54 protein-coding genes, 5 tRNA genes, 5 rRNA genes, 1 other RNA gene and 1 other annotated feature (2 of these 66 cut by a window edge) are annotated in these 57,671 nt (G+C 37.8%); of the genes, 5 read left to right on the top strand and 60 right to left on the bottom strand.

What is annotated here, in order from left to right; translation table 11 throughout:
- The 30 genes from ftsH to metG all read right to left on the bottom strand — a co-directional run.
- Positions 1 to 831, bottom strand: partial view of an ATP-dependent zinc metalloprotease FtsH gene (gene ftsH / locus LCF45_RS00370; RefSeq protein ID WP_002091565.1) — the 5' end (the start) only. It extends 1,071 nt beyond the left edge of the window; only the first 831 of its 1,902 coding nucleotides appear in the window; the start codon lies at positions 829 to 831; the stop codon falls past the left edge of the window.
- 85 nt (positions 832 to 916) lie between these two features.
- The gene (gene hpt, locus LCF45_RS00365; protein ID WP_002124550.1) at positions 917 to 1,459 is read right to left on the bottom strand and encodes a hypoxanthine phosphoribosyltransferase; all 543 of its coding nucleotides are present in this window, start codon (positions 1,457 to 1,459) and stop codon (positions 917 to 919) included.
- Entirely contained in the window at positions 1,456 to 2,886 is a 1,431-nt protein-coding gene (gene tilS / locus LCF45_RS00360) for a tRNA lysidine(34) synthetase TilS (protein ID WP_002107305.1), read from the bottom strand. The genes hpt and tilS overlap by 4 nt, the downstream gene beginning before the upstream one ends.
- 203 nt (positions 2,887 to 3,089) lie before the next feature.
- Positions 3,090 to 5,561 carry a stage II sporulation protein E gene (gene spoIIE / locus LCF45_RS00355; protein ID WP_002091571.1) on the bottom strand — a complete coding sequence of 824 codons (2,472 nt, stop codon included), beginning with the start codon at positions 5,559 to 5,561 and terminating at the stop codon, positions 3,090 to 3,092.
- Positions 5,562 to 5,822: 261 nt separating this feature from the next.
- Positions 5,823 to 5,894 (bottom strand) — tRNA-Glu (locus LCF45_RS00350).
- A 13-nt stretch (positions 5,895 to 5,907) separates the two neighbouring features.
- Positions 5,908 to 5,981, bottom strand: a tRNA-Met gene (locus LCF45_RS00345).
- A 159-nt stretch (positions 5,982 to 6,140) separates the two neighbouring features.
- Positions 6,141 to 6,626 carry a S1 domain-containing RNA-binding protein gene (locus LCF45_RS00340; protein ID WP_002009683.1) on the bottom strand — a complete coding sequence of 162 codons (486 nt, stop codon included), beginning with the start codon at positions 6,624 to 6,626 and terminating at the stop codon, positions 6,141 to 6,143.
- A gap of 87 nt (positions 6,627 to 6,713) precedes the next feature.
- Positions 6,714 to 7,073, bottom strand: a complete 360-nt coding sequence (gene divIC / locus LCF45_RS00335; protein WP_002091572.1) for a cell division protein DivIC — start codon at positions 7,071 to 7,073, stop codon at positions 6,714 to 6,716.
- A complete protein-coding gene (gene yabQ / locus LCF45_RS00330) occupies positions 7,070 to 7,723 on the bottom strand; it encodes a spore cortex biosynthesis protein YabQ (RefSeq protein ID WP_002091573.1) in 654 nt (217 codons plus the stop codon). The genes divIC and yabQ overlap by 4 nt, the downstream gene beginning before the upstream one ends.
- Entirely contained in the window at positions 7,720 to 8,007 is a 288-nt protein-coding gene (gene yabP, locus LCF45_RS00325) for a sporulation protein YabP (protein ID WP_003186823.1), read from the bottom strand. Before yabP ends, yabQ begins: the two co-directional genes overlap by 4 nt.
- A 79-nt stretch (positions 8,008 to 8,086) precedes the next feature.
- Positions 8,087 to 8,362 carry an RNA-binding S4 domain-containing protein gene (locus LCF45_RS00320; protein ID WP_002009677.1) on the bottom strand — a complete coding sequence of 92 codons (276 nt, stop codon included), beginning with the start codon at positions 8,360 to 8,362 and terminating at the stop codon, positions 8,087 to 8,089.
- A 14-nt stretch (positions 8,363 to 8,376) separates the two neighbouring features.
- Positions 8,377 to 9,837, bottom strand: a complete 1,461-nt coding sequence (mazG, locus tag LCF45_RS00315; protein ID WP_002009675.1) for a bifunctional methyltransferase/pyrophosphohydrolase YabN — start codon at positions 9,835 to 9,837, stop codon at positions 8,377 to 8,379.
- 12 nt (positions 9,838 to 9,849) lie between these two features.
- On the bottom strand, positions 9,850 to 11,451 hold the full coding sequence (locus LCF45_RS00310; protein ID WP_002130218.1) for a putative polysaccharide biosynthesis protein: 1,602 nt from the start codon (positions 11,449 to 11,451) through the stop codon (positions 9,850 to 9,852).
- Positions 11,452 to 11,682: 231 nt separating this feature from the next.
- Complete coding sequence (gene spoVT / locus LCF45_RS00305) at positions 11,683 to 12,219, bottom strand: stage V sporulation protein T (RefSeq protein WP_002009670.1); 537 nt, start codon at positions 12,217 to 12,219, stop codon at positions 11,683 to 11,685.
- Positions 12,220 to 12,354: 135 nt separating this feature from the next.
- Positions 12,355 to 15,885, bottom strand: a complete 3,531-nt coding sequence (mfd, locus tag LCF45_RS00300) for a transcription-repair coupling factor (RefSeq protein ID WP_002130216.1) — start codon at positions 15,883 to 15,885, stop codon at positions 12,355 to 12,357.
- Between the two features lie 105 nt (positions 15,886 to 15,990).
- Entirely contained in the window at positions 15,991 to 16,215 is a 225-nt protein-coding gene (locus LCF45_RS00295) for an anti-sigma-F factor Fin family protein (protein WP_002091576.1), read from the bottom strand.
- A gap of 70 nt (positions 16,216 to 16,285) precedes the next feature.
- Positions 16,286 to 16,846, bottom strand: a complete 561-nt coding sequence (gene pth, locus LCF45_RS00290; protein ID WP_087943057.1) for an aminoacyl-tRNA hydrolase — start codon at positions 16,844 to 16,846, stop codon at positions 16,286 to 16,288.
- 72 nt (positions 16,847 to 16,918) lie between these two features.
- Complete coding sequence (locus LCF45_RS00285; protein WP_002091580.1) at positions 16,919 to 17,872, bottom strand: ribose-phosphate diphosphokinase; 954 nt, start codon at positions 17,870 to 17,872, stop codon at positions 16,919 to 16,921.
- Between the two features lie 18 nt (positions 17,873 to 17,890).
- Positions 17,891 to 19,270 carry a bifunctional UDP-N-acetylglucosamine diphosphorylase/glucosamine-1-phosphate N-acetyltransferase GlmU gene (glmU, locus tag LCF45_RS00280; protein WP_002091584.1) on the bottom strand — a complete coding sequence of 460 codons (1,380 nt, stop codon included), beginning with the start codon at positions 19,268 to 19,270 and terminating at the stop codon, positions 17,891 to 17,893.
- Positions 19,271 to 19,596: 326 nt separating this feature from the next.
- Positions 19,597 to 19,890, bottom strand: coding sequence for a septation regulator SpoVG (gene spoVG, locus LCF45_RS00275; RefSeq protein WP_000454042.1), 294 nt, complete (start codon positions 19,888 to 19,890; stop codon positions 19,597 to 19,599).
- Positions 19,891 to 20,042: 152 nt separating this feature from the next.
- Positions 20,043 to 20,417, bottom strand: a complete 375-nt coding sequence (locus LCF45_RS00270; RefSeq protein ID WP_000869819.1) for a RidA family protein — start codon at positions 20,415 to 20,417, stop codon at positions 20,043 to 20,045.
- A 123-nt stretch (positions 20,418 to 20,540) separates the two neighbouring features.
- The gene (gene purR / locus LCF45_RS00265; RefSeq protein WP_002091587.1) at positions 20,541 to 21,389 is read right to left on the bottom strand and encodes a pur operon repressor; all 849 of its coding nucleotides are present in this window, start codon (positions 21,387 to 21,389) and stop codon (positions 20,541 to 20,543) included.
- Positions 21,390 to 21,443: 54 nt separating this feature from the next.
- Complete coding sequence (ispE, locus tag LCF45_RS00260) at positions 21,444 to 22,313, bottom strand: 4-(cytidine 5'-diphospho)-2-C-methyl-D-erythritol kinase (RefSeq protein ID WP_012260164.1); 870 nt, start codon at positions 22,311 to 22,313, stop codon at positions 21,444 to 21,446.
- 196 nt (positions 22,314 to 22,509) lie between these two features.
- Positions 22,510 to 22,689 (bottom strand): acid-soluble spore protein SspF, encoded by a 180-nt coding sequence (gene sspF, locus LCF45_RS00255; RefSeq protein ID WP_002094215.1) that lies wholly within the window; start codon positions 22,687 to 22,689, stop codon positions 22,510 to 22,512.
- A gap of 91 nt (positions 22,690 to 22,780) precedes the next feature.
- On the bottom strand, positions 22,781 to 23,044 hold the full coding sequence (gene veg / locus LCF45_RS00250; protein WP_002009653.1) for a biofilm formation stimulator Veg: 264 nt from the start codon (positions 23,042 to 23,044) through the stop codon (positions 22,781 to 22,783).
- A 238-nt stretch (positions 23,045 to 23,282) separates the two neighbouring features.
- The gene (gene yabG, locus LCF45_RS00245) at positions 23,283 to 24,146 is read right to left on the bottom strand and encodes a sporulation peptidase YabG (RefSeq protein WP_002009651.1); all 864 of its coding nucleotides are present in this window, start codon (positions 24,144 to 24,146) and stop codon (positions 23,283 to 23,285) included.
- A gap of 117 nt (positions 24,147 to 24,263) precedes the next feature.
- Positions 24,264 to 25,142 (bottom strand): 16S rRNA (adenine(1518)-N(6)/adenine(1519)-N(6))-dimethyltransferase RsmA, encoded by an 879-nt coding sequence (gene rsmA / locus LCF45_RS00240; protein ID WP_002091590.1) that lies wholly within the window; start codon positions 25,140 to 25,142, stop codon positions 24,264 to 24,266.
- Entirely contained in the window at positions 25,139 to 25,696 is a 558-nt protein-coding gene (rnmV, locus tag LCF45_RS00235; protein ID WP_002029323.1) for a ribonuclease M5, read from the bottom strand. The genes rsmA and rnmV overlap by 4 nt, the downstream gene beginning before the upstream one ends.
- A 260-nt stretch (positions 25,697 to 25,956) precedes the next feature.
- Positions 25,957 to 26,724, bottom strand: coding sequence for a TatD family hydrolase (locus LCF45_RS00230; protein WP_002009645.1), 768 nt, complete (start codon positions 26,722 to 26,724; stop codon positions 25,957 to 25,959).
- Between the two features lie 165 nt (positions 26,725 to 26,889).
- Positions 26,890 to 28,872: a methionine--tRNA ligase gene (metG, locus tag LCF45_RS00225; protein WP_002029324.1), complete on the bottom strand. Its 1,983-nt coding sequence runs from the start codon at positions 28,870 to 28,872 to the stop codon at positions 26,890 to 26,892.
- A 520-nt stretch (positions 28,873 to 29,392) separates the two neighbouring features.
- On the opposite strand from metG, the gene LCF45_RS00220 reads away from it, so the two are divergent.
- Entirely contained in the window at positions 29,393 to 29,677 is a 285-nt protein-coding gene (locus LCF45_RS00220) for a transition state genes transcriptional regulator AbrB (protein WP_000843037.1), read from the top strand.
- 20 nt (positions 29,678 to 29,697) lie between these two features.
- Here the strand turns inward: LCF45_RS00220 and rsmI are convergent, their stop codons facing one another.
- From rsmI to tadA, 21 genes are all read right to left on the bottom strand, one after another.
- Positions 29,698 to 30,573: a 16S rRNA (cytidine(1402)-2'-O)-methyltransferase gene (gene rsmI, locus LCF45_RS00215; protein ID WP_002130208.1), complete on the bottom strand. Its 876-nt coding sequence runs from the start codon at positions 30,571 to 30,573 to the stop codon at positions 29,698 to 29,700.
- Positions 30,542 to 30,832: a GIY-YIG nuclease family protein gene (locus LCF45_RS00210; protein ID WP_002130207.1), complete on the bottom strand. Its 291-nt coding sequence runs from the start codon at positions 30,830 to 30,832 to the stop codon at positions 30,542 to 30,544. The genes rsmI and LCF45_RS00210 overlap by 32 nt, the downstream gene beginning before the upstream one ends.
- A complete protein-coding gene (locus LCF45_RS00205; protein ID WP_002130206.1) occupies positions 30,819 to 31,559 on the bottom strand; it encodes a tRNA1(Val) (adenine(37)-N6)-methyltransferase in 741 nt (246 codons plus the stop codon). The genes LCF45_RS00210 and LCF45_RS00205 overlap by 14 nt, the downstream gene beginning before the upstream one ends.
- A 120-nt stretch (positions 31,560 to 31,679) precedes the next feature.
- Positions 31,680 to 32,030, bottom strand: a complete 351-nt coding sequence (yabA, locus tag LCF45_RS00200; protein ID WP_002009639.1) for a DNA replication initiation control protein YabA — start codon at positions 32,028 to 32,030, stop codon at positions 31,680 to 31,682.
- A gap of 14 nt (positions 32,031 to 32,044) precedes the next feature.
- Entirely contained in the window at positions 32,045 to 32,872 is an 828-nt protein-coding gene (locus tag LCF45_RS00195; RefSeq protein ID WP_002009637.1) for a PSP1 domain-containing protein, read from the bottom strand.
- A 5-nt stretch (positions 32,873 to 32,877) separates the two neighbouring features.
- Positions 32,878 to 33,861: a DNA polymerase III subunit delta' gene (holB, locus tag LCF45_RS00190; protein ID WP_002009636.1), complete on the bottom strand. Its 984-nt coding sequence runs from the start codon at positions 33,859 to 33,861 to the stop codon at positions 32,878 to 32,880.
- Between the two features lie 35 nt (positions 33,862 to 33,896).
- Positions 33,897 to 34,523 carry a dTMP kinase gene (gene tmk / locus LCF45_RS00185; RefSeq protein WP_002130202.1) on the bottom strand — a complete coding sequence of 209 codons (627 nt, stop codon included), beginning with the start codon at positions 34,521 to 34,523 and terminating at the stop codon, positions 33,897 to 33,899.
- Between the two features lies 1 nt (position 34,524).
- Positions 34,525 to 35,946 carry an aminotransferase class I/II-fold pyridoxal phosphate-dependent enzyme gene (locus LCF45_RS00180; protein WP_002130200.1) on the bottom strand — a complete coding sequence of 474 codons (1,422 nt, stop codon included), beginning with the start codon at positions 35,944 to 35,946 and terminating at the stop codon, positions 34,525 to 34,527.
- Between the two features lie 79 nt (positions 35,947 to 36,025).
- A complete protein-coding gene (locus LCF45_RS00175; RefSeq protein WP_002130199.1) occupies positions 36,026 to 36,205 on the bottom strand; it encodes a sigma factor G inhibitor Gin in 180 nt (59 codons plus the stop codon).
- 199 nt (positions 36,206 to 36,404) lie between these two features.
- A 5S ribosomal RNA gene (gene rrf, locus LCF45_RS00170) occupies positions 36,405 to 36,520 on the bottom strand.
- 50 nt (positions 36,521 to 36,570) lie between these two features.
- A 23S ribosomal RNA gene (locus tag LCF45_RS00165) occupies positions 36,571 to 39,492 on the bottom strand.
- A gap of 79 nt (positions 39,493 to 39,571) precedes the next feature.
- A tRNA-Ala gene (locus tag LCF45_RS00160) sits at positions 39,572 to 39,647 on the bottom strand.
- Positions 39,648 to 39,657: 10 nt separating this feature from the next.
- Positions 39,658 to 39,734 (bottom strand) — tRNA-Ile (locus tag LCF45_RS00155).
- Positions 39,735 to 39,865: 131 nt separating this feature from the next.
- A 16S ribosomal RNA gene (locus LCF45_RS00150) occupies positions 39,866 to 41,417 on the bottom strand.
- The 16S, 23S and 5S rRNA genes sit together here with 2 tRNA genes alongside, the layout of an rRNA operon.
- Positions 41,418 to 41,636: 219 nt before the next feature.
- Positions 41,637 to 41,906, bottom strand: coding sequence for a pro-sigmaK processing inhibitor BofA family protein (locus tag LCF45_RS00145; RefSeq protein WP_078207015.1), 270 nt, complete (start codon positions 41,904 to 41,906; stop codon positions 41,637 to 41,639).
- Between the two features lie 262 nt (positions 41,907 to 42,168).
- Positions 42,169 to 42,390 (bottom strand): YaaL family protein, encoded by a 222-nt coding sequence (locus LCF45_RS00140; protein ID WP_002009631.1) that lies wholly within the window; start codon positions 42,388 to 42,390, stop codon positions 42,169 to 42,171.
- A 14-nt stretch (positions 42,391 to 42,404) separates the two neighbouring features.
- Positions 42,405 to 43,001, bottom strand: coding sequence for a recombination protein RecR (recR, locus tag LCF45_RS00135; RefSeq protein WP_002009629.1), 597 nt, complete (start codon positions 42,999 to 43,001; stop codon positions 42,405 to 42,407).
- Positions 43,002 to 43,015: 14 nt separating this feature from the next.
- Positions 43,016 to 43,342: a YbaB/EbfC family nucleoid-associated protein gene (locus tag LCF45_RS00130; protein ID WP_170935248.1), complete on the bottom strand. Its 327-nt coding sequence runs from the start codon at positions 43,340 to 43,342 to the stop codon at positions 43,016 to 43,018.
- A gap of 25 nt (positions 43,343 to 43,367) precedes the next feature.
- Positions 43,368 to 45,056: a DNA polymerase III subunit gamma/tau gene (gene dnaX, locus LCF45_RS00125; RefSeq protein ID WP_002130739.1), complete on the bottom strand. Its 1,689-nt coding sequence runs from the start codon at positions 45,054 to 45,056 to the stop codon at positions 43,368 to 43,370.
- A gap of 132 nt (positions 45,057 to 45,188) precedes the next feature.
- An RNA gene (gene ffs, locus LCF45_RS00120) (signal recognition particle sRNA large type) lies at positions 45,189 to 45,453 on the bottom strand.
- A 78-nt stretch (positions 45,454 to 45,531) separates the two neighbouring features.
- On the bottom strand, positions 45,532 to 46,026 hold the full coding sequence (tadA, locus tag LCF45_RS00115) for a tRNA adenosine(34) deaminase TadA (RefSeq protein ID WP_002029304.1): 495 nt from the start codon (positions 46,024 to 46,026) through the stop codon (positions 45,532 to 45,534).
- 106 nt (positions 46,027 to 46,132) lie between these two features.
- Between tadA and LCF45_RS00110 the strand changes: the two genes are divergently transcribed.
- The 3 genes from LCF45_RS00110 (at position 46,133) to LCF45_RS00100 (ending at position 48,102) form a co-directional block, all read left to right on the top strand.
- Complete coding sequence (locus LCF45_RS00110) at positions 46,133 to 46,672, top strand: cysteine hydrolase family protein (RefSeq protein WP_078207016.1); 540 nt, start codon at positions 46,133 to 46,135, stop codon at positions 46,670 to 46,672.
- Positions 46,673 to 46,795: 123 nt separating this feature from the next.
- The gene (locus LCF45_RS00105) at positions 46,796 to 47,431 is read left to right on the top strand and encodes a deoxynucleoside kinase (RefSeq protein ID WP_002170085.1); all 636 of its coding nucleotides are present in this window, start codon (positions 46,796 to 46,798) and stop codon (positions 47,429 to 47,431) included.
- A 2-nt stretch (positions 47,432 to 47,433) separates the two neighbouring features.
- Positions 47,434 to 48,102, top strand: a complete 669-nt coding sequence (locus LCF45_RS00100) for a deoxynucleoside kinase (RefSeq protein ID WP_002009620.1) — start codon at positions 47,434 to 47,436, stop codon at positions 48,100 to 48,102.
- A gap of 35 nt (positions 48,103 to 48,137) precedes the next feature.
- Here LCF45_RS00100 and LCF45_RS00095 read toward each other — a convergent pair whose 3' ends face one another.
- From LCF45_RS00095 to guaB, 7 genes are all read right to left on the bottom strand, one after another.
- The gene (locus LCF45_RS00095; RefSeq protein ID WP_002029297.1) at positions 48,138 to 48,533 is read right to left on the bottom strand and encodes a sigma factor-like helix-turn-helix DNA-binding protein; all 396 of its coding nucleotides are present in this window, start codon (positions 48,531 to 48,533) and stop codon (positions 48,138 to 48,140) included.
- 166 nt (positions 48,534 to 48,699) lie between these two features.
- Positions 48,700 to 48,792, bottom strand: a tRNA-Ser gene (locus tag LCF45_RS00090).
- A 154-nt stretch (positions 48,793 to 48,946) separates the two neighbouring features.
- Positions 48,947 to 50,221, bottom strand: a complete 1,275-nt coding sequence (gene serS / locus LCF45_RS00085; protein WP_002009617.1) for a serine--tRNA ligase — start codon at positions 50,219 to 50,221, stop codon at positions 48,947 to 48,949.
- A gap of 51 nt (positions 50,222 to 50,272) precedes the next feature.
- Positions 50,273 to 50,493 (bottom strand) — a binding site (T-box leader).
- Between the two features lie 54 nt (positions 50,494 to 50,547).
- The gene (pdxT, locus tag LCF45_RS00080; RefSeq protein WP_002130736.1) at positions 50,548 to 51,138 is read right to left on the bottom strand and encodes a pyridoxal 5'-phosphate synthase glutaminase subunit PdxT; all 591 of its coding nucleotides are present in this window, start codon (positions 51,136 to 51,138) and stop codon (positions 50,548 to 50,550) included.
- 18 nt (positions 51,139 to 51,156) lie between these two features.
- Complete coding sequence (pdxS, locus tag LCF45_RS00075) at positions 51,157 to 52,044, bottom strand: pyridoxal 5'-phosphate synthase lyase subunit PdxS (protein ID WP_002009615.1); 888 nt, start codon at positions 52,042 to 52,044, stop codon at positions 51,157 to 51,159.
- 160 nt (positions 52,045 to 52,204) lie between these two features.
- A complete protein-coding gene (locus LCF45_RS00070) occupies positions 52,205 to 53,515 on the bottom strand; it encodes a D-alanyl-D-alanine carboxypeptidase family protein (RefSeq protein WP_133058330.1) in 1,311 nt (436 codons plus the stop codon).
- Positions 53,516 to 53,628: 113 nt separating this feature from the next.
- Positions 53,629 to 55,092 carry an IMP dehydrogenase gene (gene guaB / locus LCF45_RS00065; RefSeq protein WP_002107266.1) on the bottom strand — a complete coding sequence of 488 codons (1,464 nt, stop codon included), beginning with the start codon at positions 55,090 to 55,092 and terminating at the stop codon, positions 53,629 to 53,631.
- 115 nt (positions 55,093 to 55,207) lie between these two features.
- Here guaB and LCF45_RS00060 point away from each other — a divergent pair, with 115 nt between their 5' ends.
- Positions 55,208 to 56,209 (top strand): YaaC family protein, encoded by a 1,002-nt coding sequence (locus LCF45_RS00060; RefSeq protein WP_002130734.1) that lies wholly within the window; start codon positions 55,208 to 55,210, stop codon positions 56,207 to 56,209.
- Positions 56,210 to 56,245: 36 nt separating this feature from the next.
- Here the strand turns inward: LCF45_RS00060 and rrf (LCF45_RS00055) are convergent.
- Together rrf (LCF45_RS00055) and LCF45_RS00050 are read right to left on the bottom strand one after the other, a co-directional pair.
- A 5S ribosomal RNA gene (gene rrf / locus LCF45_RS00055) occupies positions 56,246 to 56,361 on the bottom strand.
- Between the two features lie 49 nt (positions 56,362 to 56,410).
- A 23S ribosomal RNA gene (locus LCF45_RS00050) occupies positions 56,411 to 57,671 on the bottom strand; it runs 1,661 nt beyond the window's last position.

Here is a 57,671-nt window from a genome sequence, read left to right as displayed (position 1 = left end):
ACCACCGCCAAGACCCGCGCCACGTTGACGTCCTACTGCATCAATTTCATCAATGAAAATGATACAAGGAGCATTTTTCTTTGCATTTTCAAATAAATCACGTACACGGGATGCACCGACACCGACGAACATCTCTACGAAGTCAGAACCACTAATAGAGAAGAACGGAACGCCTGCTTCACCTGCAACAGCACGTGCTAGTAAAGTTTTACCTGTACCTGGAGGTCCCACTAATAGAACACCCTTCGGAATACGGGCACCAACTTCAGCGAACTTACGAGGGTCTTTCAAGAATTCAACTACCTCAACAAGTTCTTGTTTCTCTTCATCCGCTCCAGCAACATCTCTGAAACGAATTTTTTTCTTTTCATCATTGTATAGCTTCGCCTTACTTTTCCCGAAGTTCATAACACGGCTACCGCCGCCCTGAGCTTGGTTTAATAAGAAGAAGAATAAAATGAAGATAATGACAAACGGAATGATAGAAGTAAAGAACGTTACCCAAGCACTTGTTTCTTCTGCTGGTTGATACTTAACTTCAGCCCCTTGCGCTTTATCATTAATTTTCTTTTGTAATTCCTCAGTATTTGGTGCATAAGTAACAAATTGTTCTCCTTGGCTAGAAGTCTTGAATTGTCCCTTTACCTCAAACACACCATTTTTCGGTTGAAGCTGCACATTACGCACTTCACCTTTTTCAAGTTGAGTAATGAATTTATCGTAGCTAACTGATGTCGTTTTTTGCGTCGAACCATTAAAATAGCTCACGATTCCAATTACTACTAAGAATATCAGTAAATAAAAGATGGTATTACGGAAGATACGATTCATTCCTAACCTCCTCTCACGGCATAAACACTATAGTAAATCGTAACATAAAAAAAATTTCCTATACAATTGTAACGCCTATATTTAATTAATTTGAGTAAACACTTGGTTTTAATACTCCTACATAAGGAAGATTACGGTACTGCTCTTTATAATCTAATCCATATCCTACAACAAATTCATGAGGAACAGTAAATCCAACATAATCTGCTTTCAGATCAACCTTACGGCCTGTTGGCTTATCTAATAAAGTAACAATTTTTACAGATTTCGCTTTACGATATTTAAACAGATCCACTAAATAGCTTAGTGTAAGACCGCTATCAATAATATCTTCAACGATTAAAATATCGCGACCTTCTACCGAAGTATCAAGATCTTTTAAGATTTTTACTTCGCCTGTCGAAACTGTAGAGTGACCGTAGCTAGATACAGCCATAAAATCCATTTCAAGATATGTATCTGTTCTCTTTAATAAATCTGCCATAAATGGCATTGCACCCTTTAGTACACCAATCGCAAGAGGTACTGTATTTTTGTAATCCTCTGCAATAACTGCACCTAGTTCGTGCACCTTTTCTTGTATTTGTTCTTCAGAAATTAATACTTTTTCGATATCTTGATTCATCATTTCATTATCCTCCCGGAAGACTCCTTGCTTTTGTAGTGAATAATCATGTATTTACCCTTCTTTGCTAGCTCTTTCGAAGTAGCAAACGCAGATCGTTTCAACAAGGGTACCCAAATAATATTTCCACTTGCGTCACAAACGATCGGCCATTCTTCTCTTTTTTCTTTTGGTACTTTCGCTTCGATAAAAACAGCTTTTATCTTTTTTGTACCATCCATACCTTGCATTGACATGCGATCTCCATTTTCCCTAGACCGAATACGAAGTGGATACGATATATCATTATACTTAGCAACAAATACTGTTTCATTCATGTTACTCGGTATATCTTCGCTCACCTCTGTTACAAGTTTATCCCCATTCGGCAATATAATTGTCCCAGGTACTGATAAATCTTGCGAAAAAGGAGAAACAATTTCTTGTTTAAATCCAAAACCACATTCTTCGTATGTGCGAACAATTTTCAAACCACCTGGAAAATCTAGTGAACCTGAAGGTTGTGCCCGCTTAAAAAATTCAATCACCTTGTCAATATGTATAGAAGAAAGCGAAGATGGAATCTTATATTCATAAAGATAGTTTAATATTAGTTGAATCCCTCTTCTTTGTAAAGGCATAGACATGGATTCAAAGGCAGGAATTGATAAGCTAATTTGTTTATCGCTTTTTTTTGTAATTACTTTATTCATTTTCTCAAAAGCTAATTCCTGCAAATAAGCCTCATCCTCTTGCATCTGCACGCTAAATTTTTGGAATTTCTCATGCATTTGTGGATTTTCTTCTTTCAAATAAGGAAGGACATATTTACGTAATCGATTCCTTGTATATACTTCTTTTTTATTACTCGGATCTATACGCGGAATAACTTTTAATTTATTACAGTAATCAACAATTTCTTCCTTAGTTACCCCAAGTAACGGCCTAATTAAATATCCATTATGAAAAGATCGCTTCACTGCAATTCCTGCGTATCCTTTCGGAGTACTCCCTCGTACAAGGCGCATTAAAATCGTCTCTACTTGATCATCTCCATGGTGACCAAGAGCTACATATCTCGCATCATATTTCTTCATTATTCTTTCCAAAAATGCATATCTGCATTCTCTAGCTGCAACTTGTGCATTCATTCCATATTGCTGTTGATATTGCGACACATTAATCCTTAGCGTTTCACAAATAACTCCTAGCTCTTTGCAAAGACCCTGTACAAACTGTAAATCCTCATAAGATTCATTACCTCTAAACATATGGTCCACATGTGCTACTACAATTTCTAGCTGTTTTTCTGCCCTTTTTTCTAACAAATAATATAAAAGAGCCAAAGAGTCAGGACCACCAGAAACCCCTACAACAATTGTTGAATGTTTCTTTAATACATCATGCTGCTTTACAAAGTCATCTACTTTTTCAACAAATGCATCTTTCAACTTCGCAATCACCTTTCATTAAACAAGAACAACAACATTAGTTACCTTGTATATAATGGTACAACTTTTACAAACATTGTGCAAAAAAAAGATGTACAAAATCCATATTTTTATCTTACATCCCTCCTGTATATTTAACAAAGTAATAACATTACCTTTTTAATCAAAAAAACCTAGGCATCTACCTAGGTTTTTTGATTATTTTATTGCGCCTGCATTCCTACTATTGGAATCGTAGCCCACTTCGGCATATTTTTCTTTACTTTCGCCACCACAATAGTCATATCATCATTTATATAACCATCACCAGAGCGAATTACTTCTTCCATAATAATATCAGCGATTTCCTGTGGGTCCTCTGTTTGTAGTTCTTTAATTTTACGTTTTATCCATAATTCGTGATTCTCCACATGTTGCGCTCCCTCAAAGATGCCGTCACTCATCATGATAAGAAGATCACCCGTTTTTAATTGCTCACCAACCACATCAACTTCAACATCTTCAATGATTCCCATCGGCAAATTACTTGCCTCAATTTTCAAAATATTATTTCCGCGTTTAACAAAACTCGGCGTCGATCCAATCTTTAAAAACTTCGCACTCGCATCCCGCAAATCTACCATAGCCAAGTCAAGCGTTGTATACATCTCCTCTGTCGTCCTTAAAGAAAGAATCGAATTGATGGACTTAATCGCTATTTCTTCATCAATACCTGATTGAAGTATCTTTTGTAATAATTTTACCGTTTCCCTACTCTCCATATGAGCCCTTTGTCCATTTCCCATACCATCACTAATCGCAAGTGCATATTTACCAACGCTCAAATCCATCATCGCGTAGGAATCACCTGAAATAAACCCACCACCTTTTGCAGCTGTGGCCAATCCTGTATCAAGAGAATATGTCTTCGCTGAACCAAATGATATTAAACTGTGCCCATTTGGATATGAGGATTTCTCTTCATGCTTAACGACGATATTCTCTTTTAAAATATCTGAAAGCATTGGAGCAACCAACTTCTCACATTCCCCATGTTCATTAGATGCAGCCGGAATCAACATTTCAATATCAATACTTCCTCTATCTAAACAATAAATATCAACATGCTCCACTTCGACACCAAAATCACGAAACGCTTGTAAAATTTGCTCCTCCTGCGCTTGATGGTTCTCTCTTTCTCGTTGTATCTCCTTAGCGAAATCCTCCATCACTTTTGATACACCTAGTAATTGCTCCGCTACAATTCTACGATTTTCCTTCATTTGTTTTCTTAATTTCTGCCCCTCATAGAAGTGATCTAATTCACCCGCTACTAAATCCGTTACTTTCTTCCCTCTCACACAATGCTTGTCCCATTCACGAACTAACTTCCGATTATGCTGCAGCGTTCCTTCTTCTGTTTCACTCATTATTTGTTTCATATAATCGTATGTTTTATCAAAATTAACTACCCAACATTGATCCTTCTTAAAACATGTTTGACATGTTTTTGCAGTAATTGTACTTAAAAATAAATCAGCTTCTGTTTCTTTATCTTCCTCCTCCACATACCCGTATACAGAAAAGCTATTAGACAAAGCAGCAAATACATTAGCAAATTGATTGATTTTGTTTGCTGTAACATCGCGCACTCTTCTTAAATATTGTTGTTGGTCCTGTGAATGTTCCTGTGTACCCGGCATAAATTTAGCAATACGATCCATAACAAGCTTCGGTGTTAATAAGAAGAAAACAATCGCTACACCAGATTCAATTAAAGTTGTTACAATACTTGTTTGCTTGTCTACATATAATGTAATTAAGCTTGTACCAATTAATAAACCTAAACTAACTCCTATACGCTTCCCTTCTTTTAACAATCCCCCAAGCAATCCTGAAAAGGCAAGGAGACTAAGTTGAGACAAGCTCGCCACATTTGCTAAACTTAATATTAACCCAGTGACAACTCCTACCGTGGACCCTGTAGCTGCCCCTGCAATAAAGGCAAATACTAATACTAAATATCTAGTGAAAATATGTTGAATAGAAGCATCATAAACAAACCAATCCGTTGTGCCCGTTAAAACAGATGCTAGTAATATAATTAAACAAACAATTTCTTCTGTTTCTAACGCTTGTTGCTTCCCTTTCCTTTCCACTAAAAGCGGAACACTTTGTAAAAATATCATCGTTAATACGAAGCTAAGCCCCGCTTCGATCGTACTGACGAGCAGATCATACATGGTGACGGTTTGCTGTGCAAAATATACAACAACTAAATGTGCGGTTAATGCGGAGATAAATACTTGGAATGGTACAAGTCCAACAGTTTTACGTGTAAACCGACTAAAGAAGATATTATAAATAAAGAAGGTAAAGATAGATGCAAAAGTAAAAAATAAATTATCTATTGAAACTGAAAGTGCTCCCCCCATTAGGGCTAAGAACGCGAGCGGCATTTTATCTCGCTTCATAACATAAACAGCAGCAAAAAACGGCAATGCAAACGGTAAAATGTTTGTTAATATATATGCTCGTCCCAAAAGAAAACCAATAACAGCAATAATGAATCCCCATCTAAAGAAAACTTTTTCAAACTTCATTCGCAACTTACTCGTCCACTTTATTGTTCCAAGCTGACTTTCATTCATCGCCAATGCACTTGTATTCATAGTATTCCTTCCTGCTTTAGGCATATTTTTAACACCACCTGCATAGTTTAATTACTGTTATTATAAAAGATGATTATTGGTTTTTTTGTCAAAACAACAGTTTTGACTTTTATAATCGTTCGACTTTTTATTCGAAATAAATCTACATATATACATAGTATTTAATTTATTTAAAGTGAGTTGAAAGAATGTTCAGAAAATATAGGGTGATTTTGTAGAAGTATTGTACGTCTTAATTTATATTTAACAAAAAAAGACCATGCAAATTTGCATGATCTTTTTAGATGACCCGTACGGGATTCGAACCCGTGTTACCGCCGTGAAAGGGCGGTGTCTTAACCACTTGACCAACGGGCCGTTAAATTAAATATAGCGGCGGAGGGGATCGAACCCCCGACCTCACGGGTATGAACCGTACGCTCTAGCCAGCTGAGCTACACCGCCATGTCGTCGTATTTAACGGACAATTAGTATATTACATCAGATATATTTTAAAGTCAATACATCTCAAAAACTTTTTTAAAAATATATTCTCTCACATAAAAAAGTACCCGAGTAATTACTCTGGGTACCTCTCTATATGTTAAGAATTAAACGGACTTATTATCCGCGACGTGCGCCACGGCCACCACGTTTAGATTCTGTGTTACGCTTTAAAGAAGTTAAACGATCTTCACTATCTTTTAAAAAGCGTGCCATCTTTTGCTCAAATGTTTCTTTTGGAGCTCGTTCGTTACCGCCACCGCGGTTATCTCTGTTGGAAGAACGATTATTACGTTGTGGACGTCCAGAACGTTGTTGATCACCACCACGTTGGTATTCACCGCGTGGACGATCTCCTTCTGTTTTTTCACGTTCTTTCGCTTTCTTAATAGATAGGCCAATTTTGCCATCTTTTTCAACATTGATAACTTTTACTTCTACTTGGTCGCCTACTTTTAAGTGATCGTTAATATCTTTCACATAATTATCAGCAACTTCACTAATATGAACAAGACCTGTTAAGCCTTCTGGCAGCTCCACAAAAGCCCCAAAATTTGTAATACCTGTTACTTTACCCTGTAACTTGCTGCCTACCTCGATTGACATAAAAAAAATGCTCCTCCTTAGTGGTTAAAAAGTCAAATTTTACTTTATTATATATAATCCTAAAATACAGTGTCAATAAGACATACTCTACTTAGAAACAGGAAAAATTATCTCCCCTTTTCCGGAGAAGAAATAATCCCTTCTAGCAATCTTTAAAACGTACTCTTCATCATTCAACTTTTGAACTTCATCTTTTAGATTCTTTTCTTTTTTCGTTAATGAATCCAGTTCTTTTTTCATGTCCTTAACTTTTGCTTCTTTTGCTTTAATGGAACTGTTTTGTTGATAAAACGTCACACTAATACTAGCAATAATTGTAAAAGCAAAGACAAGAAAAACCGCTAAACGGCGATAAAGTCGCTTCCTGTTCTCATCCGTTTGTATTATATGTTCTTTAACAGGATTTGGACTCTGTTTGTCGATTGTTCTTTGTCTTAGTTCCCTCATTTCCGAGGTCCCCCTAACTTCTTTTTTATACGCACCCATAATTGGAAGATATGTCCCTTCAATTTTGCTACATATTGCAGGAACCCTACATGCTTCATTATAAAAAGTTTAACACGATTAGGGAGAAGTTTCCATATGAGCGAAGCAATAAACCGAACAGGCGAGAAAAAAACTTTCCATATGAAAAGTAATATCCAAATCACCATTTTCCATAACACATGTCCAATTGAAAGCAGTATACGAAATAAGAATAATATAAATGCAATAAATAGCTGTGCTATAATAATAACAGGTTTTATCATGAGTAGCTGTATAATTCGAACAAAAAATTGTGTTGTTTGTACAAAAATATAGATGAGAAAATTTAACATCTTCATGTATAGTGCTTTCAATAAGCTTTGATATGCTGCAAAACCACATAGTAACGCCAAAAATACATATATACGTAGTTCGGCTTCATTTACACGCAGTAATACATAAAAAACGAATAATGCTTGGACAATCCAAAATAGTATATCATGTATAAATACAAGCCAACGTTTACGCTCTTGGCGCTTTAAAAACCGTTGGTATGTATCTAAAGAAGCACCAATCCAAGCACCCATTCCAATCATCGAAAGCATTGTATACAACTGAATTGTTAGGCTCATTTAAATAGCTTACTAAAGAAGCCTTTAGTTTTCTCCCCTTGGTTCTCATCAATATACAGCATTTCATGAACTTTCCCTTTAATTGATACAATACCCTTTTCTACATCTAAATTCTTCATTTGCAAATTTTGACCACGAATTGTTAAAAAACCCATTACAGTCTCGAGTAAAAACTCTTCGCTATCAAAACTCTCTACCTGCTTTACACCGGTAATATCAATTACACGCCTGCCACGCATAATAATATCATGCTCTACCGAAACATTTTGTTGATTAGAAGACATAGGTGAGTAACCATTATTCACGAAAATCCCCCCATAGCTTTATACTAGCTAATAGTAATGTATGAAGGGCTAACCTATTTTAGAACAAGCCTTCTTCCGCTTTCACCTTTTCCTCACGAACGAGACTATACATGTTTGCTGCATCTTCTTTTTTAGTTGTTTCTTTCAATTCATTTACTTTCACAGTTACTATTTTTTGCCCGAAACGAATTGTTAATTCATCCTCTACCTTCACATCTGAACTCGCTTTTGCCACTTGGCCATTAATCGAAATTCTTCCTTGGTCAGACACTTCTTTTGCTAATGTTCTTCTTTTAATTAAACGTGATACTTTCAAAAATTTATCTAGACGCATATCAAATCCCCCTATTAACGCTCTGTTTGTTTTGCCTCTTCCCATAAAATATCTAACTGTTCTAATGATAAATCTTGCATTTCCTTATTCATTTCAGCTACTTTTGCTTCCATGTATAAAAAGCGATCCATAAATTTCTCATTAGTTGAACGTAGCGCTTCTTCTGGATCTAATTTATAATGACGAGCTATATTCACAAATGCAAATAGTAAATCACCAAATTCACCTAGCATCTTTTTCTCATCCATGTTTACAACTTCTTGTTGGAATTCTTGCCATTCTTCTAAGGCCTTCTCTATCATCGGCTGCACATCAACCCAATCAAATCCAACCTTTCCAGCTTTCTTCTGAATTTCATAAGCACGCATTAGTTGTGGCAAGCTTTTTGGAATACCCGCTAAAACAGATTCTTTCACGAATCCCTTTTCTTGTTTTTTAATTTCTTCCCAATTTGCAATCACTTCATCAGCATTATTTACATCCGTATCCCCAAACACATGCGGATGACGACGAACCATTTTCTCAGCTAAAGTCCGAATAATATCATCTATAGAGAACCAACCTTCATCCTCTCCAATTTGGGCATGAAGCATAACTTGTAATAATATATCACCTAGTTCTTCTACTAAATGATCATCATCCTCTTCATCAATTGCTTCTAGCACTTCATACGCTTCTTCAATTAAGTATTTCTTTAAGGATTGATGAGTTTGCTTTTTATCCCATGGGCAACCATTCGGTCCACGAAGATCAGCAATAATTGCTCTAAGCACATCAAATTGCTGATATAAGGACGCACGTTCCTTAACTGGCGGTACATACACACTCGTTAAATTATTTAATTCTGTTTCGTGATCTAACATGTATAACGATACCTTTTTCACTTGCTCGAATGAAGTCCCTGCAGCTGTTACGATATACACTTCGTAATCATCTGGCAAAATCTCCATTAACGTTAGCTTCACATCTGAAGCAACGAATGCATCATACACCTGGCAAAAGATTAAATGTTGACGTAATTCTAATTGTCCTCTTTCAAATGATGTAGCATCAATTAATTGGAACCCTTCAATCGGATCAATTTTTAGACTTGCGAACATCGGATCAAGGAAACTTTGTCCACCTTCAATTCGCACTTCAATATTTGCTGCTTCTCCTTTTTCCAAAAGTAGCTGAACTGTTCTTTCTGCTACAAGCGGATGACCTGGAACAGCATAAATAATTTCTGCGCCTTTAGCTTGTTCTAGCAATGTATTCGCAATTGTTTCATATACGATTTCAAATGTATCATGTGCCTCATATACATTATCAAAGGCCGTATACTTTATAGCTTCTTTCTCCAATTCTTCTATAACTGGGTGCTCCTTCGTTCTAACAAACATATGGTCTGCTTCTTTTATCTTTCGATATACACCCATTGTTAACTGATCTAACTCACCAGCACCTAATCCTAAAATAGTAATGATTCCACTCACAACCAGTCACCTCTATCCACTCTTCTTCAATGAACCTTCTTTTTTCTCTTGTTTCATAACGTTTCCTAATTCTTCTTTTGTAAATACACGTAATTTTAAAATTAAAAACATATATGCTAATCCACCGATAGCTACACCTAACAGCGCTTCAAGCGTCGCAATTCCTCTATGTCCTGTATCAATTACTAATCCGGACATTCGTAACATACGCATAAAGATTATTAATACAAACCCCATACCGATACCACTAATAGCTACACCTAACATATTCCGCCTATCAATAAGCGGCTCCGATACAGCTCGCATAAGTAACACACTATTTAGCAAGGCAATTACAATAAGCGCAACTAAAGTTGCAATTGCAGCTCCCTTTACACCAAAATACGGCATTAATATATAGTTTAAAACTAACTTCAAACAACCTCCAAATACAACGAATATTGCTGGTTTTAATGTTTGTCCCACTCCTTGCAAAATGGAAGCAGTTGTAATTGACAATGAACTAAATAAAATAGATAAAGATAAAATCGATAACACATCTGATCCATCACTATTTTCAAACAACATAATATTTGTAGGTTGAATAATACAAGTTAATCCAATAGCAGCTGCAGATCCAATAACAAATGTTATTTTCATTGCTAACTTTACCTTTTCTTGAATAAATGAAAGATCTCCTCTTTCTTTCGCCGCTGTAATAATAGGAATAAGTGACAATGAGAAAGAAGTTGTCACAACAGTACCTAATTGCATAAGCGGGATACTTCTATCATAAACACCTTTTAGTACCTTTGCATTTTCAACTTGCTCTCCCGCACGAATAAGCAAAGTATACAAGGAAATAGAATCCGCCATTTGTATAAAAATAAGGACTAAATTACTAACACAAATCGCTAATCCCTGCCAAAAAAGGATTCGAACAATCCCTTTTTTATTTCTAATTCCCTTCCATCTTTTGAAGAAAATAGCATGGAAATCATGACGCATATAAAGTAAAAGTACGATAATCCCAATAAGCCCGCCTGCAATTGAACCTAGCATGGCACCCGCACCAACTGTATATAAATCAAATCCATGAGCAATAAGGAATAGTGATAAAAATACAATAATAGAAACACGAATCGTTTGTTCAATTACTTGCGAAACAGCCGTCGGCATCATATTATTGAAACCTTGAAAATATCCTCTCGCTACAGATAAAAATGGCATTAGTAGGAATGAAAACGAAATAACACGTAATAATTTATCTAAATGTATATCGCCCATAGCCGATGCAATTGTTTCGGCCCCAAAGAATAATGTGAAAAATCCTATAAATCCAATTCCTAATAAAAACCAAAAAGATACACAAATAATTTCTTCTGCTTCTTTTTGTTTTCCTCGTTCTAATCTTTCTGCGACCATTTTTGAAATAATAATGGGAAACCCATAAGTAGCTAAAATCAAACAAAATCCATAAAACGGATAAATTTGTTGGTAAATATAAAAACCAACATCACCCGCTATATTTTGATATGGAATACGGTAAAAAGCGCTTAATACCTTCGTAACAAAACTTGCGATTGTTAATATAATAGCCCCACGCCAAAAGGCTTGGTACTTCTTCGCTTCCATACAAGAAAACTCCTTTTTCTATTCTCACCCCTCGTATTATATCACAAAGAAAAACTGGCTCTCCTTCATATTCCTTACATTCACTGACTTCTTTCAACAGCAAAAATATTCAATGAAAAAAGGTAGCAAAGCGCTACCTTCGTTCAATATACTTATATCTCCAAATAGTTAATTTCTCAAATAGAAATATCATAATTAGGAAAGATTGCTACTTATAGAAATTACACTTCGCTACTGCTCCATTTGTTTCGCTAAAAAGCTTGCAGCTGTATTTACTGATTTATGCTCTACTTCACTTATAATAGCCTCTTTAGAGAAGATAACGACAGCTCCGATTGGATCTCCATTTGCAATAATCGAGCCAATTGTATAAGAGCTCACTTTTTCTGTTACTCCATCAATAATTGAAATTTCGCTTTCATCTGTCATAATTACAGACTTACGCTCTTCCATTGTCTTCTCAATTAAATCGCCAACACTTTTATTTAAGTATTCTTTTTTAGATGCGCCTGCTACTGCGATAATAGAATCACGATCGCATACAAGCACATTATGTCCTAAGCTATCGTATAAAGCTTCCGTATATTCCTTTGCAAAATTACCTAGTTCACTAATTGGAGAATATTTTTTCAAAATCACTTCTCCATCGCGATCAACAAATATTTCTAGTGGATCTCCCTCACGAATACGTAAAGTTCTACGAATTTCCTTCGGAATTACTACCCTGCCTAAATCATCAATTCGACGTACGATTCCAGTTGCTTTCATTCTAATGCTGCCTCACTTTCTACTGATGATCAAAGTGGTGAATTTACCTGTTCATGTAAAAATCACCAACTATTAAACATAGTATTTTACACATTAGTTCTTCTATGCACGTCGAATTGTATTTTTTATCTTATATTAGGCATTTATTACTTCTTTTTTTACATCTGGCAAGCCTTTTAATAAATTTTCAGCAATTGTTAACCATTTCGACGTCTCTAATCCATTCGTTTTCATCACAATTTTCAATTGTGACCCCTCCATACCAAGACCGATCATACGGCCAAAACTACTTCCTAGCATGAATAATTTTCCACCATCTATATTTTGGCTCGCTTGTTCAGAAAACAGGAATGTTACTTCAAATTTATTTTGCTTAATTAACTCAATTTTTTCTTTCATCGCCAATACTTTAATGTTTGCAATTTGTAATAAATAACCAACTTCTTGTGGATAATCACCAAATCTGTCAATCATCTCTTCCTGCAACTCTTCAATATCTTCAATTGCAGAAATACCTCTAAATTGTTTATACATCATAATTTTTTGTTTACTATCTGAAATGTACGCATCCGGTAAATATGCATCTACTTCTAAATCAATTTCAACATTAACGGTATTTTCAACTCCGTCTGTTCCTCTACGTTGCTCAATTGCATCTTTTAACATTTGAGAATATAGATCAAATCCGACAGAATCAATAAATCCATGTTGTTCTGCCCCTAACAAATTACCCGCACCACGAATTGATAAGTCTCTCATCGCAATTTTGAAACCGGATCCAAGCTCTGTAAACTCTTTAATTGCTTGCAGACGCCTCTCTGCAACTTCCGATAACACTTTATCACGTTTGTATGCAAAGTATGCATACGCGACGCGATTAGAACGCCCAACACGACCACGAAGCTGATACAACTGCGATAATCCCATACGATCTGCATCAAATACAATTAATGTATTTACATTCGGAATATCTACACCCGTCTCAATAATTGTTGTACTTACAAGAACATCATGCTGCCCTTCTAAAAACGATAGCATAACAGACTCTAATTCACCTTCATTCATTTTCCCATGTGCGTATGTTACACGAGCATCTGGAACTAACATCGAAATTTCATCTGCTTTTCTTTCAATATCCTCCACACGGTTATATAGGAAGTAAATTTGACCGCCTCTTGCTAACTCTCGCTCTATCGCTTCTCGCATTAACGCTGGATTATACTCTACTACATATGTTTGTACTGGGAAACGATTCTCTGGTGGTGTCTCAATAACAGATAAATCGCGCACACCAAGCATAGACATATGAAGTGTACGTGGAATCGGAGTTGCCGTTAATGTTAACACGTCAACATTTGCTTTCAATTGTTTAATTTTTTCTTTATGTGTAACGCCGAATCTTTGTTCTTCATCAATAATAAGAAGTCCTAAATCTTTATAAGTAACATCTTTAGATAAAATACGATGCGTTCCGATTACAATATCCACCGTTCCATCTTTTAAACCTTTAATCGTTTCATTTTGTTGTTTTCGTGTGCGGAATCTACTTAGTAACCCTATATTAATCGGGTAATCTTGAAAACGCTCTCGAATTGTTTCATAGTGTTGTTGTGCAAGGATTGTTGTTGGTACTAAAATCGCAACTTGTTTTTCATCCATAATTGCTTTAAATGCCGCACGAATAGCTACTTCCGTCTTTCCATATCCTACGTCACCACAAAGAAGCCTATCCATCGGGCGTCCGCGTTCCATATCTTTCTTAATCTCTTCAATAGAACGTAATTGATCCTCTGTCTCTTGATATGGGAATAAAGATTCAAACTCTTGTTGCTCTGCCGTATCTGGTGTATATGCATAACCTTTCGAAGCTTCACGCTCGGCATATAATTTAATTAGGTCATCTGCAATGTCTTGTACAGATTTTTCAACTTTCGTTTTGACCTTCTTCCAATCATTTCCGCCTAATTTATAAACTTTTGGTTCCTTACCTTCAGACCCTACGTATTTTTGCACTTGATCAATTTGTTCAATTGGAACGTATAACTTATCATTACCTTGATATTTAATATTTAAATAATCTTTATGAACACCATTAATCTCTAATGTCTCAATACCTAAAAATTTACCTATACCATGATTTACATGAACTACATGGTCTCCAACTTTTAATTCCGAATAACTTTTAATACGTTCAGCGTTAGATAACTTTTGCTTACGTTGTGATTTTTTAACCTTCTTATGAAAAAGCTCCTTTTCAGTAATGACAACAAACTTTTGCATCGGCATTTCAAAGCCTGCATGTAAATCACCTACAGCAATTTGTAACCTTCCAGGCAATAAGATATCTGTCGCCTCTACAATGTCTGCATCAATATCATAATCACTTAAAATATGTTGTAGTTTTTTTACACGTTCATCATCTGTTCCAAGCACAACGGTCGTAAAATTCCCTTCATTCCATCTATCAATTTCAGTTTTTAACAAATGCATCTGTCCGTGGAAATCTTGCATCGTTTTACATGTCACATTTACAATATTTTGAGGATGTGTGTGTGCTATATGGCGTAAGAATAACGTTAAATATACAAAACTTCTTTTTTTATTATGAAGAAACTCCTCAAACGAGTGGGAGAAAGATAAATCCTGAATAATTGTTCCTTCGCCAAGAAGTGAGATATACCATTCCGCTTCTTCTGTTTCAAGATGTGATGCTGTTTCTTGAATACGGGAAATCTCATCTAAAATCACAACACCATTTTCTGGTAAATAATCTATCAGACTAGCAGGTTCTTTATAGAAAATAGATAAATATTTAAACATTTGTTCTATACTCTGCCCGTTTTTCAACATTTCAATTTCATGACTAACCGTCTCAAGCACAGTAGTCTTTAATTTATCATCGGAAAGCTTTTGCATCGTCTTAGTCAAACCTTCTTCAAGATGCTTAATTCCCGATTTCAATTCTTCCTGTGAAAATAAAAACTCTGTTGCTGGACCGAACTTAACACTTTCCTTTTTATCTTGAGAACGCTGTTCATCCACATCAAACAATCGAATAGAATCGACTTCTGTATCGAAGAATTCAATACGAAACGGTAATTCTTCCGTTAATGGGTAAATATCTAATATTCCCCCGCGTAAACTGAACTCTCCTGGAGCTTCTACCATTGACTTACGCTCGTAGCCAATATGATGTAAAGTATGCAAGAGTGCATCTAAATCAATCTCTTGCCCTAGATTGATTTCAATTTGCCTTTGCTTCCATAATTCTTTTATTGGTAAAAACCTACGCAGCCCTGCAACTGGCGCTACAATAATCCCATTCTCTCCTGCAGCTAAGCGATTTAACACTTCAATACGCTGTGCCTTCAATTCTGGACTTGCAACACCAACCTCCGATGCTATCAATTCATTTACCGGATATAGCCAAACATCTTTTTCACCAAGTAACGCCACTAAATCTTCATGTACTTTTTGTGCTTGGTATAAATTGTGCGTCACGATAAGTTGTGATTGCTTTGTCTTTTTATATAAAGCTGCCATTAATAATGAACGAGAGGATGTTGCCATACCCGATACAAGTTGTTCTTTCAACCCATCTTCTAGCCCATTAATAACCGATTGTATTTCTTCATTTTTATAAAATTGCTCTAATAAACCTATCATTTTCAAAACTCCTCTCAACATAAAGAGCAAGTTACTATATTTTATGCAAATATTTTGGAAAAAGAAAACAGAAAAATGCTTTGGACATGCCAAAGCGACAACATTTTATTGCAGAAATTTTTCATATTCATAATACTCAGGATAAGATGCGAGCGTTTCTTGACACGATTCACAAATCGTTTTTATATATATATTTCCATTCTCATGAAAATGAATCATATCCACTACTTCTTGCTCTGTTAGTTGAAACAAAACGTCGCTATATACTTTTTCTGCGATAATGGAGCCCACATTACTTCCACAATGTCTACAGTAATAATAACCTTCCATACTAGCCTCCTAAATATCCAATTGCTACTAGTATGGGATAAAACAAAATAAAATATTCCAGATTGTGCGCTTAACTATTAAAAGTATTCATGATTTGGAGAAAAGGTTTATTTAACCATTCCTCACATGCATCTGCTGCATTTTCAATGGATTGATTAACGCCAGATATTTCTTCAGATGTAAAACGTCCTAATACGTAATCCACTACTTTTATCCCATTTTTCGGACGATCGATTCCCATGCGGATACGTTGAAATTCTTGTGTTCCTAAATGTGAAATTGTTGATTTCACACCATTATGTCCACCCGCACTACCTTTCATGCGAAGGCGTAATTTACCTACAGGAATATCTAAATCATCGTACATAACAATGAAGTCCTCGACATCAATTTTATAATAATCCATGAGTGGACGGATACTTTCCCCAGATAAATTCATATATGTAAGTGGCTTTAGTAAGATTACTTTTTCCCCATTAACAAAACCTGCGCCAAATACCCCTTTAAACTTTTGTTCATTCAAAGAAATACTCCAACGTTTTGCAAGTTCATCGATTGCCATAAATCCAATATTATGCCTTGTTAATTCATATTCTCTACCTGGGTTCCCAAGTCCTACTATTAATTTCATTCTTGTACCACTACTTTCTTTTTTCGATACGAAAAGACGTAACCAAGCTTGGTTACGTCTCATTCTATCCAATTAATTGAATAATACACTTACAGATTCTTCTTCGTATACACGAATGATTGCTTCTCCGATTAATGGAGCAACTGAAAGTTCATGTACTTTATCAATTTTCTTCTCTTCTGGTAATACAATAGAGTTCGTTACAACTAACTCTTTAATATTCGAATTTTGAATACGCTCAATTGCTGGACCAGATAATACTGGGTGTGTACAGCAAGCATATACTTCAGAAGCACCGTTCTCAACAAGAGCGTTTGCCGCTAATGTAATTGTACCAGCTGTATCAATGATGTCATCAATTAAAATTGCTGTTTTGCCTTCGATGTTACCGATAATGTTCATTACCTCAGATACATTCGGACGAGGACGACGCTTATCAATAATAGCGATTGGCGCTTTTAGGCGATCCGCCATTTTTCTAGCACGCGTTACACCACCGTGATCAGGAGATACGATTACGATATCTTTAAGGCCTTTTGCTTCAAAGTAGTCTGAAAGAATCGGTACACCCATTAAGTGGTCGATCGGGATATCAAAGAATCCTTGAATTTGCGGAGCATGTAAATCTAGAGTGATTACACGAGTTGCACCTGCTGTTTCAAGCAAGTTTGCTACAAGTTTCGATGTAATTGGTTCACGAGAACGCGCTTTACGGTCTTGACGCGCATAACCATAGTAAGGAATAACAATATTAATTGTTTTTGCAGATGCACGTTTTAATGCATCAATCATAATAAGTAATTCCATGATATGTTCGTTTACTGGGAAGCTTGTAGATTGAATAATGAATACATCGCAACCACGGATACTTTCTTCAATGTTAATTTGAACTTCTCCATCACTAAAACGATCAACAGAACATTTTCCTAGTCCTACTCCAATATGCTTTGCGATTTGCTCAGCAAGTTCCTTATTAGAGTTTAAAGAGAATACTTTCAAATTAGAATTTAGATATTGAGTCGACATCTAGATTAACCCTCCACATTATGATTTTTTCTTATTCAGCAATTGATCAACATAGTCTTCTTTGTTAACTTGACGTGCACGTGCTACTGATAATGCTTTTGATGGAACATTCTCTGTTATTGTAGAGCCTGCTGCCACATAAGCACCATCTTCAACTGTTACAGGAGCAACAAGGTTTGAATTACATCCAATAAATACCCCGTTACCAATTACAGTTTTAAATTTATTCTTGCCGTCGTAGTTCACCGTAATTGAACCACAACCAAGATTCACGTCTTCTCCAACTTGTGCATCCCCGATATAACTTAAGTGTGAAGCTTTACTTCTATTACCAAAAACAGTTTTTTTGATTTCTACGAAGTTTCCAACGCGCACTTCATCTCCAATAACTGAATCTGGGCGAATATGTGCAAATGGACCAACTGATACTTCTGTACCAAGTTTGCTGTCATGTACAGTAGATTGACGAATTACCGTACGATCTCCAATTTCACTATCGCGAATTACTGTATGCGGTCCAATTTCACAATCAGAACCAATTACAGTGTTCCCCTCAATAACCGTTCCTGGGTGAAGAACTGTATCACTACCAATAATTGCATCCGCAGAAATGTATGTGTTACTTGGATCAATAATTGTAACACCATTTACCATGTTCTTTCTGTTGATACGATTTTTCATAATAATTTCCGCTTGCGATAGAGCGACTCTGTCGTTAACACCTAACGTTTCATCGAAGTGCTCTGTTTGATAAGCTGATACAATATGACCTTCATTTTTTAAAATTTCAATAACGTCCGGAAGGTAATATTCGCCCTGTACATTATCATTTGAAACTTTAGAAAGTGAAGCAAATAAAGCTTTATTATCAAAACAATACGTACCTGTATTGATTTCTTTAATAGCTAATTCTTTTTCATTCGCATCCTTATGCTCAACAATCTTTTCAACATGACCATTCTCATTACGAACGATACGGCCATATCCAGCAGGCTCTTCTATGTACGCTGTTAGTACCGTCGCCATTGCTCCCGCTTCTTCGTGTTGCTGAAGCAATGCTTCCATCGTTTCAGCAGTTATTAGAGGTGTATCACCACAAATAACTAAAGTTGTTCCCTCTTCATTTGCAAGTACACTTGCAGCTTGATCGACAGCATGAGCTGTACCAAGTTGTTCTGCTTGTAATGCAAACTCACTTACGTTTCCTAGCTGTTCTTGTACCTTTTCAGCACCATGTCCAACGACTGTTACAAGTTTCTGCAATCCTAATTGAGATACTTCATTGACTACATGTTGTACCATTGGTTTTCCACATACAGGATGCAGCACTTTGTATAGCTTGGACTTCATACGTGTGCCTTTACCTGCAGCTAGAATCACTGCAAATCTGTTTGACATATAGACCCTCCATCGCAACCTATTTATCCATTAACGATATTATCCTAAATCATCATATATTTCAAGAAACACATTATAACTATTAAATTTTACCATAATTCTTATAAGATGTTTTACTCTTTAGTATCTTTTTTAAGGAATAAGCTATACTATTTTAAATGATTTTGAAAAAATTAGAAGTTTTTCATCTTTATTTTTTCAAAATATGAATTTTTATAATTAGAAACGTGTATTATTCAAAAAAAAAAACAAACTCCTGTAAATGCTTACAGGAGTTTGCTACAAAATTATAAGACTTTCTTTCAAAAGCCCTTTTCATTCGAATTTTACGAAGCGCCTGCTTCTTCAAACTCAACCTCTTCTAACTCGCCTAAACGATGATACTCTGTTAAAACCGCATCTTGAATTTTAGAGCGTGTATTAGAATTAATTGGATGTGCAATGTCACGGAATTCTCCATCTGGAGTACGTTTACTTGGCATTGCTACAAATAATCCATTATTACCATCAATTACACGAATATCATGAACAACAAATTCATGGTCTAGAGTAATAGAGGCAATTGCTCTCATGCGGCCTTCTGTGTTTACGCGGCGTAATCTTACGTCAGTCACTTCCATCTTGTGTTCACCACCCTTTTCTAAATAAGCGATATATTTGTATAAATTCCACAAAATTTCTATTTTCCCTTTAATTTTTTAAAAATTTTTAAGATAAAAATTTTTATTGTAGTTGAATATAAGGATTAGTAGAGGTTATCGCTTACAAAGAGTTACTTAACTAGGGCAATTACTTCGATTTCAACAGAAACATCTTTCGGTAATTTTGCTACTTGTACACAAGAACGCGCTGGTTTATGAGTAGAGAAATAAGAACCGTATACTTCATTAACAGCATTAAAATCATCCATATCCTTCAAGAATACTGTTGTTTTTACCACTGTATCAAATGAAGCACCTGCTTCTGCTAATACCGCTTGTAAATTTTCAAATACTTGCTCTGTTTGTACTGTTACATCTCCTGTTACAAGTTCTCCACTTGCCGTTAACGGAATTTGTCCTGAACTATAGAACATATTATTTACAATAATCCCTTGTGAATATGGTCCGATTGCCTGTGGTGCTTTGCTTGTTTGAACAACTTTCATACTTTTCACCCTTTTATTATTTATTTTTACTCTTTAAAAATAGTGTACCAAAGGCAGTTTGTCCATCTATTTTGTAATTTATAAATAGGAATAAAAAAAGGTAAAGCTATCTGCTTTACCTTTTTACTCAGCCTCTACAAGCCCTTTATCAAATGGTGCAAGTGCATAATTCCCCTTTTCCACTTGAATCGCTTTTTCTTTCACATCAACTTCTGACAGACGAATTAATGATACAAAGTTATTAATAAGTCTTTCTTCAATATCCGTAGACTCTACTAATACGCCAATCCCAACAACATTAGCTTTAAACTCTTCTAGCATGCTCATCATACCTTGAATGGTTCCGCCAGCTTTCATAAAGTCATCAATAATTAAAACATTGGACCCTTCTGGAAGGCTACGCTTTGCTAAAGTCATCGTTTGGATTCGCTTAGAGGAACCTGATACATAGTTAATACTAACAGTGGGTCCTTCTGTTACCTTATTATCTTTTCTCGCAATTACTACCGGTACATCTAAGTAGTTCGCTACTGCATAAGCAAGCGGAATTCCTTTTGTCGCTACCGTCATAACCGCATCAATTGGTTGCCTAGCAAAAACAGAAGCAAATAAACGACCTGCGCCATTAATCTGGCGAGGATTACTTAAAAGATCCGTCATATATAAGTAACCGCCAGGCAAAATACGGTCTGGGTTTTCAAATAAGCTACAAAGCTCGTTAATAATTAGATTTGCCTCTTCTTCACTTATATAAGGAATATATTTCACTCCTCCTGCTGCTCCTGGTACCGTTTGCAATGTGCCGACACCTTGTTGTTCAAACGTTTGCTTAATAATAACTAAATCTTCACTAATGGAAGATTTAGCCGATTGATACCTTTCAGCAAAAAAAGTGAGAGAAACTAGCTGACGAGGATTTTGTAACAAGTAATACGTCAGATCGACCAATCTTGTACTTCGTCTAATTTTCATACTCTCACCTCAAATCACGAATATTCTAAACAAATCATAACGTATTATACGTCTTTATTCAAGCGTTTCTCGCTCTCCTAATAAACGCACTGCATATACTTGCTCGCAAAATCCTTTTAACCCGTTATATATGCGGTGCATTCGCGAATCATGGTGTACAAGACCAAATACAGTTGGGCCACTTCCACTCATTAATACGGCATCTGCCCCAAAGCGTTTCATCTGTGATTTAATACGTGCAACCTCGGGATGCATCGCAAACGTCACATCTTCTAAAACGTTACCAACAGTATCACAAATTCCTTTATAATCGCCATGGTTAATGACTTCAACCATTTTATCTACATTTGGATGAGTAACACGATTTAATTTTAAATTTCCGTACACGTCAGCAGTAGATACACCAATGTGGGGCTTTGCTAAAACAACCCAACAAGAAGGCGGAGTCTTTATATGTTCAATTTCTTCTCCTCTTCCAGTGGCAATAGCAGTTCCACCATATACACAGAACGATACATCTGAACCAATTTCTGCGCCAAGCTTTGCTAATTCATCGATTGTTAGCCCTAAATTCCATAACTTATTAAGGCCACGTAATGTCGCTGCTGCATCACTACTTCCACCTGCTAATCCAGCGGCTACTGGAATCGTTTTTTCAATAGTAATAGACACACCTTTTTTTACATTAAACTTCACTTTTAATAATTTCGCTGCTTGATAAGCTAAATTGCGTTGGTCGTCTGGGACATACCGATTATGGGACAAAATTTCAATACGGTCTTCTGCTAATTCCGTTAGCTCTAAACGATCTGCCAAGTCGATTGTTGTCATAATCATTTTCACTTCATGATATCCATCTTGTCTTTTTCCCAGTACATCTAACGACAGATTAATCTTTGCTGGTGCTTTCACTAGTAGCTTCAATCTATTCACCCACTCTATGTACTCAATCTTTTATCGTTTATTTTACCATAAATTTATAGTAAGACGATGACACTTCCCTAATTATATCGAAAAGCATTCAGAATGAAACTACTTATGTCAAATGACGGCACCTTTTAGCGTGCAAAAAGCCGAGGAATCTCTCCTCGGCTACCGTAGCATAGAAAGTATCTTACAACTACTGGTTTCGTTTCATTAATTGCTGTTCTGCAATTTCTATAGCACGTTTCACCATATTACCAGCATCTTTCGCACGAATTCCGCCCCATCCTTCTTTCTGAACAACATCATAAAAGCCAAGCTCTTTTGCAAGCTCTTCTTTAAATTGATTTGACATGACTCCTCTTCGTCTACTCAATGCAGAGTCCCTCCTTATTTTGCTACGGTATAATTAGTATGCAAAATAATATAGCTTTTCATTTATGGGAATATATGTAACGAAAAATACATTAATTATAAAATACTTCATTTTGAGATTCATCGTAAAATGTTAGCTCTACTGTCTCTGTTAAAACATCTGCATAACTATAAGATACACGTTGCAATGCATCTTCTTGCTGGTCTAATTGTACAACAAACACAGAACGATACGTTTCTGCAAGTACACCTGATTGCTCCACAGTTTTTCTTCTCCCACTATTTGCCTTTAACATAAGTCGCTGTCCAAGATGGTGATCTAATTCGCTTTTAATTTCATCTAAACGTTTTGACATATACTTTGCTACACCTCGCTGTAATTTAGATTGAACACTTAAAACACGATATATCTATCCCAATTATTAACCGCAATTCACAGACAATATCATTATAAAAGCATCATGCGTTCAAATAGATAGAAGAAATACTATATTCTAAAAGTATCATTGTATAGTCTGCACGTTCTTGCCGCTTTTTATCCAGACTCATTTAAATCATTTCCACATAAAAAAGCAAGATACGTATGTACCTTGCTCATTCGTCATAATGTTGAAAGGGCAATCCTGTTCGTAAAATCCCTCTTGTTTCAATTCCGCCTAGTCCCTTTTCGCCAGTAATTGTATTACGCACAACGTCCCATACATTTACTCTTTCCATAAATGAAGTGAAACTAATTTTGCCAACTACATATACAGGATCTAGAGCATGAATATTAATTCTAGACGGTGAACTAGCAAAATTAGCACCTGCCCGAATCAACGCCTCAAAGTGTGATTGACAAGCCCCAGCAAAAATAACGAGTTGATCTAACGATGGATACTTTTTCCGCACTTCTCGAACGGCCTGTACAAAATGTCTAGAATGTCTATATGCTGCTAAATCTCCCATAACTCCTTTTGACTTTGTATATGCATCATGTCCTGTAATAACTAAAATGTCTGGGCGAAAATGATCTATTAAGTCTACTACCTTTTCATGCATCTCCGTTTCCTTACAATGAATACCTTGAACAGGAACGCCTATTTTATTATATAAATCCAAGCACTTGCGCAAATATAAAGGATCTCCATCTATATGCAATACACGTCCTGGCATTTGAAAATAATTCACTTCACTTGTATATCCACCAGTTGAATTATGTTCATGTCTTTGTTTCATCAACACGTAATCTTGCTGAAACAACCGGTAAGTACGCTCCATCGTTTCTTTTTCACGCTTCACTCTATTTTTATGTTCTCGTTGATCTATACTAACTAAATCTGCAAGTGGTGCATCCGCCACAAGTCTAATTTCCTCTCCAAATAATATTGCCATATCGCCTTTTATTTCTATAATACGAAAAAGAATATCCCTATTATGAGAATATCGTTCAACTAATTCTCCAACATGTAAATCCATTCTCCTACCTCCAAACTCCAAACTCGTTAGGCCATCTTACCTGTTTTTAAAGTATGAATTTAGGAAAGGAAAGGTGACAAAAGGGACAGCTCAAGTTGAACTGTCCCTTTCATATTCTTATGACAATTTATGAAGAATTAATGCATTACTTAATGTTGCAAACTCTTCGATAGATAGCGTTTCGCCTCTTCGCTTCGGATCAATTCCTACTTCTGTCAAAATTCGATCCAACAGCTCTTTATCTTTCGGGAAACCATTTAAATTATTTGATAAATTATTCATTAAAGTTTTACGACGCTGTGCGAAACTTGCTCGTACTACTTCAAAGAAGAAAGTTTCATCTGTCACTTCTACAACTGGTTTAGGACGCTTTAGAAGACGGATAATCGCAGAATCAACATTTGGTTGTGGCACAAACACTGTACGCGGTACAGTCATAACTGTTTCTACCTCTGTATAATACTGAATGGCAATTGATAAAGAACCATACTCTTTCGTTCCTGGTTTAGCAGCTAAACGATCCCCAACTTCTTTTTGCATCATAACAACAAATCCACGAACCGGTAATTTTTCTTCGAGCAATTTAAATAAAATTGGCGTTGTAATATAGTATGGTAAGTTAGCTACTACCATTACATCTTGTCCTTCTTCAAATTGCTCACTAAACACTTCATGTACATCTGCTTTTAGTACATCTTTATTTATAACTGTAACGTTGCTATATGGAGCTAACGTCTCGTCTAAAATTGGTAATAATCTCTGATCAATTTCAAAAGCCACTACTTTTTTAGCACGCTTCGCCAATTGCTCTGTTAACGCACCGATACCTGGTCCAATTTCAATTGCGCCACTTTCTGAACCGATTTCTGCGTGATCAACGATACGATTTAATACATTCGTATCAATTAAAAAATTTTGTCCTAAACTTTTTTTGAATGAAAATCCATACTTTTCAACAATGTCTTTCGTACGATTTGGTGTTGCGATATCCTTCATTTTTTTTCCTCCTGTATTACTTGCTTATAAGCTTCTGCAAATGATTCCTTTGAAACCTGAAACATTTGTAAACGTTTATGTAACTGTTTTGCGTTTGTATAACCAATCTTTAATAGCTTACCCACTCTTTCTCTGCGACTCTTTGCCATTTCTCCGCCCACTAAGCCCGCATCGACTAGATCACTCCAACTAATTTCACTTGTGTAAGCTTCCATTTCTTCATGTATATTCTCTAAAGCACGGCGAATCGACTCATTAGAAGCATGTTCGATTCCAACACCTTTTTTCCTTTTAGCAAGTGCTTCTTCCTTCGTTAAAAAAGCATGCTTACATCCAGGAACCTTGTCAGAAATAATTTTTCGAATACGCTCTCCAGGATAATCCGGATCTGTGAAAATAATAACGCCTCGTTTTTGCTGCGCTAATTTAACTTGCTCAATAACGTGATCACCGATTGCTGAACCGTTCGTTTCGATTGTATCCGCATCAACAGCACGTTTAATCGCAACTGTATCATCTTTACCTTCTACAACGATAATCTCTTTAATTTTCATGCTTGCCTCCACACTCTTTTCATCTCTACTTAGTAAAACAAAAAAATGACGACTTTTCCATTATTATTTTCCCAATCGTACATTTTAAAAAGTAGAAGAGAAAAATCTTTGTTCACTATCCTTATTGTAACACTTCTATCTCCATCTTAATTTATCCGCAATATTTCTACACTTATGTTATGGGTAAATAGTGGGTTCTTATCACTTCTACTATCTCTCTTCTCAAAAAACAAAAAAAGAATGGGACTCCCCATTCTTTTTTATTCAACACCAAATAAGGATTTGGCATTCTTTGTTGTTACTTGCGCTACTTCGTCATAAGAAATTCCTTTTAAATTCGCAATTTCTTCTGCTACCAGTTTTACATAACTAGGTTCATTTCGTTTCCCTCGAAATGGGTGTGGTGTTAAATACGGGCAATCTGTCTCTATCAATAATTTTTCTAACGGAATCTCCATAGCAACTTCTTTCGGTTTCTTGGCATTTTTAAATGTTACTGGCCCACCTAATGAAATTAAAAAGTTCATATCGACACATCGCTGCGCTACTTCTACACTACCGCTAAAGCAATGCATAATGCCCCCTACTTCAGCTGCATTCTCTTCCTCTAGGATATCAACAATATCTTGAGTTGCATCGCGGTTATGTATAATAATCGGTAATTTCACCTTTTTCGCTAATGCAATTTGTTTACGGAATACTTCCTTCTGTATTTCTTTTGGAGACTTATCCCAGTGATAATCTAATCCCATTTCCCCAATTGCAACTACTTTAGGATGAGCCGCTAATTCTTCTAACCAAGCTAAATGTTCTTCTTTCATATCGATTGCATCAACAGGATGCCATCCAACTGCAGCGTAAATAAAATCATAAGCCTCTGCTAATTCAATTGCTTTCTTTATCGTTACTTCATCAAATCCAACAACAACTGTATATGTAACTCCCGCTTCTTTCATTCTCGCGATAACTTCTTGTAAATCTTCTTCAAATTGCTCTGCATTTAAATGTGAATGTGTATCAAACAACATAATAAATAACTCCTTTTATATTGAAATCAATTCTCTCATAGAAAAACTACACTCTTTCTAACTTAACGATAACAATACTTCAATTTTAATGCAAAAAACGGAATGTAAAAAGAAAAAAGACGCTTCACCAATGTTACACGTGAAACATCTCTTTTCTTGTCTCAATTACTTGATTTTTGTACCATTTGGTAAATTCTGGTCAATTGATGCTAATGACAATACGCCATTCTCTTCACCTGCTAAAATCATACCTTGTGATAATTCACCACGTAATTTTACAGGTTTTAAATTCGTTACACAAATAACCTTTTTACCTTTTAGTTCTTCTGGGGAATAGAATTTAGCAATCCCAGAAACCACTTGGCGCTTCTCTGTACCTAAATCAAGCTGAATTTTTAACAACTTATCTGCTTTTTTCACAGGTTCAGCGGATATTACTTCAGCTACTCGTAATTCTACTTTAAAGAAATCATCAATTGTAATTTCTTCTGCCTTTGGTTCTTCTGCTTTTTTCTCTTCTACTTTAGGAGCAGAACCTTGCATTTGTTCTTTAATATACCCCACTTCTACTTCCATTTCCAAACGAGGGAAGATTGGGTTTCCTTTTTCTACTTTTGTTCCAGCTGGAATACATCCAATTGTAGATAGGCTTTCCCAAGATTTATGCGCCTCTTCAGTAAGTCCAAGTTGAGCAAACATCTTACTTGGTGCTACTGTTAGGAATGGCATAAGCATAATACCTGTTTGACGAAGTACCTCAGCTAAGTGGGCCATTACAGACGCAAGTTTTTCGCGATCATTCTCATCCTTCGCTAATACCCACGGCTGCGTTTCATCAATATATTTGTTCGTACGGCTAACTAATTGCCAAATGGAACTTAGCGCTACAGAGAATTCCATATTCTCCATTGCCTCTTCTACTTTTTTCAATGTATCTTTGGCAAATGTCACTAACGTTTCATCGAACTCAGTTACATTTGCTTTAAATGCAGGAATTTCCCCGTTAAAGTATTTATCAATCATAGCTACTGTACGATTTAATAAGTTACCTAAATCATTCGCTAAATCAAAGTTGATTCGTTCAACAAATCCTTCTGGTGTGAATACTCCATCAGATCCAAATGGAACTTCGCGAAGTAAGTAGTAACGCAATGCATCTAATCCGTAACGATCAATTAGTGTAACTGGATCTACTACGTTTCCTTTTGACTTACTCATTTTTCCATCCTTCATTAAAATCCAGCCATGAGCAAAGACTTTCTTCGGAAGTGGTAAATCTAAAGCCATTAAAATAATTGGCCAATAAATTGTGTGGAAACGAACGATTTCTTTCCCAACTAAATGGACATCTGCTGGCCAGAATTTTTTATACTTCTCTTCATTTTCTGTTCCATATCCTAATGCAGTAATGTAATTAGACAACGCATCTACCCATACGTAAATAACGTGTTTTGGGTTACCTGGAACACGAACTCCCCAGTCAAATGAAGTACGAGAAACAGCTAAATCTTCTAATCCTGGTTTAATGAAGTTATTAATCATTTCATTTTTACGGGACTCCGGCTGAATGAAATGGGGGTTATCTTCATAGAACTTTAATAGTCGGTCTACATATTTACCCATTCTAAAGAAATAAGACTCTTCGCGAACAAGTTCTACAGCGTGACCACTATCTGGGCTTTTTCCACCAACTACTTTGTCACCTTCCATAATTGGATCGACTAATTGATGCGCTGTATAGAATGTTTCATCTTGTACAGAATACCAACCTTCATATTCATCAAGATAAATATCACCTTGATCTACTAGCTGCTTGAAGATTTTCTCAACAACATCTTTATGACGATCTTCAGTTGTACGAATAAAATCATCATAAGAGATATCCATCTTCTCCCAAAGTTCTTTAATCCCTGATACAATGTTATCCACATATGCCTGTGGTGTAACATTTAGTTCTTCTGCTTTCTTTTGGATCTTCTGTCCATGCTCATCAGTTCCTGTTAAATAATGAACATTGTATCCTTGCATACGCTTATATCGTGCCATCGCATCTCCTGCTACTGTCGTATAAGCATGTCCAATGTGTAACTTTCCACTTGGATAATAAATTGGGGTAGTAATATAAAAGGACTTATTTTCCTCTTTCATCGTTTTGGACCTCCCGAATAACCTCATATGTATTTATAAACAGTATATCAAAAACTCATATATAAAGTGAAACTTTAATCCGTGGAGAGGGTTCATCCCCCATGGATTATTAGCCCACACCAATCGGGCTTTTACGAGCAGCCCGACTCCCACTTAACTTCTTTGCTCCGGCTAAATTTTGAAGTGGGAGTCTTACTGCTCGTTAATGCGGGATAAAAACGAGTTAATGCTCGATATCTTTATCATCTATTACTCATATTCAAAAAAAATATACAATATATTTCCCGAAAAGTATAAACATTACAAAAAATAATACAAAACAATTGTAGAAATGACTTACATTCTATCATATATAAGAAGTATAAAAATCTATAAATCTTTTTTAAAAATATAGAATTTAATAATTGACGGAAATGTAAATGATTGGTATCATATGTCCATAGGGTATTTTGTCGAAAAATGACGAATCAAAAAAATAGACTCGAAACTTATAAACTATTTATTTAGGAGGAAAAGAATTATGAAATCTACTGGTATCGTTCGTAAAGTTGATGAATTAGGTCGTGTAGTAATTCCAATCGAATTACGCCGTACTTTAGGTATTGCAGAAAAGGATGCTCTTGAAATCTACGTTGATGATGAAAAAATCATCTTAAAGAAATATAAACCAAACATGACTTGCCAAGTAACTGGTGAAGTATCTGATGGTAACCTATCTTTAGCTGAAGGTAAAATTATCTTAAGTAAAGAAGGCGCTGAACAAGTCTTAAACGAACTTCAAGATTATATCGAAACAGCAAAATAAGCTTCTCAATTATGAGAAGCTTATTTTTTATCCACATGATAGATTTGATATACGTCGCGTTTCGACAAATCTCGGTCTTTAGCGACTATTTTTATCGCTTCTTTTGAATTCATACCTTTTTCATTTATATAATGTTCAATATGATTATATACTGAAATAGCTTCCCACCATTGTTCTTCTGGAGTAGGTTCTTCTGTTGAACCTGCTACTAAAATACAAAACTCACCACGAACTTCATTTTGCTTCGTCCACTCAATCGCTTCTTCAATTGTTCCACGAATAAACTCTTCAAATTTTTTCGTTAGCTCACGACATAATACGATTTCCCTATTTCCTAATACTTCTTGCATAGAGATTAAAGTATCATCTAAACGATGTGGCGCCTCATAAAACATCATTGTAGTTGGAATATAGCGTAGTTTTTCTAATTCAAGCTTACGTCCCTTTTTATTTCTTTGCAGGAAACCATAGAAATAAAAATGTTTTGTCTCAAGTCCTGATGCAATCAATGCTGTAAGGGCTGCATTTGCCCCAGGAAGCGGGATAACATGATATTGTTCTGCTACAGCCTCTACAACGATATCATAACCAGGATCTGAAATACATGGCATACCAGCATCGCTCACAATGGCTACAGTCTTACCTTCTTCTAACTTATCTAAAATTTTCCGTCCACTTACTCCTTTATTATGCTCATGATAACTCATAACTGGTGTTTCAATTTCAAAGTAATTACAAAGTTTCTTCGTTTGCCTTGTATCTTCCGCTGCAATAATGTCTGCCTCTTTTAAAATTCGGATTGCACGAAATGTCATATCCTCTAAATTTCCGATTGGAGTCGGTACTAAATATAAAACTCCCTTTTCATTTTGCTGAAAGCTTTTTTGCTGCCACATAGCGTTCTCCTTTTTGCATATATTCTTCTTTTTTTTTCCTCGTTAACTGCTTAAAGTGATACTCAGCTTGCATAGCCGTTCGTTTATCCTCGTGATCCTCTACATATTTTAAAACAACTGGAAGTCTAGCGCGTGTATATCTAGCACCTTTTCCACTATTATGGGTCTGAATCCGTTTTTCTATATGATTCGTGTATCCAGCATAATAACTTCCATCAGAACACTCCACCACATAAAAACAATGCTTATTCTTCTCCATATAAAATTGAACGAAGCTCCTTTGTATATTCATTGTTTTCTTCATATACAAAAAGAGGTGGTAAGATTTTTAAATCTGCATTCCCATCCTTAATTCCTTCAATTAACAATGTATTCGCTTCTTTACCAGCCTTAGGATAAACAAATCGCACACGTTTCGGTTCAATTTTGTATTTACGCATTAATGTGACGATGTCGAGCAAACGACCTGGACGATGTACAAATGCTACTTTCCCACCCTGTTTCACTAGCTGACTACTTGCGTATACAACATCTTCTAGTGTGCACATAATTTCATGACGAGCTATCGCTAAATGTTCATTCATATTCTTCTCAGAAGTTTGTGGTGTTTGAAAATAAGGAGGATTACATGTTACAACATCATATTGATGACGTCCAAGTTTCTCCGGCATATCTTTCAAATCTCCATGGATTAAATGAATTCTTTCTACTAAATTATTGTATTGAACACTTCTTATTCCCATATCATATAAGCGCTCTTGAATTTCTACACCTGTAATTTTCCCTTTTGTCCTTGTACTTAATAAAAGAGGGATAACTGCGTTACCTGTACACAAATCAAGTAAATTACCTTTTTGAATTGGCACCCAAGCAAAATCTGCAAGTAAAACAGCATCCAAAGAAAAATTAAATACTGATGGACTTTGTACAATCTTCATATCTTGCGCTAATAAGTAATCTAAACGCTCATCTTCATATAAATTCATATATTGCTCCCTTTCTTACACTTAACCTACCCTATTTCATCTTCTATTAATGTAAAAATAAATTTCATTCTACTCTCATGTATAAAAAATTACCTTTCCAATTATATTGGAAAGGTAATCTCACTTTTTATTTAAAAATGACAGACAGAATAAACAATCTCCCTCTTTACGTACACTTCCATAATGTAGATTGCAAATATGAAAACCTTCTTGATATAGTCTCGCTAGATTATCGTAGCCTTCACCAATATCTGTCTTCGCCTTCATTTCTTTGCGTTTTTGAGTTTTTTGTTTTTCCTTGTTCTGCACTTCTTCAAAACGATGTCGCAAATTTTCATTTTCCATTTTTATATGTTGGTTTTCTTCCAATAATTCTGCAAGATGTTGTTTTAATTCTCCCAACTGTTTGTATAAATGTCCAATTTGCTCTTCCATACTAGAAACCGATGCAAAAATATCCTTTTTCTCCACAAGCACCCACCTCATTAATCTGTGGTTTGACTCGAAACGACCCCTTTATTCATTAATTCATCTAACGTATATTCTACTATCCGTTCCTTGTCTACTAGTTCCACTTGAATTAATCTTTCTAAAATATTTAATCCGATAACACGGCCAGTACCGTGCGGTGTTTGTATACGTTGATCTAAATCAGGAAGTTGTTCCTTTGCTGCCTCATATTCATCATTCTCATATTTTAAGCAACACATTAAGCGACCACATAAACCAGAGATTTTTGCAGGATTTAATGATAAATTTTGATCTTTTGCCATTTTAATGGATACAGGTTCAAAATCTCCTAAAAAAGTAGAACAACAAAGCATACGACCACATGGACCAATACCACCAAGCATTTTTGCTTCGTCACGAACGCCGATCTGTCTCAGCTCAATTCTTGTCCTAAAAATTGCCGCTAAGTCTTTCACTAGTTCCCGGAAATCAATCCGACCATCCGCAGTAAAGTAAAAAATAATCTTATTACGATCGAACGTATACTCTACATCTACAAGCTTCATATCAAGATTATGTTCTCCTACCTTTTGTTGACAAACTTGATATGCTTCTTTCGCAGCATGCCTATTCTCTTCAACAATGGTACGATCATTTTCATTTGCAATACGAATAACTTTTTTTAGCGGTAATACAACGTCATTTTCATCAACTTGCTTTTTGGTAATAACTACTTTTCCATACTCAATACCTCTTACCGTTTCTACAATTACAAACTCATTTTCTGAGATATCGAACTGATTTGGATCAAAGTAATATACCTTTCCGGCCTTCTTAAAGCGAACACCTACTACATCATACAAAACGGTCATCCCTCCTGCAACCGCAACACTAACTGTTCGAACACAAGCTGCGCATTTACATTAGCGTTGATTCTATTTTTTGCCTCTAATATATTAAAGAGAGCTGATACAATGCGCTTCTGAGCATAAGAAAAGGATTCAAACATCTCTTTCTGCTCATGAAAAACAAGACGATCTTCTTCTCCAAGTTGAACATATAATAAATCCTTATAAATAAGGAGTAACATATCTAAGCCTTGCTGTAATTGTTCTTTCTCTCCAAAGTGCTTCCCCCATTTTTCTTGTACAAAAAAAATAGAGGCCTTATCTTTTTCGAGCGCTTCACATAATTTTATCACTAAAGCTCTCGCTTGTGCAAACCATTCATCATTACACATTAATAAAGCTTCTTCAAAACTATTTGTAAGCTGCGCAGCAAGTGTAGATAAAGAAACTGTAATACCTTCTTCCTCTAACCTCTTAATTAAAGATTCTGTAGGCAACGGCCTAAACGTAACAACTTGACAACGAGATAAGATTGTATTTAAAATCTGATGACTTTGTTCAGTAAGTAAAATAGCTGTTGTATCACTACTTGGTTCTTCTAAAAACTTTAAGAGCGTATTCGCTGCATTTGCTGTCATACGATCTGCATGCTCAATAATATATACTTTTTTATTTGCTTCTAATCCTGTTTTTGAAAACTCTTCTTGTAAATCATGAATTTGCTGTTTTTTAATAGATAATCCATCTGGTTTTACAATATGTAAGTTTGGGTAGTTACCTGAATCAATTCGGCGACAATTCGTACATACATGACAAGGCTCTACACCATTTCTTTGTGAACAGAGAAAACTTTTTGCCATTTGAATTGCTGTGGCGAACTTCCCAGTCCCTTTCCCTCCCTCTAACAAGTAAGCGTGGGATATACGCTCTTTTGCAATGCTATTCATCAACATTTTGACACCGATGGGCTGTATAGCAGAAAGCTGCTCCCACGTATTTATCATACTGCATACCTCACTTATTTCATTCTTTCCTTCTATTATAACAATTTATCTTCTATAATCTGAACAACTTCTTCTATAAGTTTTTTCATTGGTTGATCAGCATTTACTAATACAATGCGATTAGAGAAACGCTCTACAACTTGTAAATACCCTTCACGCACACGTTTATGGAAAGAGATATCTTCCATATCTAGTCGATTTACTTCACGTCCTGCATCTTTTCCAATTCGTGCTAAACCTACCTCTGGCTCAATATCTAAATAGATTGTTAAACTAGGCATACAATCTTCCGTTGCGAAACGATTAATTTCAAATACTTTATCCATACCTAAGCCTCTTGCATATCCTTGATATGCTAAAGAGCTATCTATAAAACGATCACATAGTACAAGATAGTTTTCCTCAAGTGCTGGCATAACTTTTTCCACTAAATGTTGTCTACGTGCAGCAGCATATAAGAGCGCCTCTGTACGTGCTTCCATCATCGTATACTCTTTTTTATGTAAAATTGTTCTAATATCTTCAGAAATTGCAATACCACCTGGTTCTCTGGTCGCCATTACCTTTTGTTCCTTTTGCTCAAAATATGGTAATAAACTTTTAATTAATGTTGTTTTACCCGAACCTTCTGGCCCTTCAATTGTTACAAATAATCCCTTCATCCTAAAACCTACTTTCTATATCATACACGTTCATATATTTCGTACTACCTTGAAAACGAGCCCCTGTTTTCTCTAAATGAGTAATTTGCTTTGTATGTTCTTGAGTAATTCTCTCTCCATACATGATCAATGGAATTCCAGGTGGATACGGAATCACCATTTCTGCAGCTATCATACCAACGGCTTCTTCTATAGATACTAACTTCGTTTCATATCTCTCTAATTGTTTATACGTATACGGTAAAGGGGAAATCTCCCCTTTATAAGTATAACGAATTGATGCTGTCTTGTCTTTTACCTTATATTGCTGCATAGCTAATCGAATGATCTCTATAGCTTTCATATACCCCTCATTTACTTGTAACGGTAATATAAATAGGACGTTATATGGATCTGCCATTTCCGTATATATACCGACTTTTTCAAATACAGACTGTAATTCATACCCCGATAACTGACAGCGAGTTTGCACCGTAACTTTTAATTCATCTTGCGATGGATATTGTAAAATAGCTATTTGTGGGATAGATCGCAATCCTTCTTTAAATCGGCGTAAAAACTCAACGATTTCATCATGACCTTCTTCCTTTATAACAGCTATTGCAAAACGTGCTATATCAAGAGAAGCCATAATTGGATACGATGGGCTACTAGATTGTAGCATACTTAAATAGGAGGAAACTTTTTCTTCGCTCACCAAACGGCTATTTATATGTAAATAAGATCCCATTGTCATCGCAGGTAATGTTTTATGTGCGGAATGAACCACAATATCCGCACCATAAACTAATGCTGACTTCGGGAAGGGGTCCCCTATACAAAAATGCGCCCCATGGGCTTCATCTACTAGAACAGGAATTTTATGTGCATGTGCGTAAGCGATACTTGCCTCTAAATCAATTCCCATACCATAGTAATTAGGATGTGTTAAAATAAGTGCTTTTGCATTTGGATACTTTGTAATTGCCTCCTTAATAATTTCATCATGAACACCTACTGGTACGTTATGTACTTCATCAATCCATGGATTTAAAAAGACCGGATTAGCCCCTGCTAATTTCAAACCATTAATGATCGATTTATGACAATTTCTTTGTACGAGGACAATATCATGTTCGCCGCAGCAAGACAAAATCATTGCTAAATTTCCAACTGTTGAACCATTAATTAAAAAATAACTTTTGTGCACGCCATATACTTCAGCTAATAATTGCTGTGCTTCATCTATACATTCAAACGGGCTATGTAAATCATCTAATCCTGTTAACTCTGTTACATCAATTGATAATATGTCCTTAAACCCCCCTGAAGCTTTCTGAGGGAAGTTTAAACCATTCTTATGACCCGGAACATGAAAAGATAGTAGTCGCCTTTCTTTAAATTCCATTAGCGCCTCATATAAAGGCATACGATTTTGATTCATATATATCTCTTCCTTATTATTCATTCTGTATCTATTATACAGATATTAGGGCAAAAAAAATAATAGGCATAATGCCTATTTAAAAATATGATACTTCTAATTTTCGCAGTTGTTTTAAATAATGTATATACTTCGGGTCAGTTGTCTCAGTATTCACCAGATTTCTTTCGCACTCGTAACATATTAAATTATTATATACATATATTCCTTCCCCTCTTTTTGTCTCACAAACGATGCAAATTTCACTTGGTAATTTCATAATCTTTCCTCCCTTTTTAAATAAACATATTATATACCTCTATTCCTTAACAAATTTCCGGAAAATATACATCAATTTTTTATATAATATGATTTATTCTTGGGCAACGTGTTTGTATTACTTATGTATTCCCTTTACTTCTTTCATGTACTGTTTAAAAACAAAAAAACACAAGTCAAAAGACTTGTGTTTTTAGCTTGCTTGGCGACGTCCTACTCTCACAGGGACAAGGTCCCAACTACCATCGGCGCTAGAGAGCTTAACTTCCGTGTTCGGTATGGGAACGGGTGTGACCTCTCTGCCATCATCACCAAACTATTGAAGGCATATTCCTTCAAAACTAGATAACATTTGCTTCATATTATATGGTTAAGTCCTCGATCTATTAGTATTCGTCAGCTCCACATGTCACCATGCTTCCACCTCGAACCTATCAACCTGATCATCTTTCAGGGATCTTACTAGCTTACGCTATGGGAAATCTCATCTTGAGGGGGGCTTCATGCTTAGATGCTTTCAGCACTTATCCCTTCCGCACATAGCTACCCAGCTATGCCCTTGGCAGAACAACTGGTACACCAGCGGTGCGTCCATCCCGGTCCTCTCGTACTAAGGACAGCTCCTCTCAAATTTCCTGCGCCCACGACGGATAGGGACCGAACTGTCTCACGACGTTCTGAACCCAGCTCGCGTACCGCTTTAATGGGCGAACAGCCCAACCCTTGGGACCGACTACAGCCCCAGGATGCGATGAGCCGACATCGAGGTGCCAAACCTCCCCGTCGATGTGGACTCTTGGGGGAGATAAGCCTGTTATCCCCGGGGTAGCTTTTATCCGTTGAGCGATGGCCCTTCCATGCGGAACCACCGGATCACTAAGCCCGACTTTCGTCCCTGCTCGACTTGTAGGTCTCGCAGTCAAGCTCCCTTATGCCTTTGCACTCTACGAATGATTTCCAACCATTCTGAGGGAACCTTTGGGCGCCTCCGTTACACTTTAGGAGGCGACCGCCCCAGTCAAACTGCCCACCTGACACTGTCTCCCGGGTCGATAAGACCCGTAGGTTAGAATTTCAATACAGTCAGGGCGGTATCCCACCAGCGCCTCCACCGAAGCTAGCGCTCCGGTTTCAATGGCTCCCGCCTATCCTGTACAAACTGTACCAAAATTCAATATCAGGCTACAGTAAAGCTCCACGGGGTCTTTCCGTCCTGTCGCGGGTAACCTGCATCTTCACAGGTACTATAATTTCACCGAGTCTCTGGTTGAGACAGTGCCCAAATCGTTACACCTTTCGTGCGGGTCGGAACTTACCCGACAAGGAATTTCGCTACCTTAGGACCGTTATAGTTACGGCCGCCGTTTACTGGGGCTTCAGTTCAGAGCTTCGCTTACGCTAACCCCTCTCCTTAACCTTCCAGCACCGGGCAGGTGTCAGCCCCTATACTTCGCCTTACGGCTTCGCAGAGACCTGTGTTTTTGCTAAACAGTCGCTTGGGCCTATTCACTGCGGCTTTCCGTTAAGAAAGCACCCCTTCTCCCGAAGTTACGGGGTCATTTTGCCGAGTTCCTTAACCAGAGTTCTCTCGCACACCTTAGGATTCTCTCCTCGCCTACCTGTGTCGGTTTGCGGTACAGGCACCTTTTATCTCGCTAGAAGCTTTTCTTGGCAGCGGGGAATCAAAGACTTCGCTCCATAAGGAGCTTCCCCATCACAGCTCAGCCTTCACGATAAGCGGATTTGCCTACTTATCAGCCTAACTGCTTGGACGTGCACAACCAATCGCACGCTTCTTCTATCCTTCTGCGTCCCTCCATTGCTCAAACGATAAAGAGGTGGTACAGGAATATCAACCTGTTGTCCATCGCCTACGCCTGTCGGCCTCGGCTTAGGTCCTGACTAACCCTGAGCGGACGAGCCTTCCTCAGGAAACCTTAGGCATTCGGTGGACGGGATTCTCACCCGTCTTTCGCTACTCATACCGGCATTCTCACTTCTAAGCGCTCCACCAGTCCTTCCGGTCTGACTTCACTGCACTTAGAACGCTCCCCTACCACTGATACCATTGGTATCAATTCGCAGCTTCGGTGGTGTATTTAGCCCCGGTACATTTTCGGCGCAGAGTCACTCGACTAGTGAGCTATTACGCACTCTTTAAATGGTGGCTGCTTCTGAGCCAACATCCTAGTTGTCTAAGCAACTCCACATCCTTTTCCACTTAATACACACTTTGGGACCTTAGCTGGCGATCTGGGCTGTTTCCCTCTTGACTACGGATCTTATCACTCGCAGTCTGACTCCTAAGGATAAGTCATTGGCATTCGGAGTTTGACTGAATTCGGTAATCCGATGAGGACCCCTAGTTCAATCAGTGCTCTACCTCCAAGACTCTTACACTTAAGGCTAGCCCTAAAGCTATTTCGGGGAGAACCAGCTATCTCCAGGTTCGATTGGAATTTCTCCGCTACCCACACCTCATCCCCGCACTTTTCAACGTGCGTGGGTTCGGGCCTCCATTCAGTGTTACCTGAACTTCACCCTGGACATGGGTAGATCACCTGGTTTCGGGTCTACGACCACGTACTAAACGCCCTATTCAGACTCGCTTTCGCTGCGGCTCCGCCTCTTCAGCTTAACCTCGCACGGGATCGTAACTCGCCGGTTCATTCTACAAAAGGCACGCCATCACCCATTAACGGGCTCTGACTATTTGTAGGCACACGGTTTCAGGATCTCTTTCACTCCCCTTCCGGGGTGCTTTTCACCTTTCCCTCACGGTACTGGTTCACTATCGATCACTAGGGAGTATTTAGCCTTGGGAGATGGTCCTCCCAGATTCCGACGGAATTTCACGTGTTCCGCCGTACTCAGGATACATTCAAGAGAGAACGAAGTTTCGACTACGGGGTTATTACCCTCTGTGACGGACCTTTCCAGGTCGCTTCGTCTACCTCGTTCCTTTGTAACTCCGTATAGAATGTCCTACAACCCCAAGAGGCAAGCCTCTTGGTTTGGGCTAGATTCCGTTTCGCTCGCCGCTACTCAGGAAATCGCATTTGCTTTCTCTTCCTCCAGGTACTTAGATGTTTCAGTTCCCTGGGTCTGTCCTCCATACCCTATGTATTCAGGTAAGGATACCATACCATTACGTATAGTGGGTTTCCCCATTCGGAAATCTTCGGATCAAAGCTTACTTACAGCTCCCCGAAGCATATCGGCGTTAGTCCCGTCCTTCATCGACTCCTAGTGTCAAGGCATCCACCGTGCGCCCTTTCTAACTTAACCAAACTAAAATTAAAAAATATGAGCTACACTGTTATCTAGTTTTCAAAGAACATACCATTTGCTATATAAAATAGCTTTTTGGTGGAGCCTAGCGGGATCGAACCGCTGACCTCCTGCGTGCAAGGCAGGCGCTCTCCCAGCTGAGCTAAGGCCCCGTAAAATGTATGGTGGGCCTAAATGGACTCGAACCATCGACCTCACGCTTATCAGGCGTGCGCTCTAACCAGCTGAGCTATAGGCCCATACAAATTGCGGAATTTATTTATATCATATTCCTATTTAAGAGTCAATACTTATATTGAACTCTCAAAACTAAACGAAAACGAAACACGGAAACTTATATTGATGAACTGCGTTCATCAATTCTCCATAGAAAGGAGGTGATCCAGCCGCACCTTCCGATACGGCTACCTTGTTACGACTTCACCCCAATCATCTGTCCCACCTTAGGCGGCTGGCTCCATAAAGGTTACCCCACCGACTTCGGGTGTTACAAACTCTCGTGGTGTGACGGGCGGTGTGTACAAGGCCCGGGAACGTATTCACCGCGGCATGCTGATCCGCGATTACTAGCGATTCCAGCTTCATGTAGGCGAGTTGCAGCCTACAATCCGAACTGAGAACGGTTTTATGAGATTAGCTCCACCTCGCGGTCTTGCAGCTCTTTGTACCGTCCATTGTAGCACGTGTGTAGCCCAGGTCATAAGGGGCATGATGATTTGACGTCATCCCCACCTTCCTCCGGTTTGTCACCGGCAGTCACCTTAGAGTGCCCAACTTAATGATGGCAACTAAGATCAAGGGTTGCGCTCGTTGCGGGACTTAACCCAACATCTCACGACACGAGCTGACGACAACCATGCACCACCTGTCACTCTGCTCCCGAAGGAGAAGCTCTATCTCTAGAGTTTTCAGAGGATGTCAAGACCTGGTAAGGTTCTTCGCGTTGCTTCGAATTAAACCACATGCTCCACCGCTTGTGCGGGCCCCCGTCAATTCCTTTGAGTTTCAGCCTTGCGGCCGTACTCCCCAGGCGGAGTGCTTAATGCGTTAACTTCAGCACTAAAGGGCGGAAACCCTCTAACACTTAGCACTCATCGTTTACGGCGTGGACTACCAGGGTATCTAATCCTGTTTGCTCCCCACGCTTTCGCGCCTCAGTGTCAGTTACAGACCAGAAAGTCGCCTTCGCCACTGGTGTTCCTCCATATCTCTACGCATTTCACCGCTACACATGGAATTCCACTTTCCTCTTCTGCACTCAAGTCTCCCAGTTTCCAATGACCCTCCACGGTTGAGCCGTGGGCTTTCACATCAGACTTAAGAAACCACCTGCGCGCGCTTTACGCCCAATAATTCCGGATAACGCTTGCCACCTACGTATTACCGCGGCTGCTGGCACGTAGTTAGCCGTGGCTTTCTGGTTAGGTACCGTCAAGGTGCCAGCTTATTCAACTAGCACTTGTTCTTCCCTAACAACAGAGTTTTACGACCCGAAAGCCTTCATCACTCACGCGGCGTTGCTCCGTCAGACTTTCGTCCATTGCGGAAGATTCCCTACTGCTGCCTCCCGTAGGAGTCTGGGCCGTGTCTCAGTCCCAGTGTGGCCGATCACCCTCTCAGGTCGGCTACGCATCGTCGCCTTGGTGAGCCGTTACCTCACCAACTAGCTAATGCGACGCGGGTCCATCCATAAGTGACAGCCGAAGCCGCCTTTCAATTTCGAACTATGCAGTTCAAAATATTATCCGGTATTAGCCCCGGTTTCCCGGAGTTATCCCAGTCTTATGGGTAGGTTACCCACGTGTTACTCACCCGTCCGCCGCTAACTTCATAAGAGCAAGCTCTTAATCCATTCGCTCGACTTGCATGTATTAGGCACGCCGCCAGCGTTCATCCTGAGCCAGGATCAAACTCTCCAATAAAGTTAGTTTGTCTAGCATCTAAAAATAAAAATTGACGTTTCACGTTGTTTGTTTCGTTTAGTTTTCAAAGTTCAATGTCACGTTTCAGCGACTTTTATAATTTAACATTTTGACTTGAATCTGTCAACAACTTTTTTCTTTCGTTCCTGACGACGCTTATTAATTTATCATATTACTAATCGATAAGTCAACGCTTTTTTAAAAAATGCCAAAATAAATTTATCTTGGCATTATATATAGCTTAATAATCACTAATGCAGCAACACCTGGCACCCCTAATAAACTTGATACTGCAGCTGTGCCCATGTTAATTGGAATATGAAAATCGAAATATGTCCCTGCAACATTCACAATAAATAGTAACGCTATACCTAAAGTGACATGAAAGAGTGCTTTCCCTATAAAACGTATTGGTTTAGCAGAAACACCAAAAACAAGAAAAATAAAAACTAAAGAAAGAATGCCAACAATAATAATTGTAGAATTCATTTTTTCCTCCTTATGAATGACCTATACATATCCATTTGTATGGGACAAGACAAGAAAAAAGAACATCTATAACATAACTCCTACCACTTCATCTTTATAACCTTTAATCAGTAATCTTTCTTCTAAGCACTAGCAATTAGATACAACTAATTCCATTCCCATTTTTTCTTTCTCCTCTTTATATCCCAAAAATAAAGTAGCCCTATTACTCACAAATAAATCGATAAAAAGTAAAAGGTCCCGCTTTAAAAAGCAGGACCTTTTACCATTGTTCCATTTTCACAGGACGACGTTTTGCTTCTTTTAACAAGAAAAAATATTTCGCCTCTGCTATTTTTAAAGAACAAAGTACATCTTGAGACGGCTCAACACTTTGTTCAACCAGTCTCTTCTGACGTAGCCATTCATTCTTTACCTTTTCTAATAATACAATTAACTTATCGTCATACTCTTTACGCAACTTACCCTTTTTTTGAAAGAACATTTTCCCTTCTCCTCTTATATCTCTCTACGGCCTTCTAAAGCTTTCGATAGTGTTACTTCATCTGCATATTCTAAATCTCCACCAACTGGCAGACCATGTGCAATACGAGTTACTTTAATTCCTGTTGGCTTTAAGAGGCGGGATATGTACATCGCTGTGGCTTCCCCTTCAATATTAGGGTTTGTTGCTAATATCACTTCTTGTACTGTTTCATCTTGCAGTCTCTTTAATAACTGCGGGATATTAATATCCTCTGGTCCAATTCCCTCCATTGGAGAAATGGCACCACGCAAAACATGATATACACCTTGATATTCTTTCATTTTTTCCATCGCAATTACATCTTTCGGCTCTTGTACTACACAAACAACCGATTGATCCCTATGCGAATCGTCACAAATATAACAAGGATCGCGGTCAGTGATATGTCCGCACACAGAACAATACGCTAAATCTCGCTTTGCATTCACAAGTGCTTTCGCAAAACCTAGTACATCATCCTCTTTCATATCTAACACGAAGAATGCCAATCGAACCGCTGTTTTCGGTCCGATTCCTGGCAACTTCATAAAACTATCGATTAATTTTGATATCGGTTCTGGATAATGCATATATCAATATCCTCCTAGAACATTCCACCTGGTAAGTTCATGCCTTTTGTAAATTTGCCCATTGTAGAGTTTGAAAGTTCATCAACCTTTTTAAGTGCATCATTCGTTGCAGCTAATACTAAGTCTTGTAACATTTCGATATCTTCTGGATCTACAACTTCTTCTTTAATTTTCACTTCAAGAACTTGCTTATGACCATTTGCAATAACAGTAACCATTCCGCCGCCAGCTGTACCTTCAACTGTTTTTTCGCCAAGCTCTTCTTGCGCCTTCGCCATGTCTTTTTGCATCTTTTGCATTTGTTTCATCATATTATTCATATTTCCCATTCCGCCACGCATCATAATTAATTCCTCCTCATTATTATTACTCTTTTATTTCAATAAGTTCTTGCCCTACTAATTTTACAGCCTCTTCTATAAGAGGATCTTCTTTTTGTTCTGGGCTTTCTTCAGAATCCCCGCCTTCGCGTTGTAAAAAGTCTTCACGAATTTTACCCCATTCACTTTTTGGGATAGCAATCATATTTAACCTTTTACTTAACAATTCAAAAAGAGTTTGTTCCAATGTATCCATTGCTTCTCGATTTTCACTAGCCATTTTACAATGAATCTCATATTGAAATGCTAACACATAGGTATCATCCGAAGCCGCAACTGGTTCACTATTTTCTAATAAAACAGCAAATGCTACTTTGTTATGTGACTTGAGCCTTCCTAATAATTCGCCCCATACAGCTTTTAACTGTTCTAAATCTTGACGCTTCGCTTGCTTTAACACTTCATTCACACGTCCAACAGGAATTTTCATACTCCCTGTTCGTACCGGTTTTGGTGTTGCCCGCGTCTCTCTTACTTCCTGCTGCACACCAGCTGGCACGCCATTCTTTTTAACTTGCTCTAACTCTTTCTCCAACTGCTGCATCCTATTCATAATCGCTTGTAAACGATCTACGCCGTTTGCTTGCATCATAAACTGCTGACACAGTTGCACCATAACAACTTCCAAGAATATTCTTGGATGGTTTGTCCACTTCATCTCCTGTTGCCCCTTACTAAGGGTATGAATAATTTCATAGATTACTTCCGGTTGCATTTCTTCACTTAACGTACGGAATTGATCATCTACAATTACCCGTTCCAACATATGTTCTAATTGTGGTGAAGTTTGATATAAAAGCATATCACGATAGTAGTAAATGAAATCCTCCATAAAGCGAACTGGATCTTTCCCTTTACTCATCATCTCATCTATAATACGTAACGCTCTTGATACATCATTTTCACGTATACATTCTACCAGGTCACCCAAATATCGCTGAGATACAGATCCTGTTACAGCTAAAACATCTTCACTCGTCACCGTTTCATCACTATAAGAAATAGCTTGATCAATAAGACTGAGCGCATCACGCATACCACCTTCGGCGGCACGCGCTACGATTTGTAACGCTTCATCTTCTACTTGCGTACCTTCATTTGTCACGACCGTCGATAATCTCTCAACGATATCATTTACTGATATCTTTCGAAACTCAAAACGCTGACAACGCGAAATAATTGTAGCTGGAATTTTATGCGGTTCTGTTGTCGCCAGAATAAAAATAACATGTCCTGGCGGCTCTTCTAAAGTTTTCAAAAGCGCATTAAAGGCACCCATAGAAAGCATGTGAACTTCATCAATAATGTATACTTTATATCCTACAGCACTTGGAGCATATTTTACTTTATCTCTTATATCTCGAATTTCATCTACACCGTTATTTGAAGCCGCATCAATTTCTAATACATCTGAAATAGACCCTTGTGTAATTCCTAAACAAGAAGGACATTCATTACAAGGTTCAGCTACCGGGGCGTGTTCACAGTTAATTGCCTTTGCAAATACTTTTGCAATTGTCGTTTTCCCTGTTCCCCTCGGACCCGAAAACAAATAAGCATGTGAAGCTTTCTCTTGAAGAAGGGCATTTTGCAACGTTTTTGTCACGTGCTTTTGACCGACTACATCTTCGAATTTTTGCGGTCTCCATGTTCGGTATAACGCTTGGTATGACACGAAAATACGGCCTCCCTCAAAGGTTATTATCTTATTTATTATAACCCATTCTGTTTATAGATTCCAAAAGTTATTTTCCATATAAAAAACTCACCTTTATATAAAGGTGAGTTTTGTATACATATATAACTGCCGTGCACCTTCTGTCGATTACGTACCATAAGCGTTACTCAAGCAGTTAGCTCGGTTCAGGCACTCCTGCGGCACACGAGAAAACCCGCTTATTGCTGCTTCCTTCCGGACCTGACAAGGTTCACGGGGTCCCGTTGCGCAGGACCCAAACGTCAACACCACTTACTTAAGGCAGACCTTACAGCAACATAACCTCGAGAAGGGATTCAGCCTCGCTAGAGCGGATTGCGAGTATAGGGCACCGCTACCTCCCCGCTTAGCACGGCAAAGTTAAAACCAATATTCGGTTGCCTTGGATAAGGCATTATCAGTATAACTTGTTTTTTTACAAAATGCAAATACGTTAGTTACCATTACTTTTCTCTAGTTTTTTCACTTCTTTTCTTTTCTTACGAAGCTCCCTAAAAAAAATCGTTAACAACGTACCACATTCTTCTTCAAGTACACCAGGCACTACTTCACACTGATGATTAAAACGCTCATCAGTTAAAAGATTCATCAACGTACCTGCACATCCACCTTTCGGATCGCTCGCACCATATACAACCCGTTTTATACGCGATAAAACAATTCCCCCTGCACACATTGGGCAAGGTTCTAATGTTACATATAACGTTGCATCTTCTAAACGCCATGTCCCTAATTTTTTGCAAGCTTCATCAATAGCTAAGAGTTCGGCGTGAGCTATTGATCTCTGTTCAGTTTCTCTTAAGTTATGTGCGACACTAATCACTTCACCATCTAGCACAATTACAGCACCAATTGGTACCTCTTGTATCGCCTCCGCCTTCTTCGCTTCCTCTATTGCTAACTGCATAAAATATATATCTCGCTCCATAATATAGTCCTTTCACCAAAAATAAAATACACTTTTTCATTTCTTGCAGGTGGGATAACTTTTACAAATTCAATCCAACCTAAAGAAGAAAGAGAGGGAATTACATATGAAAAATACCGCCTTACTCATTATCGATATGATTAATGATTTTCAATTCTCCCACGGACACATCCTGGCACAGAAATGTGAAATTATAAAGAACCCCATTTTACAATTAAAGGACACCATGAAATCATTGGGCTATCCAATAATTTATGTCAATGATCACTATCAACTTTGGAGATCTGATATTGATCAACTTATCACCCATTGTACAAATGAGTATAGTAAAAATATTATCGAGGCCATTGCTCCGCATACTGACGATTACATTTTTATTAAACCACATTACTCTGCTTTTTATGAAACACCTTTGAATTCTTTATTAGGTTATTTAAAAATCGAAAATCTCATTTTAACAGGAATTGCCGGGAACATATGCATCCTTTTTACAGCTAATGATGCCCATATGAGAAATTATACACTTTATGTACCACGGGATTGCATCGCTTCTAATAACGAGCAAGATAATGAACATGCTTTAAAAATAATGGAAGCCACATTAAAGGCAAATATTGTACCGTCATCCCAAATAAAATTTAATTAATACATATCTATTTTCTAACTTTTTATATCAAATTAGTCCGCTCGCTCCCCTCTTGTGCTACAATAATTCTGTTTTGTGTTTTTAGTAGTCACGGTAAATCACTGATTGAAAGGAGGAAACAGCGTGACCGGAGTACCATTTATCACGGTTGAAGGACCAATTGGTGTTGGAAAAACTTCACTTGCGAAGGAACTTTCAACTCACATGCAACTCCACTTACTAAAAGAGATTGTTGATGAAAATCCTTTTTTAGGAAAATTCTACGAAGACATCGACGAATGGAGTTTTCAAACAGAGATGTTCTTTCTTTGTAATAGATACAAACAACTAGAGGATATTAACATAAAGTATTTGAATCAAAGAAAGCCTGTAGTAGCAGATTATCATATATTTAAAAATTTAATTTTTGCATCCCGTACATTAAAAGATTCTCAATATGACAAGTACATGCAAATTTATCGCATTCTTACGCAAGATATGCCTGTGCCAAATGTCATCGTTTATTTAACAGCGAGCCTAGAAACATTACAAAAACGAATTGCCATGCGCGGAAGAGAATTCGAAAAAAATATGGATCCAAATTACTTGCTACAGCTTACAAAAGATTACGAAACAGCAATGGATGCTTTCAAAAAGGACCATCCAGATATTCCAGTATTGAAATTTAATGGAGACGATATGGATTTTGTAAGAAATCATGATGATTTAAATGTCATCTTATCAGCTCTTCAAAATACTCTCTTGAAGGAGTCGAAATAACAATGAATTTAAGGCAAAAATATGATATACCAAATGATGCAGTTATCACTATTGCTGGAACAGTAGGTGTCGGTAAATCAACTATGACAACTGCATTGGCTAACGCTTTAGGTTATCGTACATCTTTTGAAAAAGTAGATTCCAACCCATATTTGGACAAGTTCTATGCTGATTTCACACGCTGGAGCTTTCACTTACAAGTGTACTTTTTAGCAGAACGATTTAAAGAACAAAAAAGAATTTTCGAATATGGTGGCGGTTTTGTTCAAGACCGTTCTATCTATGAGGACACTGGTATTTTCGCAAAAATGCATTACGAAAAGGGTACAATGACTGAAACTGATTATGAGACATACAAAGGGTTATTTGATGCTATGGTCATGACTCCTTACTTCCCTCATCCAGACTTATTAATTTACCTAGAAGGTTCTTTTGATGATATTGTCGATCGTATTCAAGAAAGAGGACGTCCCATGGAGCAGCAAACACCAATTGAATATTGGAAAGAGATGCATGGACGTTACGATAACTGGATTAATAACTTTAATTCATGCCCTGTTTTACGATTAAACATTAATGAATACGATATTTTAAAAGATGGCGATTCAATCGAACCAATCATTAAAAAAATTGGACATTTTTTAAAACAAACACGTAAACTTGTAAAATAAAAAACCCGTGCATATGCACGGGTTTTCCTATGAAATTACTTTTTCTTTTTTGTCGGAGCAATAATTTCACTCTCTGGCTTTCCAGCATTAATACGCTGACGAACAGTACTCGTACTAATATCATATGTTTCAGCAATCTCTTTAACAGTCAATTCTTTCCCATTAATTACTGCTGTTAGTAATTTCCCTGTACGTTTTGGAGTTACTTCTTTTTGCACAGCTGGTTTTTCAGCTTCTTTTGGTACCTCTACTTTTTTTGCAACCTGTTTTACATCACAAGTGCAACCACAAAGTTTACGGAATGTATCATCACTTATAATGCGCGACACATTTGCACCACTGTTTAAAATTCTATTGTTCTTACAGACAGGACATTGTACATAATATAAAGTTTTTCCATCTAAAGGAAACGTTTGTATAATAAGATCCATGTTAACTCCTTTCATATCTATGAAGATAATCATCGGAATATGAGTGTGTAATAAGGACACTATATCCTTACATCATACTTTATGATTGGTTTTAAAATAAAAACTCGTTACGTGTTGGTAACGAGTTCTCCAATCTCCACTTATATGCGCTGTTGTCAATTATATCTGGAGGAGGTAGAGGGATTCGAACCCCCGCGCGACTCTCGCCGCCTGTCGGTTTTCAAGACCGATCCCTTCAGCCAGACTTGGGTATACCTCCATATTGACATCAAATATAATATCAAAAGAAAAACAGTTAGTCAACCCTACTATAATAAATTATGAGGAAAGGGGAATTTTACTTCCCCTCTCCTTTATGACACTGCTGACAACGTCCATAATTACCAATCACTCATACCGATGAATGTTTTAACTTATTTAATAACTGTTTTTCCTCCCATATAAGGGCGAAGAACTTCTGGAATTATAATTGTACCATCTTCTTGTTGGTAGTTCTCTAAAATAGCTGCCACTGTACGTCCAATTGCAAGACCAGATCCATTTAGTGTATGAACATGTTCCGGTTTACCATTTGGCTCACGACGGAAACGGATATTCGCGCGTCTCGCTTGGAATGCCTCAAAATTACTACAAGAAGAAATTTCACGATATGTACCATAGCTTGGAATCCATACTTCAATATCGTATTTCTTCGCTGCTGTAAATCCTAAATCTCCTGTACACATGCTCATAACGCGATATGGCAACTCTAATAATTGTAACACGCGCTCTGCATCATTTGTTAATTTTTCTAACTCTTCGTAAGAATCTTCTGGTTTCACGAACTTCACAAGTTCAACTTTATTAAATTGATGTTGGCGAATTAAACCACGTGTATCACGACCAGCTGAACCTGCTTCAGAACGGAAGCATGAGCTAAACGCAGCATATCGTATCGGCAATTGCTCTTTACTCACAATCTCATCACGATGCATATTCGTTACAGGTACTTCAGCTGTTGGGATTAGGAAATAATCTTCACTTTCAATACGGAATGCATCTTCTTCAAACTTCGGAAGTTGTCCTGTTCCTGTCATACTTGCACGGTTTACCATATAAGGAGGCAATACTTCCTCATATCCATGCTCATCAGTATGAAGGTCAAGCATAAAGCTAATCAAAGCACGTTCTAATCTTGCACCAGCACCTTTGTAAAATACAAATCGGCTTCCTGTTACTTTCCCAGCACGTTCAAAATCTAAAATCCCTAAATCAGTAGCAAGGTCCCAATGTGGTTTTGGCTCATAAGTAAATTCTTTCACTTCTCCCCAAGTACGTGCTACTACGTTATCATCCTCTGTTTCACCTATTGGAGCAGATTCATGAGGGATATTTGGGATAGATAGCATTAATCTTTCTAAATCTTCTTCAACTGTACGAAGCTCATTATCAAGATCTTTTACTTTTTCCCCAACTTCACGCATTTCTAGAATTAGAGCTTCCGCATCTTTCTTTTCACGCTTTAATACTGAAATTTGTTGAGATACTTCGTTACGTTTACTTTTTAATTCTTCTGTTTGAACAAGTAGCTCTCTTCTTCTCGTATCAAGTTCTTCAAAGCGACCAAAATCCGTTAAATCTTCGCCTCTATGCTGTAATTTTGCTTTTACTTCTTCAAAATTCGTACGTAAAAATTTAATATCAAGCATTATATACTCCTCCTTTTATTTTATAAAACACAAAAAACTCCCGTCCCTATACAAAGGGACGGGAGTTAACCCGCGTTGCCACCCTAGTTGAAAGCATTACCGCTTTCCTCTCAAGTAGAAATAACGGCTCTTCACCGGGAATGTTTACTAATCAAAAGATATTCCACATTCCATTCCAGGATGGATTCACAAACTGTTTCTATCGATTTCCACCAACCATCGACTCTCTATAAGAAACAACATTTGTTACTACTTCCTATCAACACGCTTATTTTATAAAATTGTTATCATCAATTTACTATAATCTTATACAAGTTGCAAGTTACTTATACAACTTTTTTCATTTTCGCTTCTTTTACCATTTCTACAAAGTATGCTGTTACACGATGATCATCCGTTAATTCCGGATGGAAAGAAGCAGCTAAAAACGGCCCTTGCCTTACCGCTACCATTCGCTCGCCATGCGTAGAAAGTACTTCAACATCATCAGCTACATTTACAACATACGGAGCACGGATAAATACACCAACAAAGTCTTCTCCCACACCTTTCATTGAAAGTGCAGCTTCAAAACTATCTTTTTGGCGTCCGAACGCATTGCGCTCAACCGTAATATCCATAGCACCAATATGTGCTTCTTCATAGCCAATAAGTGTTTTCGCAAGAAGAATCATTCCTGCACATGTACCAAACATTGGTTTACCAGACTTCGCAAATGTACGAAGAGGCTCCATGAAAGCATACTTATCAATAAGACGGCGCATTGTTGTACTTTCACCGCCTGGTAAAATAAGACCATCAATCTCTTCAAGTTGCTCTACACGCTTTACAACAACAGCTTCTGCACCACTTGCCTCAACTGATTTTACATGCTCACGAACTGCACCTTGAAGACCTAGTACACCGATTTTCACCATTTTAAAGATCTCCTTTAATTACCATCCACGCTCTTGCATGCGTTGTTCTGGTAATAACGTTGAAATTTCGATACCTTTCATTGCATTACCTAATCCTTTAGAAAGGCTTGCAATTAGTTCGTAATCTTCATAATGAGTCGTTGCTTCAACGATTGCACGTGCAAATTTCTCTGGGTTCTCTGATTTGAAGATACCAGATCCAACAAATACACCATCAGCACCAAGTTGCATCATTAACGCTGCATCTGCTGGTGTTGCTACACCACCTGCTGCAAAGTTTACAACTGGCAGGCGACCAAGGCGTTTAATTTCAAGTAGTACTTCATAAGGAGCACCAGTATTTTTTGCATATGTCATTAACTCATCTTCACGTAGACTTGCAACTTGACGGATTTCTGCATTGACTTGGCGCATATGACGCACTGCCTCTACAATGTTTCCTGTTCCAGGTTCACCTTTTGTACGAAGCATAGCTGCACCTTCTGCAATACGACGTGCAGCTTCTCCGATATCGCGGCAACCACATACAAACGGAACTGTGTAATCACGTTTATTTAAATGGTATACTTCATCAGCAGGAGTCAATACTTCACTCTCATCGATATAGTCTACCCCTAATGATTCTAATACACGTGCTTCTACAAGGTGACCGATACGACATTTTGCCATAACCGGAATTGATACAGCACCCATAACTTCTTCAACAATTGTTGGATCTGCCATACGAGAAACGCCACCTGCTGCACGAATATCTGCAGGTACACGCTCTAATGCCATAACAGCAACTGCACCTGCCTCTTCTGCAATCCTTGCTTGCTCGGCGTTAACTACGTCCATAATAACGCCGCCTTTTTGCATTTCTGCCATTCCACGTTTTACACGTTCTGTCCCTGTTACATTTGTCATGTACAAAAACCCCCCTAGGTGAATTGCTTTCCCCCGTTAAAGAAGAAAATTAAGAATACTCTTACATTCTACCACTAACTATCTGATGCTTGTCCACTACTTTTTCATAAAGTCGGTATGAAAAATAGGAATAAGAAAAAGCTCCTACAATGAGGAGCTTTTAAAACCAACCTTTTACTGTATCAACAGCACTATTCCACATACCACTAAAGAAAGAACCAATTCCGCGCATAGAACGTGTGAACCAGCCTGCCTCTTCTACTTCAGATTTTGTTATAAGGTCTACTTGTAATGATTTTCCTGATAAAAATCCAGGATCATTACTATCTTTAGACGTTACAACCATTTGGCCAAGTGTAACTCCCTTTTTCATAGGTGCCTCTTGTCCCTTATTTCCTTCTTTAAATTCTGTTTTATAAACGTCTTTACTTCCCTTTGGCACCGGAAGTGAAACAGCTTGCTTCGTTTGAACTGCTACATCTTTATCTTTCGCATTTTCAACTCTTACTGTTTCTTTTCCTTTAACCGAAGAACCTTTTTCATACATTTTCTTCATTTCAAAGTTAGCAAAGCCATAATCATATAATTTCTTTGTCTCATCAAATCTTGCCGTGTGAGATTTTGTTTTAATAACTACAGAAATGAAACGCATACCATTTCTTTCAATCGTACCAGTGAAACAATCTCCTGCTTCTGGAGTTGATCCTGTTTTCAGACCATCTACGCCTTCGTATTCCTTAATTAACCCTTTTAACATCCAGTTCCAGTTAGGCATTTCGATCCGATCCGGAGTACCTTCACGGAATACTTTTTTTGAAATTTTTGCTATGTCTAATGTTTTAGGGAAATCTTGAATAAGACGTTGTGCTAAAATTGCTACATCTCTCGCAGACATTTTATTTTCTTCATCCGGAGTTGTCCCTTCAGGATGGTGTCCTTTTAAATCTTTGTTCGTTAAGCCCGTAGAATTTACAAACTTATAATTTTTTAATCCTAACTCTTTCGATTTATCATTCATCATTTTTACAAAGTCTACTTCTTTTCCAGCAACTGCTTCAGCTAACGCTATCGTTGCACCATTAGCAGAATAAATTGCCATTGCTTCGTATAGCTCTTTTACTGTATAAGATTCACCATTTCGTAGAGGCACGTTCGATAATGAACGATCTTGCGAAATGTTATACGCATATTCGGAAACCTTAACTTTTTGATCCCATTTTAGTTTCCCTTTCGCAATAGCCTCGTTCACTAGGTATTCACTCATCATTTTTGTCATACTAGCAATTGATAATAACTCATCTGCATTTTTTTGATATAAAATCTTCCCAGAATTCGCTTCTACTAAAATTGCCGCACCTGCTTCAATGTTTAAAGCGGCTCCTGTTTCTGCTGATGCATTGCTATATGGTACAAGCATGCTACAAGCTATTGTAAGCACTGTTACCAACGCAATGAATCTTTTGCAAAACATACCTTTCACTTTTGCTACCCCCAATATCTATGTACTCACATAACCGTTATTCTAACATAATCAAAAAAAAATAGACAGAGATATCAAATCTCTGTCTATTTGTATATAAGACATTATAATGAGTAGTTTGGAGCCTCTTTTGTAATCTGTACGTGATGAGGATGGCTTTCACGTAAACCTGCACCTGACATACGAATGAACTGCGCATTCTCACGTAAGAATTCTAAATTCTGCGCTCCGCAATATCCCATACCTGCACGTAATCCACCAACTAATTGATGAACTGTATCTGCTAAAGGTCCTTTATATGGTACGCGTCCTTCAATACCTTCAGGAACAAGTTTTTTGTTTCCTTCTTGGAAGTAACGATCTTTACTTCCTTTTTCCATCGCTCCAACAGAACCCATACCACGATATACTTTAAATTGGCGACCTTGGTAAATTTCAGTTTCTCCAGGGCTTTCAGCAACGCCAGCAAACATACTACCTAGCATAACAACGTGTGCTCCTGCTGCTAAAGCTTTAACCATATCACCAGAGTACTTAACACCGCCATCAGCAATAACTGGAATACCGTGTTTACGAGCTTCTGTTGCACAATCATAAACTGCTGTTAATTGTGGTACACCAACACCAGCTACAACACGCGTTGTACAAATAGAACCTGGTCCAATACCAACTTTAACTACGTTTGCACCAGCCTCAATTAATGCTTTCGTTGCTTCAGCTGTAGCAACATTTCCAGCGATAATATTTAGTGCTGGATATTTCGCACGAACTTCTTTTACCTTTTCAATAACACCTTTAGAATGCCCATGAGCTGTATCAAGTACAATTGCATCTACGCTAGCTTTTACTAATGCATCGATACGAAGCATAGCATCAGCCGTTACACCAACAGCTGCTCCAACTAATAAGCGTCCTTGCTTATCTTTAGCAGAGTTTGGGAATTCAATTACTTTTTCAATATCTTTTATTGTAATAAGCCCTTGTAATACACCGTTATTATCAACAAGAGGGAGCTTTTCAATTTTATACTTTTGTAGGATCTTTTCAGCTTCTTCCAGTGTAGTACCAACTGGAGCTGTAATTAACTGTTCTTTTGTCATTACGTCAGAAATTTTGATTGAGTAGTCTTGGATGAAACGCATATCACGGTTTGTAATAATACCAACTAATTTTCGCTCATCTAAATTATTTACAACTGGTACACCTGAGATACGATATTTTCCCATAAGATGTTCTGCATCATATACTTGATGTTCTGGAGTTAAGAAGAAAGGATCTGAAATAACGCCGCTTTCAGAGCGCTTTACTTTATCAACTTGCTCTGCCTGTTGTTCAATAGACATATTCTTATGAATAATTCCTAAACCGCCTTGGCGAGCCATTGCAATAGCCATGTCAGCTTCTGTTACTGTATCCATTCCTGCACTAATTAACGGGATGTTTAACTGTAAGCTTTCAGATAAAACTGTTTTAACACTTACTTCTCTTGGTAATATATCTGACCTCGCTGGTACAAGTAATACATCATCAAAAGTCAAACCTTCTTTAACAAATTTAGATTCCCACATAATTGTTCCCCCCATGATACCAGAAATTATTATTAGTAGCTTATCAATTGGTTAAAATACTGTCAAGGACGTATATATATGTTAGAATTTTTAGACAATAAAAGGAGCGTAATATATGCATCAAACACATTGTACTTGGCAGCAATTAAGTTTCTTCTTTTCATCTCAAAATGTACAACGTTATCTTGCCCGTTGTTATGAAAAATCCTCGATTCAGGATGCCGAAAAAAAAAGTTTTGAAAATTGTTATCCATTTATTTATTACTTAGAACACGGTAAAAATTATTATGAATTATATAAAACAGCACCATTTTCCATTCAGCCAATGCTGTTATTTTATGGAATGGGGCAACTTTTTAAAGCTTGTTTATTAACTATTAATCCAAACTATCCAGAATCAACAACCGTTTTAGCACATGGAGTGACAACCCGTAAACGAAAAAAACAAGGATATCAATTTTTAGAAGATGAGGTGAAAATACAGAAAAACGGACTATTTACTCACGCTGCAGAACAACTGTTTCACATGAAACACTTGGAAACAGAAAAGTTTAATATGTTAGAGCTAATGGGAAAAATCCCTGAGTTACAACATTTATTTCGCTATAGTCAAAAAGGAACAACATTATATAAAATCGATTCAACAAATAAAAATGAGCTCTCCTTTTCAGTCAACATACTAGATCGACTACATATGACTAAAGAGAGATTTTCTCGTTACATCGAAACAGCTTGTAAGCATTTATCAATACAACACGTACCTGAGAAAAATAATGAATTAAATGTGTTTTTTTCAGCACCTATTCAATCATGGAATCCTATGTATAGCACACCTTTATACTACGAGTATCTTGCTGACACTTATTATTTACCACTTACGAACGACCCTAGAAACTCTAAGCCAGTGTTGCCTGAGCTCCTTGTTCATTATTTATTGCTCTATAATTTAAGCATGATTTCGAGGTATGAAACAGATTGGTGGTATGACTTACTTGGAAGCTATGGATCTGAAGATTATCCGTTTATTTATCAATTTCTCAATATTTCTGCTCAAAAAATCCCTTACTATATTTCAGCATTTTTATTAACGGAATCCAACCTATTTCATGGGAAATAAAAAAAACACAAGTCAAAAGACTTGTGTTTTTATCTTGCTTGGCGACGTCCTACTCTCACAGGGACAAGGTCCCAACTACCATCGGCGCTAGAGAGCTTAACTTCCGTGTTCGGTATGGGAACGGGTGTGACCTCTCTGCCATCATCACCAAACTATGAAGGTATATTCCTTCAAAACTAGATAACATTTGCTTCATATTATATGGTTAAGTCCTCGATCTATTAGTATTCGTCAGCTCCACATGTCACCATGCTTCCACCTCGAACCTATCAACCTGATCATCTTTCAGGGATCTTACTAGCTTACGCTATGGGAAATCTCATCTTGAGGGGGGCTTCATGCTTAGATGCTTTCAGCACTTATCCCTTCCGCACATAGCTACCCAGCTATGCCCTTGGCAGAACAACTGGTACACCAGCGGTGCGTCCATCCCGGTCCTCTCGTACTAAGGACAGCTCCTCTCAAATTTCCTGCGCCCACGACGGATAGGGACCGAACTGTCTCACGACGTTCTGAACCCAGCTCGCGTACCGCTTTAATGGGCGAACAGCCCAACCCTTGGGACCGACTACAGCCCCAGGATGCGATGAGCCGACATCGAGGTGCCAAACCTCCCCGTCGATGTGGACTCTTGGGGGAGATAAGCCTGTTATCCCCGGGGTAGCTTTTATCCGTTGAGCGATGGCCCTTCCATGCGGAACCACCGGATCACTAAGCCCGACTTTCGTCCCTGCTCGACTTGTAGGTCTCGCAGTCAAGCTCCCTTATGCCTTTGCACTCTACGAATGATTTCCAACCATTCTGAGGGAACCTTTGGGCGCCTCCGTTACACTTTAGGAGGCGACCGCCCCAGTCAAACTGCCCACCTGACACTGTCTCCCGGGTCGATGAGACCCGTAGGTTAGAATTTCAATACAGTCAGGGCGGTATCCCACCAGCGCCTCCACCGAAGCTAGCGCTCCGGTTTCAATGGCTCCCGCCTATCCTGTACAAACTGTACCAAAATTCAATATCAGGCTACAGTAAAGCTCCACGGGGTCTTTCCGTCCTGTCGCGGGTAACCTGCATCTTCACAGGTACTATAATTTCACCGAGTCTCTGGTTGAGACAGTGCCCAAATCGTTACACCTTTCGTGCGGGTCGGAACTTACCCGACAAGGAATTTCGCTACCTTAGGACCGTTATAGTTACGGCCGCCGTTTACTGGGGCTTCAGTTCAGAGCTTCGCTTACGCTAACCCCTCTCCTTAACCTTCCAGCACCGGGCAGGTGTCAGCCCCTATACTTCGCCTTACGGCTTCGCAGAGACCTGTGTTTTTGCTAAACAGTCGCTTGGGCCTATTCACTGCGGCTTTCCGTTAAGAAAGCACCCCTTCTCCCGAAGTTACGGGGTCATTTTGCCGAGTTCCTTAACCAGAGTTCTCTCGCACACCTTAGGATTCTCTCCTCGCCTACCTGTGTCG

The organism is Bacillus sp. 41-22 (genome assembly GCF_025809295.1).
GTDB lineage: Bacteria > Bacillota > Bacilli > Bacillales > Bacillaceae_G > Bacillus_A > Bacillus_A mycoides.
Note: the sequence above shows the minus strand (reverse complement) of the source record. Positions and strands in the feature narration are given on the sequence as shown.

Bases quoted from the DNA above. Each gene is read 5' to 3' on its own strand.
- hpt (WP_002124550.1), bottom strand. From the start codon at position 1,459: ATGATGAATCAAGATATCGAAAAAGTATTAATTTCTGAAGAACAAATA.
- spoIIE (WP_002091571.1), bottom strand. From the start codon at position 5,561: ATGCCTAAAGCAGGAAGGAATACTATGAATACAAGTGCATTGGCGATG.
- LCF45_RS00340 (WP_002009683.1), bottom strand. From the start codon at position 6,626: ATGTCAATCGAGGTAGGCAGCAAGTTACAGGGTAAAGTAACAGGTATT.
- divIC (WP_002091572.1), bottom strand. From the start codon at position 7,073: ATGAGGGAACTAAGACAAAGAACAATCGACAAACAGAGTCCAAATCCT.
- yabQ (WP_002091573.1), bottom strand. From the start codon at position 7,723: ATGAGCCTAACAATTCAGTTGTATACAATGCTTTCGATGATTGGAATG.
- yabP (WP_003186823.1), bottom strand. From the start codon at position 8,007: ATGTCTTCTAATCAACAAAATGTTTCGGTAGAGCATGATATTATTATG.
- LCF45_RS00320 (WP_002009677.1), bottom strand. From the start codon at position 8,362: ATGCGTCTAGATAAATTTTTGAAAGTATCACGTTTAATTAAAAGAAGA.
- LCF45_RS00310 (WP_002130218.1), bottom strand. From the start codon at position 11,451: ATGGAAGCGAAGAAGTACCAAGCCTTTTGGCGTGGGGCTATTATATTA.
- spoVT (WP_002009670.1), bottom strand. From the start codon at position 12,219: ATGAAAGCAACTGGAATCGTACGTCGAATTGATGATTTAGGCAGGGTA.
- mfd (WP_002130216.1), bottom strand. From the start codon at position 15,885: ATGATAGGTTTATTAGAGCAATTTTATAAAAATGAAGAAATACAATCG.
- LCF45_RS00295 (WP_002091576.1), bottom strand. From the start codon at position 16,215: ATGGAAGGTTATTATTACTGTAGACATTGTGGAAGTAATGTGGGCTCC.
- pth (WP_087943057.1), bottom strand. From the start codon at position 16,846: ATGAAATTAATAGTAGGACTTGGGAACCCAGGTAGAGAATATGAATTA.
- LCF45_RS00285 (WP_002091580.1), bottom strand. From the start codon at position 17,872: ATGTCGACTCAATATCTAAATTCTAATTTGAAAGTATTCTCTTTAAAC.
- glmU (WP_002091584.1), bottom strand. From the start codon at position 19,270: ATGTCAAACAGATTTGCAGTGATTCTAGCTGCAGGTAAAGGCACACGT.
- spoVG (WP_000454042.1), bottom strand. From the start codon at position 19,890: ATGGAAGTGACTGACGTAAGATTACGCCGCGTAAACACAGAAGGCCGC.
- LCF45_RS00270 (WP_000869819.1), bottom strand. From the start codon at position 20,417: ATGAAAGTTGTTCAAACAAGCAAAGCACCACAGGCAATCGGACCATAT.
- purR (WP_002091587.1), bottom strand. From the start codon at position 21,389: ATGAAAATTAGACGAAGTACAAGATTGGTCGATCTGACGTATTACTTG.
- veg (WP_002009653.1), bottom strand. From the start codon at position 23,044: ATGTCAAAACGTTTAGATGAAATTAAAAGCGAATTAGATCACCATCTT.
- yabG (WP_002009651.1), bottom strand. From the start codon at position 24,146: ATGGATTTACATGTTGGAGAATTAGTTGAACGATATTCTCATAATAGG.
- rsmA (WP_002091590.1), bottom strand. From the start codon at position 25,142: ATGAAGGATATCGCAACACCAAATCGTACGAAAGACATTGTTGAAAAG.
- rnmV (WP_002029323.1), bottom strand. From the start codon at position 25,696: ATGAAAATTAAAGAGATTATCGTTGTAGAAGGTAAAGATGATACAGTT.
- LCF45_RS00230 (WP_002009645.1), bottom strand. From the start codon at position 26,724: ATGTTGTTTGATACACATTCACATTTAAATGCAGAGCAATTTGAAGAA.
- metG (WP_002029324.1), bottom strand. From the start codon at position 28,872: ATGAAAGAGGAAAATAAGTCCTTTTATATTACTACCCCAATTTATTAT.
- LCF45_RS00220 (WP_000843037.1), top strand. From the start codon at position 29,393: ATGAAATCTACTGGTATCGTTCGTAAAGTTGATGAATTAGGTCGTGTA.
- rsmI (WP_002130208.1), bottom strand. From the start codon at position 30,573: ATGTGGCAGCAAAAAAGCTTTCAGCAAAATGAAAAGGGAGTTTTATAT.
- LCF45_RS00210 (WP_002130207.1), bottom strand. From the start codon at position 30,832: ATGGAGAAGAATAAGCATTGTTTTTATGTGGTGGAGTGTTCTGATGGA.
- LCF45_RS00205 (WP_002130206.1), bottom strand. From the start codon at position 31,559: ATGAATTTATATGAAGATGAGCGTTTAGATTACTTATTAGCGCAAGAT.
- holB (WP_002009636.1), bottom strand. From the start codon at position 33,861: ATGATAAATACGTGGGAGCAGCTTTCTGCTATACAGCCCATCGGTGTC.
- tmk (WP_002130202.1), bottom strand. From the start codon at position 34,523: ATGAAGGGATTATTTGTAACAATTGAAGGGCCAGAAGGTTCGGGTAAA.
- LCF45_RS00180 (WP_002130200.1), bottom strand. From the start codon at position 35,946: ATGAATCAAAATCGTATGCCTTTATATGAGGCGCTAATGGAATTTAAA.
- LCF45_RS00175 (WP_002130199.1), bottom strand. From the start codon at position 36,205: ATGAAATTACCAAGTGAAATTTGCATCGTTTGTGAGACAAAAAGAGGG.
- LCF45_RS00145 (WP_078207015.1), bottom strand. From the start codon at position 41,906: ATGAATTCTACAATTATTATTGTTGGCATTCTTTCTTTAGTTTTTATT.
- LCF45_RS00140 (WP_002009631.1), bottom strand. From the start codon at position 42,390: ATGTTCTTTCAAAAAAAGGGTAAGTTGCGTAAAGAGTATGACGATAAG.
- recR (WP_002009629.1), bottom strand. From the start codon at position 43,001: ATGCATTATCCAGAACCGATATCAAAATTAATCGATAGTTTTATGAAG.
- LCF45_RS00130 (WP_170935248.1), bottom strand. From the start codon at position 43,342: ATGCGTGGCGGAATGGGAAATATGAATAATATGATGAAACAAATGCAA.
- tadA (WP_002029304.1), bottom strand. From the start codon at position 46,026: ATGGAGCGAGATATATATTTTATGCAGTTAGCAATAGAGGAAGCGAAG.
- LCF45_RS00110 (WP_078207016.1), top strand. From the start codon at position 46,133: ATGAAAAATACCGCCTTACTCATTATCGATATGATTAATGATTTTCAA.
- LCF45_RS00100 (WP_002009620.1), top strand. From the start codon at position 47,434: ATGAATTTAAGGCAAAAATATGATATACCAAATGATGCAGTTATCACT.
- LCF45_RS00095 (WP_002029297.1), bottom strand. From the start codon at position 48,533: ATGGATCTTATTATACAAACGTTTCCTTTAGATGGAAAAACTTTATAT.
- serS (WP_002009617.1), bottom strand. From the start codon at position 50,221: ATGCTTGATATTAAATTTTTACGTACGAATTTTGAAGAAGTAAAAGCA.
- pdxT (WP_002130736.1), bottom strand. From the start codon at position 51,138: ATGGTGAAAATCGGTGTACTAGGTCTTCAAGGTGCAGTTCGTGAGCAT.
- pdxS (WP_002009615.1), bottom strand. From the start codon at position 52,044: ATGACAAATGTAACAGGGACAGAACGTGTAAAACGTGGAATGGCAGAA.
- LCF45_RS00070 (WP_133058330.1), bottom strand. From the start codon at position 53,515: ATGTTTTGCAAAAGATTCATTGCGTTGGTAACAGTGCTTACAATAGCT.
- guaB (WP_002107266.1), bottom strand. From the start codon at position 55,092: ATGTGGGAATCTAAATTTGTTAAAGAAGGTTTGACTTTTGATGATGTA.
- LCF45_RS00060 (WP_002130734.1), top strand. From the start codon at position 55,208: ATGCATCAAACACATTGTACTTGGCAGCAATTAAGTTTCTTCTTTTCA.